Source organism: Pantoea sp. MQR6 (assembly GCF_022761075.1).
In the GTDB taxonomy this organism is placed as follows: domain Bacteria; phylum Pseudomonadota; class Gammaproteobacteria; order Enterobacterales; family Enterobacteriaceae; genus Pantoea; species Pantoea phytostimulans.
In genome coordinates this window covers 457627-515093 of record NZ_JAKYXB010000003.1, presented here as the reverse complement: position 1 = coordinate 515093, position 57467 = coordinate 457627, and the positions used below count along the sequence as shown (strand labels likewise).

Here is a 57467-nt window from a genome sequence, read left to right as displayed (position 1 = left end):
ATTGTCTTGTCCAAAGAACCAAAAGAATTCGTGGCTGATGCCACTATAAATACGCCAAACGGCACTTTGGTGGCCAGCGCCAAACACGACGATATGTATACCGCAATAAATGATTTGATTGCTAAGCTCGAACGACAGCTCAATAAAGTTCAGCATAAAGCCGAAGCTCGCCGCGCAACGACCAGCGTAAAAGATTTCACACCGGCCAGCTAATCACTTCAACGACAAGTTTAACGCGCCTACGGGCGCGTTTTTTATTGACAGCTTCAAATCAGTACGGTTACTCTCAGTTCACTATTTTTGTGGAATTAATCATGAAACAACCTCTGTTTTTCTTCGCTTTCTTTTTTACCTTCCCCTAATTGGGAGGCAATTCGTCGTGTGAAAACGAAAGCGAAGACGAACAACAAAGCCTCCCAACAGGGAGGCTTTTTTATTGGACAGCTTACAGGTGATCTCTATGAATCCCGATAATCCATTACTGGCGTTGCGCGACAGAATCAGCGCGGTCGATGAAAAACTACTGACTCTTTTAGCAGAACGCCGTTCGCTGGCCGTTGAGGTTGCACAGGCTAAACTTGAAACCCATCGCCCTATTCGTGATGTAGAACGCGAACGCGCTTTGCTGGAGCATTTGATCGTACTGGGCAAGAAACACCATTTGGATGCACACTACATCACACGGCTTTTCCAGTTAGTGATTGAGGATTCTGTATTAACTCAACAGGCGCTCCTGCAAAAGAATCTGAACCATCCTCATGCGCAGGCTGCCCGCATTGCTTTTTTAGGTCCAAAAGGTTCCTATTCTCACCTTGCTGCACGTAAATACGCAGCGCGCCATTTTGACAATATGGTTGAAAGCGGCTGTCTTAAGTTTCATGACATTATTAAACACGTTGAAAATGGCTTAGCCGATTACGCGGTATTGCCGATAGAAAATACCAGTTCGGGTTCGATCAATGATGTTTACGATTTGCTTCAGCAAACAAGTTTGTCGATTGTGGGCGAACTGACTTTGCCCATCGATCATTGCGTGTTGATCAATGGCACCACCGATCTTCAGCAGATTGAAACGGTCTATAGTCATCCCCAGCCTTTCCAGCAATGTAGCCAGTTTATTAATCGTTTTCCACATTGGAAAATTGAGTACACCGAAAGTACCGCAGCAGCGATGGAGAAAGTCGCCGCACTCAATTCACCTAAAGTTGCAGCCTTAGGCAGTGAGGCTGGCGGAGAGCTTTATCAGTTACAGGTTCTTGAACGAAATCTGGCGAATCAGCAACAAAACCAGACGCGTTTCATTGTTCTGGCTCGTAAACCGATCGACGTTTCTGATCAGGTTCCCGCGAAAACCACACTCATCATGGCAACAGGACAGCAAGCAGGTGCGCTGGTTGATGCCCTGTTAGTCTTGCGACAACACAACCTGATCATGAGTAAACTTGAGTCACGTCCTATCAATGGAAATCCGTGGGAAGAGATGTTTTACATTGATGTGCAGGCAAATTTGCAGTCGGAAAAAATGCAGCAGGCATTACAAGAATTGAAAACGATGACGCGATCGCTGAAGGTATTGGGATGTTATCCAGGCGAAAATATCGTGCCGGTTGAACCTGGCGAATAAAAGAAAGGCATCCAACGGGATGCCTTTTTATTTACTGCCGGCTGTCGTTCGCCGAACGTAATAAGCTGCGGCTTTCCACCAGGAAGCGTTTGGCATGGTCGCCAAACCAGTGCTCGACCCGATTAAAACTGTTGATGAAGGCTTGCTTATCACCCTGCTCCAGCAAGGTAATCGCTTCGCCAAAGCGTTGATAATAACGTTTTATCAGTGCCAAATTACTTTCTGAAGACATAATAATGTCAGCATACAGCTGCGGATCTTGGGCAAACAAGCGTCCAACCATCGCTAGTTCCAACCGGTAGATTGGCGACGACAGCGCCAATAACTGATCGAGATTAACGTTTTCTTCAGCTAAATGCAGACCATAAGCAAAGGTCGCGAAATGCCGAAGCGCCTGTATGAACGCCATGTTTTGATCATGCTCTACAGCGCTAATACGATGTAAGCGAGCCCCCCACACCTGCATTTGTTCCAAAAACCATTGATACGCTTCAGGTTGACGGCCATCACACCAAACCACAACCTGTTTCGCAAGGCTACCGCTGTCAGGTCCAAACATCGGATGCAACCCCAGCACCGGTCCTCCATGCGCGGCCAGCATCGCCTGAAGCGGGCGATTTTTCACTGAAGCTAAATCAACCAAAATGCAGTCATCAGGCAGCTGCGGCAGCTGCGCTATGACTTGTTCAGTTAAATGAATCGGAACACTGATAATCACCATGCCGGCATCGCTTAGCAGCGATTCAGCCTGCTCCCAATCCGCTTTATCGAGTATTTTTACGGTATAACCTGACAGGGTCAGCATCTTTTCAAATAGCCTGCCCATCTGGCCATTTCCGCCAACGATCACCACTGGACGCAATTCAGGACAAAGCGTTTTGAAACCTTTGTCATTTTCGCTGGTGTAGGATTCACGCATTACGCGGCGCAGCACATCTTCGATAAGATCAGGCGGCACACCCAACGCTTCCGCTTCCTTACGGCGCGACGCCAGCATTGAAGCTTCACGTTCTGGCACATAAATAGGCAAGCCATAACGGCTTTTGACTTCGCCTACCTCAGCGACCAGTTCAAGCCGCTTTGCCAGCAGATCGAGCAGCGCCTTGTCTACATTATCTATTTGATCGCGTAACGCGGTCAGTTCAGCAACCATTGCTCATTACACCTCGTGTGACAGACGCGCCGACAGCACTCCTTGCAGATCCTGATGCATATCACGTAGCAAAACTTCAGTGACTTCCCAATTGATGCAGGCATCAGTGACGGAAACGCCATATTTCATTTCACTGCGTGGTTGCTCAGAAGATTGGCTCCCTTCATTGATATGGCTCTCCAACATCAAACCAATAATCGAACGGTTACCATCTTTGATCTGGGCGACAGCTGACTCAGCTACCCCAGGCTGGCGACGGAAGTCTTTATTAGAATTACCATGGCTGCAATCTATCATTAAGGCTGGACGCAGTCCCGCCTTGAGCATCTCTTTTTCGCATTGTGCAACATCTTCTGGCCCGTAATTTGGCGTTTTTCCACCACGGAGAATGACGTGACCGTCTGGATTGCCTTGAGTTTGCAGCAAGCAAACTTGACCAGACTGATTGATACCGACAAAACGATGTGGCATTGCAGCTGCGCGCATTGCATTGATGGCCGTGCCAAGACTACCATCTGTTCCGTTTTTAAAACCAACCGGCATTGAAAGACCTGATGCCATTTCACGGTGAGTTTGCGATTCAGTCGTACGAGCACCAATCGCCGACCAGCTGAACAGATCGCCTAAATATTGTGGACTGTTAGGATCAAGGGCTTCAGTGGCCAATGGCAGACCCATTTCCACTAAATTCACTAACAGCTTACGTGCAATGTGTAAGCCCCCTTCCATATCAAACGAATTGTCCATATAAGGATCGTTGATCAAACCTTTCCAACCTACGGTCGTACGAGGTTTTTCAAAATAGACGCGCATAACGAGGTACAGCTGATCCTTCAACTGTTCAGAAAGGGTTTGCAGACGGCGAGCGTAATCAAGTGCAGCTTCTGTATCGTGAATTGAACATGGGCCACACACCACCAAAAGACGCGGATCGCGGCCTGCGATAATGTCAGAAATCGTCTGGCGAGATGCAGCAACCTGCTCTTGTTGCTGGGCATTCAGTGGGAATTTCGCCTTTAACTCTTCTGGCGTGATCAATATTTGTTCATCTGCGATATGCACATTATTCAGCGCGTCTTTTTGCATGATTACGATCCTTTTCTCGTTTATGCGGTCAAGGGATCCTCTAAGAGGATGTCGCACACTGTATCATAAAGAGTACGCCTTGCAATTAGTCTGTACATTTTTAATTACTATCAATAAAAATAACGCCTAATAAATAATTTAATTACTTTAAAATAAATAACTTATAGTTACGTTGCGTTTAACCCGCACTCTCAACACTGTAAAGTTATCAGTACAATGCTGAACATGGGCGCTTAAGTGACCTGTGTTAATCTGACGTCACTTTCTGCTTAATTCAGTAATTTCATATGACCGCTCATTTCGCTTCTATTACATTACGTCCATTCACCCTAGAGGATATTTCTGCCTTCACTGCCGCAGTCAATAAATCGCTCGACACTTTGCTTCCATGGATGGTCTGGGCACATGAAAATTATGAGGAAAAAGAAGCAGCCAGCTGGATCAACTTTACTCACTTGCAAAGAGCAACAGGTGAAGCGCATGAATTTGCCATTGTAGATGAGCAAGATCGGCTATTAGGTGGCGCAGGTATTCGCTTTTCACGTTTTCAAGGTGACTTTAGTGCATTGGGATATTGGGTTCGCAGCGATGTCCAAGGAAAAGGCATTGCCAGCCAGGCGGTAAACCAACTGCTTAAGTTTGGATTTGAACGTCCTGCTATTAAAACGATAGAGATCCTGGCAGCAGAGGCCAATACAGCGAGCAGGAGAGTGGCAGAAAAATGCGGAGGGCGTTTTGTTGATTACCGCTACGGGTTGATCATTTTAGACAGCGGTCCGGTTAATACCGCGATTTATCATTTTCATCGGCCACAGAAATAAGCTCACAGAGATTCTGGCGTGATGATGACATTGTGTCCGCAGGTATTTTTCCCTCATTATAATAAAAAAAGGGGCTGGCATTTCGCCAACCCCTTGTTTGCTATTAACTTTTAGATGTCGCGCTAGCGATACCTTAGTTAAGACGCTCTTTGATACGAGCAGACTTACCAGTACGCTCACGCAGGTAGTACAGTTTGGCTTTACGCACAGCGCCACGACGTTTAACAGCGATGCTGTCAATTACTGGTGAGTGAGTTTGGAAAACACGCTCAACGCCTTCGCCGTTAGAAATTTTGCGAACAGTGAATGCAGAGTGCAGACCGCGGTTACGAATAGCGATAACCACGCCCTCGAATGCCTGCAGACGTTTCTTAGAACCTTCAACGACCCATACTTTCACTTCCACGGAATCACCCGGACGGAAAGAAGGTACGTCCTGTTTCATCTGCTCTTGTTCAATTTGCTTAATAATGTTGCTCATAATTAAATCTCTTATCCTGGGTAAACTGATAGTCGGGGAAGATCACTCTTCCACATCATCGTTTTGCTGCTGCTGAAATTCACGTTTGAATTCCTTTAGCAACCTTGCTTGCTCTTCAGTCAGAGCCAGGTTTTCCAGAAGTTCAGGTCTTCTTAGCCAGGTACGGCCTAGCGACTGTTTCAGGCGCCAACGGCGAATATCGGCATGGTTGCCTGACAGTAAAACTGCCGGAACATCCTTGCCTTCTAACACTTCAGGTCGGGTGTAGTGTGGACAATCCAGCAAACCATCCGAGAACGAATCCTCATCGGCTGACGCTTGCTTACCCAGCACACCAGGAATAAACCGGGCAACTGAGTCAATCAACGTCATGGCTGGTAATTCTCCGCCACTGAGTACGTAATCGCCGATTGACCATTCTTCATCAATTTCGGTTTGGATTACGCGCTCATCAATCCCTTCATAACGACCACAGACCAGAATTAACTTGTTCTGCGTCGCTAACTCACAAACGCCCTGTTGGTCGAGTTTGCGCCCCTGAGGTGAAAGATATATCACCTTAGCCCCGTCTCCCGCCGCTGCTTTCGCTGCGGAGATGGCATCCCGTAAAGGTTGTACCATCATTAACATTCCCGGTCCGCCGCCATAAGGACGATCATCCACGGTGCGGTGCCGGTCAAGCGCGAAGTCACGCGGACTCCAGCTTTGAATACTAAGCAGGCCATTTTTTACTGCCCGGCCAGTTACCCCGTAATCGGTAATAGCGCGAAACATTTCTGGAAACAGGCTAATAACACCAATCCACATTGTATTCGCCGTTACGTTACCCTGTGATTCGGAGATCAAAAACCAGGATCCCAATCTACTTCGATGAGGCCAGTAGTGAGATCGACTTTCTTGATAACCTGTTCATCAAGAAACGGAATCAACCGCTCCTGAGCACCGAACGCATCTTTCAGGTTTGCCTTAACAACGAGTACGTCGTTCGAGCCGGTTTCCATCAAATCAATGACTTTGCCCAACTCGTAGCCTTCAAGGTTAACAACCTGGCAACCCATAAGGTCTTTCCAGTAATAGTCACCGTTATCCAGCGCTGGCAACTGCGTCGAATCAACCTTGATTTCGCAATTGGTTAATTGAGCCGCCGCATCCCGATCATCGAAGCCTTTGACTTTGATAATCAGGTCCTGATTGTGGTGCTTCCAACCCTCTAGCTCAACCTGATGCCATTTACCGGCACGCTGGATAAACCAAGGTTGGTAGTCGAAGATGCTTTCAGCGTCTTCAGTGGAGGAAAACACTTTGAGCCAACCGCGGATGCCGTATGCGGCCCCCATTTTACCCAAAACAATGGGATTAACGGGAGGCTGTGCGGCAAGTTGTTTGCTCATGCTCACCACCGTGACAGATTAAGCTGCTTTCTTTGCTTCTTTGATCAGCGCGTTAACGCGATCAGAAAGCGTAGCGCCCTGGCCAACCCAGTGCTCGATGCGATCCAGGTCCAGACGCAGACCTTCAGCCTGACCAGAAGCGATCGGGTTGAAGAAACCTACGCGCTCGATGAAGCGACCGTTGCGTGCATTACGGCTGTCAGTAACGACGACCTGATAGAACGGACGCTTTTTAGCGCCGTGACGTGCCAAACGAATTGTTACCATAACATCCTCTTCAGTTAATAAAACACCCGGCTCCATCGGGGAATGGAGTCCGGGTGCTGTATAAAAAGCCCGAAAATTTTACTCATTTTGGCGAAAAAAGCAACCTAATAGCGTTTCTTTCGGGCTTTTTTGTGGAACGATTAACGTCCCGGGAAACCTGGCGGCATCATGCCTTTCATACCGCGCATCATTTTTGCCATGCCACCTTTCTTCATTTTCTTCATCATGCGCTGCATATCATCAAACTGCTTAAGTAAGCGGTTAACGTCCTGCACCTGCATGCCTGAACCGGTCGCAATACGACGTTTACGCGACCCTTTAATGAGTTCCGGCTTTTCGCGCTCTTTGCGCGTCATTGAATTAATGATGGCTTCCATGCGCACCAGCACTTTGTCGTCCATTTGCGATTTAACGTTATCTGGCAGTTTGCCCATCAGACTAGCCATGCCGCCCATGTTGCGCATCTGCTTCAACTGCTCAAGAAAATCGTTTAAATCGAAACCGTCACCGGTTTTTAATTTTTTCGCCAGCTTTTCAGCTTGCTCGCGGTCAACTTTACTCTCGATATCTTCAATCAGCGACAGCACGTCGCCCATGCCGAGAATACGTGATGCGATACGTTCTGGATAAAAAGGCTCCAGTGCCTCGGTCTTCTCACCGACACCCATGAACTTAATCGGTTTGCCGGTAATATGACGAATTGACAACGCAGCACCGCCGCGAGCATCACCATCCACTTTGGTCAGAATAACGCCTGTCAGCGGCAATGCTTCGTTAAATGCTTTAGCCGTGTTAGCCGCATCCTGGCCGGTCATGGCATCAACCACAAACAGCGTTTCAACCGGATTAATCGCGGCATGAACCTGTTTGATTTCGTCCATCATCGCTTCATCAACGTGCAAACGACCGGCAGTATCCACCAGCAACACGTCGTAAAACTTCAGTTTGGCTTCTTTCAACGCATTGTTAACAATGTCGACGGGTTTCTGACTCACGTCGGATGGGCAGAAATCAACCCCAACCTGTTGAGCCAAAGTCTCAAGCTGTTTAATCGCTGCAGGACGATAAACGTCAGCAGAAACAACCAGGACTTTCTTTTTATGCTTTTCACGCAGGAACTTACCCAGTTTCCCGACGCTGGTCGTTTTACCCGCACCTTGTAAACCGGCCATCAGCACAACAGCAGGTGGCTGCGCAGCTAAATCAAGCGCATTATTCTCTGCCCCCATTGCTGCAACCAGTTCGTTGCGGACGATTTTGATGAACTCTTGGCCTGGCGTCAGGCTTTTATTGACGTCATGGCCTACTGCACTCTCTTTTACGCGACTGATAAAGTCGCGTACAACTGGCAGTGCAACGTCAGCTTCGAGCAACGCCATGCGAACTTCACGCAGCGTGTCTTTAATGTTGTCTTCGGTCAGCCTTCCGCGGCCACTGATATTACGCAGGCTTTGCGATAAACGATCGGTTAAATTATCAAACATTTTCTCTCACTTAAAAAATCGCGAGGCGCCTGATCGGCAGAATGCGGCGGATTATAACACGAAGCATCAGCGATCTCTGCAATTGACCCTCAGATCGTTTGGAGCATACTGCTGCTGGCGCTATACTGCTTTTTTCCTTATATCTGACTGATACCCGAAAGGATCTATGTCCGTTTTCTCGATTGTGGCGCTGTTCGCCTACTCCCTAAGCCTTGCACTGATCATTCCCAGCTTGTTAAAACGTAACGGTGGCTGGCGGCGGATGGCGGTGCTTTCTGCCTGTGTGGCGCTGATTACCCACGCGGTGGCTCTGCAGCAACGCATTTTTGCCGTCGATGGCGGACAAAACTTAAGCCTGTTGAACATTGGATCGCTAGTCAGCTTACTGATCTGCGCCATCATGACGATTGTCGCCTCACGCAATCGTGGCTGGCTGTTGTTACCGATTGTTTACAGCTTTGCGCTGATCAACCTGGCTTTTGCTACCTTCGTTCCCAACGCGTTCATTACTCATCTTGAAACCACGCCGGGCATGATGATTCACATCGGCCTGTCGCTGTTTGCCTACGCCACACTCATTATCGCGGCCCTCTACGCGCTGCAGCTGGCTTGGATTGACTATCAGTTAAAAAATAAAAAATTGGCGTTTACCCAAGATATGCCGCCGCTGCTTACCATTGAGCGCAAGATGTTTCATATTACCCAAGTGGGCGTTGTGCTGCTGACACTGGTGCTTTGTACCGGTTTGTTTTATATGCATAACCTGTTCAGTGCCGAGAATGTTGATAAAGCAGTACTTTCCATCATTGCATGGTTCGTCTATATCGTTCTGCTTTGGGGACACTATCATGAGGGTTGGCGCGGTCGTCGCGTAGTCTGGTTCAACTGCGGCGGCGCGTTGCTGTTAACCATGGCTTACTTCGGCAGCCGTGTTTTACAGCACCTACTCACTTCTGCCTCACATTAATTAAGGAAGTCCTGCGTTGGAACATGTTTCGACCACCACGCTGATCGTAACGCTAATCATTATGGTACTGGTTTCAGCTTATTTTTCAGGTTCAGAAACTGGCATGATGACGCTTAACCGCTACAAGCTGCGTCATCAAGCTAAAAGCGGGCATCGCGGAGCGCGTCGCGTTGAAAAGTTACTGCGACGCCCCGATCGCCTGATTAGCCTGGTGCTGATTGGCAATAACCTGGTTAATATCCTCGCGTCGGCCTTAGCGACCATAGTTGGAATGCGCCTGTATGGCGATGCCGGTGTCGCTATCGCTACCGGTGTGCTCACGTTTGTCGTTTTGGTATTTTCCGAAGTCCTTCCTAAAACCATCGCCGCACTTTATCCAGAAAAAGTGGCCTATCCTAGCAGCGTACTGCTTGGGCCATTGCAGTATGTCATGCTGCCCTTGGTCTGGCTGTTAAACACCATAACGCGTATTTTGATGCGTATGGTGGGGATGAAAACCGATGGTTCTATTAATTCCGCTCTAAGCAAAGAAGAGCTTCGCACTATCGTTTATGAGTCACGTAATTTGATATCACGCCGTAACCAGGACATGCTTCTTTCGGTGCTTGATCTGGAAAAAGTCAGCGTTGACGACATCATGGTGCCGCGTAATGAGATTGTTGGCATTAATATCAACGATGACTGGAAATCCGTGGCTCGCCAGCTCAGCCATTCGCCACATGGACGCATCGTATTGTTTCGTGATTCGCTCGATGATTGTGTAGGCATGCTGCGTGTACGCGAAGCCTGGCGCATGATGACAGAGAAAGAGTTCAACAAAGAGACGCTGCTACGCGCTGCTGATGAAATCTATTATGTACCGGAAGGCACACCATTGAATGTGCAGCTGGTTAAATTTCAGCGCAACAAGAAGAAAGCCGGTTTGGTGGTTGATGAATATGGTGACATCAAAGGTTTGGTGACTATCGAAGATATTCTTGAAGAGATCGTTGGCGATTTCACTACCTCTATGTCACCTTCACTTGCAGAAGAAGTGATGCCACAAAACGATGGTTCAGTCTTGATTGAAGGAAGCGCCAATGTGCGCGAAATCAACAAAGCCTTTAACTGGAACCTACCTGAAGAAGAAGCACGTACCATTAATGGGATGTTGCTTGAGGCGCTGGAAGAGATTCCACAAATGAAGACGCGCATTCAAATTGGTCATTACGACATTGATATTCTGGATGTGCAGGACAATATGGTGAAGCAGGTAAAAATCACACCAAAGACACCATTGAAATCTTCCATCGGCTCCTAAATTGCCTATAAAAAACGCCGCTAAATGCGGCGTTTTTTGGCAGGTAATCGCAAAACTAGATGTGCAGTTCCTGCAATTTCTCTTTTGGTAGTTTCAGATCTTCGTTGTGATTAACGCCGATATCATGTGCCAGAACGTTGCGGGCAATTTGCTGCGCTTCATCTAATGAATGCAGTTTGTAGCTACCACACTGATATTCGTTGAGTTCAGGGATCTGATTCTGATCTTTTACCTTCAGAACATCTTCCATCGCCTCTTTCCACGCTTTCGCTACGCGTTGCTCATCTGGCGTCCCGATCAGACTCATATAGAAACCAGTACGGCAACCCATCGGTGAGATATCAACGATTTCGACACCGTCACCATTCAGGTGATCGCGCATGAATCCTGCAAAAAGATGCTCAAGCGTATGAATACCACGCTCAGTCAGGATCTCAATGTTAGGACGGCAGAAACGCAGGTCGAAAACAGTAATTGTATCGCCGTTTGGCGTCTTCATGGTTTTCGCTACACGCACTGCAGGCGCAGCCATGATGGTGTGATCAACAGTAAAACTATCCAGTAATGGCATTACGTCGCCTCCTGTTCTGAGAATTTTTTTTAAAACAATGAAACTTTTCTGTTCGCCCAACGTCTGAATATATGAAAGACGCGCATTTGTTATCATCATCCCTGACAACAGAGATGTTAATTTGGCCACATTGATGTGGCCTTTTTCTTTTTCTACCCTTCCCGGCTCGCCAGATACGTTTCCAGATCCAACGTATCATTCGCTTCAAGCTGCTGCTGTTTAGACACAGACTCTTGCGCCTGACGCGTGAAGTCTTCTTCGCTTAACACTTCCAAAGATTCTTCACACAGCAAATGACGATATTGTTCTGCCAATGCTATACCGGTTCCGGTCAAACCATTATCCTTCATCGCGTGAAGGATGCGCGCTGAATAGGTTAGCTCAGGATCATCAAACGATGCTACCAGTTGATCGCAAACTTGTTGATATTGCGTGCTGCCCTGATTGCTGTCTAACACCTCAGCGACACGACGCAGATCTGCAAACAATGTTTTGCCCACTTCTTGCAGCGAATGCTCCGCTTCACCACATCCTACCGCAATTTTTTGGCCCGGCTTACGCCCTTCCAATACAACACGATTCCAGTTTTGACGAGTGCACTGCAGCTCTTCAGCGCTCATTTCAGGCGCATCTGCCAGCGTGCACCAAATCAGGAACAGATCAAGGAAGCGTACCTGGTTTTCATCAACGCCAATTGCAGAGAAGGGATTGATATCAAGTGAACGGACTTCAATGTATTCAATGCCGCCACGCAGCAGCGCATCAGATGGCGCTTCGCCAGAGCGCGTAACACGCTTAGGACGAATAGGTGCATAGAGCTCGTTCTCAATTTGCAGGACATTGGTATTAAGCTGAAGCCAGTTACCCTCTGCATCTTTGGTGCCCATCTCTGCAAACTCTTCTGATGGCGTTTTGATCGCCTTCTTGAGTGCCGATACATAACCGTCCAGAGAATTGAACGTGATACCCAACGAACTTTGAGATTTGTTGGTATACCCAAGGTCGCTCAGACGAAGCGACGTTGCATAGGGCAGCCACAACATACCTTCGTCATTGGTTTCGAATGGCAGCGCGCTTTCACGCCCTTGTAAAAAGCTGGAGCTGACAGCAGGTGATGCACCAAACAGATAAGGAATCACCCATCCGAAGCGATAGTAATTTCGAATCAGGCGCAGATAACCAGCAGAAATGGTTTCTTTACCGCTTTCCACATCCTTCACATCGGCCCATTCCTGCCAGAAAGACAGCGGCAGTGAAAAGTTGTAATGAATGCCGGAGATGGTTTGCATCAGCGCGCCGTAGCGATTTTTCAGCCCTTCACGGTAGAGCGTTTTCATCCGGCCAATGTTGGAATTGCCGTATTGCGCCAGCTCAATTTTATCTGCATCTTCAATCACGCAAGGCATACTGAACGGCCACATGCGCTCCTCGCCCAACTCACGCGCAACATGGCGGTGAATATCGCGTAGAAAAGCCAGCATGTGGTCGATGCTGTGATCAACCGGCGTGATAAATTCGAGCAGAGTTTCTGCGAAATCGGTGGTAATCCAGTCATGCTTAAGCGCAGACCCCAGAGATTCCGGGTGACCGCTCTCAGCAAGATGACCATTTGGCATTGATCGTAATGTTTCACGTTCGATACCACGTCCAATGCCTTTTAAAGCATTAGGGTGCGCTTCCAGCCAGGACAGCGCTTTAGATACGTCCGGGATCACATTAACCTCCCGCTGTGAGAATAATTTATTTTTGTTCAGCATAATGTTAACCGTAGCCTCGAATCTGTGCGAATCAATGCCACCATTGCATGCCCTGTAATGTGGCGGTCGCGATAACGATATAACGCAGCGTTTTACCGACGGCGAGAAACAGCATTGCCGGGAGCCAGGCGAAACGTAACCAGCCTGCGAGAACGCAGAGCAGATCACCTACCACCGGCAACCAACTGAATAGCAGTGCTGCAGGCCCTAATCGGTGTAACCACGTCATTGCTGTGTCATGCCATCGCCCCTGACGTTTTAGCGGCAGTAAGCGACCAAGAAGAATGTTGGTTAAGCCGCCCAAGGTGTTTCCCAACGATGCGGCCACAATCAACCCATAAACTGATGCTTTTTTAGCAATCAGTAAAGCAATCAGCAGTGCTTCAGAGCTTCCCGGTAAAAGCGTCGCGCTTAAAAAACTGCTGCCAAACAAAGAGGCGTAAACCAGGATTTCACTCACAGTAAGCGAACATCTACCACGTCCATACCTGCAGCTTTCGCTGCCTGTACGCCAAAATCAGCGTCTTCGAAAACAATACAACGTTCCGGCGCTACGCCCATGAGTTCTGCGCATCGTAAAAAAGTATCCGGTTCTGGTTTGTGGCGCTGCACGTCATCTGCACCAACCACTGCTGTAAACAACTCGCGTACACCCAGTTGGTTTAGCAAAGCCTCTGCCATGCTGTGCTCACTGCCCGTTCCAACTGCCATGGGACGACGGCCATAATAAGCCTTGACGACGTCCATTAAAGGAAGTGGATGCACGTTTTCCAACAGCATGGCTTTTACGGCAGCTGTTTTTTCAGCAGCGAGAAGAAGAGGATCATGAGTTGACTGATTTGTTTCAATAATAAACTGTGCCAGTTGCCAGGTCGGCGCACCATTGAAACTCACCATTCGTGCTTCATCCAACGACAATCCGTAGCGTGCCAGTACCTGATGCCACGCTTTTCGATGTGTCGGCTCGGTGTCAAGAATTGTGCCGTCCATATCGAAAATCAGGGCGTCATATTGATCGTACATTGTCACTCCGGACATTCAATAAATGAGCCATTACTTTAGCTTAATGTGTGCAGGTTGTCGCCAGGTGGGATGAACAGCAAATGCTTTGAAAGCATTAGATATTTTTCTTTTCAGAAAAAGGTGATCCGGCGGGACGGCGTATAACCGTGTGGAATCACTGTAGATTTTTTAACAATTTGAGGAGGGTATAACATCATGGGAAATATTTTGGGTGCGTTATGAAATAACTCAACGCTGTTGGTTTTACTGAATTGCAGAAGGGTTAAGGCAGAGATTTTTGCTTTAAGAAGTGTTGACGGGTGTGGCAGCGTGTTATGGAGGTAGAGATTAAGAATATGGTGCATCCGGGAGGATTCGAACCTCCGACCGCTCGGTTCGTAGCCGAGTACTCTATCCAGCTGAGCTACGGATGCATAGGTAAAAACAGGTATAACAGAAAGGAGATAATTATTGGGTATAACGAAAAAGCGAATGGTGCATCCAGGAGGATTCGAACCTCCGACCGCTCGGTTCGTAGCCGAGTACTCTATCCAGCTGAGCTATGGATGCATGGGTAATTCGTTTTTATTGGACTTTCAGAAATCAACCTGGGAATGTTACGAAGAATGGTGCATCCAGGAGGATTCGAACCTCCGACCGCTCGGTTCGTAGCCGAGTACTCTATCCAGCTGAGCTATGGATGCATTTACTAAATTCTTGTACAACGCAGGGTGCTAACTACTCACCAAGAAAGGAACTGCTAATTCACTTTTAAAATTTCCGATGGTGCATCCAGGAGGATTCGAACCTCCGACCGCTCGGTTCGTAGCCGAGTACTCTATCCAGCTGAGCTATGGATGCATCGGAAATGGCGGTGAGGGAGGGATTCGAACCCTCGATGCAGCTTTTGACCGCATACTCCCTTAGCAGGGGAGCGCCTTCAGCCTCTCGGCCACCTCACCAAACGCGTTCTTCCGAACTGTGCTTCTGAACTTTACAACTGCTCATCGGCACTGCGTGGCGCACATATTACTTTCTGGGACTTATAAGTCAAACAAATTTTTCCCACTGCTTGTTCGATTGAACAAATGACAGGCAATTGGCGCAAAATGACGGCAAAAAGAGTGAATAATCAACAAAGAAAGCATGCTGAAGTTAAAAAAGAGGGGAATATTGGGATAAAGAAAAAGGTAGGGATTGGGGTGAAATCGGTAGCGCCTCGCAAAATGCGAGACGCTGAATCCGTTAAACGCTCGTTTGCTGAGTTTTTTCGGCCTGGATACGCTGATAGATCTCTTCGCGATGCACAGACACTTCTTTCGGTGCATTAACACCGATACGAACCTGGTTACCTTTAACACCCAGCACCGTTACGGTCACCTCATCACCAATCATGAGGGTTTCACCAACTCGACGAGTTAGAATAAGCATTCTTTGCTCCTTGAAAGATTAAAAGAGTCGGGCCTGTTCGGACTCCCGGCATTATCCATCATTAAACGCTGAACATAGACTATGACAATTACACCAATGTAGATCGATGCGCCAATACATTCTGCTGATAGTTAGTTTAGCCGAAATACACTACATCAACCTGACTTTGTCATTACCTACTGTACATCGCATGAAAAAGCGCCGGAACAACCGTTCTGACGCTTGCTGCGATGCATTGTTTTATTTCATTACAAACGGCTGGAAACCCATGCTTCAACGCCTGCCAACGCACCATTCAGTGCTGCGGCATCAGTACCACCAGCTTGCGCCATATCGGGTCGACCGCCACCTTTACCACCTACCTGCTGCGCTAACTCTGCGACAAGTTCGCCAGCCTTTACACGATCGGTTAAGTCTTTGGTAACACCGGCAATAAGAGATACTTTCCCTTCGACTACTGTAGCCAACACAATCACCGCTGACCCCAGTTGATTCTTCAGGTCATCAACCATTGTGCGCAGCATTTTTGGCTCTACGTTGCTGAGTTCACTTACTAATAGCTTCGTCCCTTTAACGCTTATCGCATTGCTGCTCAGTGAAGCACTTTCCTGAGCCGCCTGCTGATCGCGTAATTGCTGCAACTCTTTTTCCAGTGCGCGGACATGATCAACCAAACCGCGGACTTTTTCATTCAGGTTGCTGCTATTCGCTTTTACCAGCTGTGCAATGTCGTGCAACTGGGTACTTTGAGCATTGACCTGAGCCAATGCGCCCTCGCCCGTTATCGCCTCAATACGACGAATACCTGCAGCTGTTCCGGATTCAGCCTGAATACGGAACAGGCCGATATCTCCGGTGCGTGCTGCGTGCGTGCCACCACAAAGCTCAACAGAGAAATCACCCATCGTCAGTACACGAACGCGCTGGTCATACTTCTCGCCAAAAAGCGCCATTGCGCCTTTAGTTTTCGCAGCATCAAGATCCATGACTTCAGTTTCGACTGGCAGGTTACGTCGAATCTGGGTGTTAACGATATCTTCTACCTGACGAATTTCATCCGGTTTCATCGCTTCAAAATGTGAAAAATCGAAACGAAGATATTTGTCATTTACCAGCGAACCTTTCTGAGCAACATGGTCGCCCAATACCTGACGTAGTGCTGCATGTAACAGGTGCGTCGCGGAGTGATTCAGACGAATTCGCGCACGGCGCGCTGCATCCACTTCGGCATGAAGACGATCACCTACGCGTAACTGACCTGAAGCCAGCTTACCGATATGACCAATAGCCTGACCATACTTTTGTGTATCGTGAACATTAAATTCAGCATTATTCCCTGTCAGCTTTCCGGTATCACCTACCTGGCCGCCAGACTCACCATAGAAAGGTGTTTCGTCCAAAACCACAACGGCATCTTGCCCAGCGCTAATTTCTTCAACCGCTTCGCCAGCGACATAAAGCGCTTTGACAGTCGCGGCTAAGTCGAGATGGTCGTAACCCTTAAAAGAGGACGCTGCGTCAATACGAATCACATTACTGTAATCTGAGCCAAACCCGCTCGCTTCACGAGCGCGTTGGCGCTGCTGTTCCATCGCCTTTTCGAAGCCGGCTTCATCAATTTTCAGATTGCGCTCACGGCAGACGTCAGCAGTAAGATCAGCCGGAAAGCCAAAGGTGTCATACAGGCGGAAAACTGTTTCACCATCAAGCGTATCACCTTGCAGTTTTGCCAACTCTTCATCCAACAGCGTTAATCCACGCTCAAGCGTCTTAGCAAACTGCTCTTCTTCGCTTTTAAGAATGTTTTCAACCTGTGTCTGCTGACGAGCCAGCTCTTCCCCCGCCGTGCCCATCACTTCAATCAATGGTGCGACAAGCTGGTAGAAGAATGCATCTTTGGCACCCAGCATGTTTCCATGACGTACGGCACGACGAATGATACGGCGCAATACATAGCCACGGTTTTCATTAGACGGGATGACGCCATCGGCGATCAGGAAAGCACAAGAACGGATATGGTCAGCAATTACACGCAAAGATTTATTATTAAGATCGGTTGCGCCGGTGACTTTTGCTACTGCTTGAATCAATTTCTGGAACAGATCGATTTCATAATTGGAATTAACATGCTGAAGAACCGCCGAGATGCGCTCCAGTCCCATACCCGTATCAACGGAGGGTTTCGGCAGCGGCAACATGGTGCCGTCAGCCTGCCGATTGAATTGCATAAAGACGATGTTCCAGATTTCAATGTAGCGATCGCCATCTTCTTCAGCACTGCCTGGCGGCCCGCCCCAAATATGATCACCGTGATCATAAAAAATCTCGCTGCATGGGCCGCAAGGACCGGTATCACCCATTTGCCAGAAGTTATCTGATGCGTAAGCGCTACCTTTATTATCGCCAATACGGATTATACGCTCATGAGGAACGCCGATATCATTGGCCCAAATACTGTAAGCCTCATCATCGGTCTCATAAATGGTTACCCATAAACGCTCTTTCGGCAGTTTGAACCACTGCTCGCTCGTTAACAGTTCCCAGGCAAACGCAATCGCTTCTTTTTTGAAATAGTCACCAAAACTAAAGTTACCCAGCATCTCAAAGAAGGTGTGATGGCGCGCAGTGTAGCCCACGTTTTCAAGGTCATTATGTTTACCACCCGCACGCACGCAGCGCTGCGACGTCGTTGCACGTGAATAATCACGTTTATCCTGACCGAGGAAAACATCTTTAAACTGGTTCATCCCAGCGTTCGTGAACAGCAACGTTGGGTCGTTATTCGGTACGAGGGAGCTGCTGTCTACAACCTGATGTCCCTTGCTATTAAAAAAGTCGAGAAACGCTTGACGGATCTCAGCAGTGCTCTTGCTCATAAATATCCTGAATCACGCTAACGAACGTTCCGCCTCTTCAGGCAAGCCGTAACCGTACGGCTTACATGTTCAGAGGAACAAAAAAGTGGGAATAAGATAAATTTTCTTCAGTGGGAAGTAAAATTACATCGGCTTTTAGCCATCAATATTTCTAAAAATGGATTGAATATCTTCTGATAAAAAGCCTTTCGACTGTAGAAAGCGCTGCACTTTCGCCTTCTCTTTCCATTCTTTCGGTAAGGGGAGTCCAAATTTACGCTCAGCCAGTTGCGCAGCACACTCAGCCCAATCGATATTTGTTTCCTCCATTGCTATATCAATGGCATCACGATCGATTCCTTTTTGCGTCAACTCCATGCGTATGCGTTGCGGGCCATAACCTTTGCGACTACGACTTTGGATAAAGCGCTCAGTAAAGCGCTCATCATTTAGCCAGCCATTCTCTTGACACCAATCCAGCACCTTCTCCATTTGCTCTTCAGTGATGGTTTCGGGCGTTTTTTGCTGCATGTAGGCTGTTCGCTGTACTGACTGCTGCAGCTTGCGTTTTAGCTCTTCACGGCTGTGATCGCGCATGCCAAGTACGCGCATCGCACGATCGAGGAGACGAGGAAAAGAGATGATTTGTGGTTGAGGTTGTTCAGACATACTGCTCACCTTATACAAACGGAGTGAAATTATGGCGGCAGAGCAAAGCAGATGGAAGATAAAGAAAAGAAAGGCAGGAAAAACAAACGGGAGTGAATTTCTTCACTCCCGTAAACGCATTAGAAATCTTCGTTAGCTTCGCTCGCAACGTTTTCAGCGTCATCAACAGACTCAGTTGCTGGCGCAGATTCACCGCTATTATTAAGCAGCATATCACGCAGTTTCTGATCGATTTCGTTTGCGATTGCTGGATTCTCTTTCAAGAAGTTACCCGCATTCGCTTTACCTTGACCAATCTTATCGCCGTTATAGCTGTACCACGCACCCGCTTTTTCAATCAGCTTATGCTTCACGCCCAAATCGACCAGTTCGCCAAAGATGTTAATGCCTTCGCCATACATGATCTGGAATTCGGCCTGTTTAAATGGCGCAGCGATTTTGTTTTTAACCACTTTAACGCGCGTCTCACTACCGACGACGTTGTCGCCATCTTTAATCGCACCAATACGGCGGATGTCCAGACGAACAGAAGCATAAAATTTCAGTGCGTTACCACCGGTAGTGGTTTCCGGGTTACCGAACATCACACCAATTTTCATACGGATCTGGTTGATGAAAATCAGCAGAGTGTTGGACTGCTTAAGGTTACCAGCAAGCTTACGCATCGCCTGGCTCATCATACGTGCTGCAAGGCCCATATGTGAGTCACCGATTTCACCTTCGATTTCCGCTTTTGGTGTCAGTGCAGCAACGGAGTCAACAATGATAACGTCAACAGCACCTGAACGTGCTAACGCATCACAGATCTCTAACGCTTGCTCACCTGTATCTGGCTGAGAACACAGCAGGTTATCAATATCGACACCAAGCTTTTTAGCGTAAACCGGATCCAGTGCATGCTCTGCATCGATAAAGGCACAGGTTTTACCTTTACGCTGTGCTGAGGCAATAACCTGCAATGTCAGCGTCGTTTTACCTGATGACTCTGGTCCGTAGATTTCCACCATACGTCCCATCGGTAAACCGCCTGCACCCAATGCGATATCCAGAGAAAGCGAACCGGTAGAGATGGTTTCCACGTCCATTGAGCGGTCTTCACCCAGGCGCATGATAGTGCCTTTACCAAATTGCTTCTCAATCTGGCCCAGCGCGGCAGCTAAAGCCTTCTGTTTGTTTTCGTCAATTGCCATTTCTACTCCTAATCATGCCGGGTAAACACGCACTCTGGGTGCCTGCTCTCTTTCTGTTGCCGATAATTATACTGTATAGTCATACAGTATCAAGTTTAATTTACCAGAAATTCGCTATACAACGTTTGCAGTGCCCAAGCCACTGATTGGCGTCTTACGGCTTCACGATCGCCAGAGAAATGCTGACAAAAAGCCTTCACTTTTCCTTGCGGCGCCGCAAAACCAAACCAGACAGTACCGACCGGTTTTTCATCACTGCCGCCGTCCGGGCCAGCAATACCGCTAACCGAAACCGCAAACTCCGCCTGTGCTTCACGTTGCGCGCCCAAAGCCATTTCAGTCACTACAGCTTCACTTACCGCCCCATGCTGCGCCAATGAATCTGCCTTAACACCAACAAGTTGCTGTTTCGCATCATTACTGTAGGTAACAAACCCACGCTCAAACCACGCTGAACTACCGCTGATGTCTGTTAATACTTTGGCAATCCACCCCCCAGTGCATGATTCCGCACAGGTTACTGTTGCTCCAATTTGCTTTAATCGCTCCCCAACTTGCGTACTCAGTATTAGCAGTTGTTGATCATTCATCGCTTATCTCCGTTTAGCTGTTAGCAAAATGGTGGAATGCACCCTTTTTTTCAAGCGCAGCGGCTCAAGGAATAATCAATTTGCGCACTGCTCCCCATAATGTTTAACGTATTTTCATCGCTACGATAAAAAGTCGTGGAAAGGCCAGCAAAACTTGACCATCAGCGCGCTTAGGATAAGCCCGGCTCAATTGCTCATGATAATCTTTAAGAAACGCGTCCCGCTGAGTCTCACTAAGCGGTTGCAGAAAGGGGCGCAATCCCGTCGCTTGTAACCATGTGATAATAGCTTGAGCATCTGACATAACGTGATAATAAGTAGTGCGCCAAATGTTGACCTCACATCCTGCCTTGGTCAGCAAATCATAATAATCATCGCTGGTAAGCAACTGCTTACGCTCTACAGCGTGCGCACTCATTAAGGAATTCCAGGGCGCTTTTTCGGCAACTTTTCGCATCAATTGATGCGAAGGTTCATTAAGATTGTCTGGCATCTGAATCGCCAAAGTACCACCAGCGGCAAGCTGTTTAACCAAATGCGGTAATAAGGTTGAGTGTTCGCTTAACCATTGCAGTGATGCATTAGCATAGATAACGTTCTGCGGCACATCAGGCTGCCAGGTCTCAATATCAGCATTGAAAAACTCACATTGCGGTAAACGTATACGCGCTTGAGCGAGCATCGCCTCAGAAGTATCGATGCCCGTAACCAAAGCCAAAGGCCAAGAATCGACAAGTAGTTCAGTGCTGTTTCCAGGGCCGCAACCTAAATCGGTAACCTGTGAAACCTCATCTGCGTTGATTTGTGCCAGTAACTCTCTGGCAGGACGGGTTCTTTCTACTTCAAACTTGCGATATAGCTCTGGGTTCCAATCGTGCACGGCTCACCTCTCTCTTATCAGCTGATGCGCGCAAAAACGAGATGCTTAAAAAATGAAAAGTGCGATACATACTCCATTTTTGCATTGAGCGCTGGCAGGAAATTTTTTACTTCATTAAATTAAAACATCGTTTCATTTATAACCCTGATTCAGGAGTAGATCGTGACTACACCTTCAGAATTTGCTGGCGTCTGGTGCCCTTCCGTAACCCCTTTTGATGAAAAAGGCGCTGTAGACATTGAGGCGTTAGGCCGCCATTTTTCACGCCTGAATGCCTCAGGAATCGATACTCTATTACTGATGGGAAGTATTGGAGAATTTGCCTCATTAACACAGCAAGAAAGGCTTTTTTTGATTCGTGAAGCTCGCCAACTTTCTCCGCTAAAAATGGTGGCTAATGTCTCCAGCACTTGCATGGCCGATATTGTTGAGTTGGCTGATGCAGCCTGGAAAAGCGGATTTGATGCGGTAATGGTCTTACCGCCCTACTATTATGGGCAGACGCAGAATCAGCTATTGCACTACTTTGAAGCGCTTGATCAGCAGTTAAAGGGAAAATGGTTTGCTTATAACTTCCCTGCCCGCACAGGCTGCGATCTTACACCAGCATTGATCAGCGAGCTGGCATCAAAGTTACCCAATTTTGTAGGTATAAAGGATACAGTGGACTGTTTGTCGCACAACCGAGCCTTGATAGAGGAAACAAAAAAGGTGCGCGGCGATTTTGCTGTGCTTTCTGGCTATGACGAATATTTGTTACCGAATCTACTGGCGGGGGGTTCCGGCGTCATTTCTGGATTAAATAACATAGTGCCAGAACTTTTTGCCAGCGCTAAACAGGCTTGGCGTAGCGGTGATCTTACCGAACTGGTACGTATCCAACAACGTATTGGCAAACTCATGGCGATTTATACGGTTGGGGATGATTTTGTGACAACCATTAAAACAGCGGTTTCACGCCGTTTCGATTCGATGACAAGTCACTCACGAAACTATGGTGGTGCGCTGAGTATTGAGCAATGCGCTGCGATTGATCGTCTGTTTGAATGACTATCTGAACGGGCGCATAACTGCGCCCACTCAATTTAGTTCTTTTTAACAAACTCTGATTTCAGTTTCATTGGTCCGAACCCGTCGATTTTACAATCGATGTTATGGTCGCCTTCAACCAACCGAATTCCTTTCACTTTGGTGCCGATTTTAAGCGGCGCAGAGCTGCCTTTTACTTTTAAATCCTTGATCACAGTAACGCTATCACCATCAGCAAGAAGATTTCCGTTGGCATCTCGCACCACTAATTCATCATTACTGCTTTGGTCTTCAGTTTGACTCCATACGTGTCCGCACGAAGGGCAGTTGAGATTATCACCGTCCTGCCAAGTGTAATCGGCGTGACAAAGGGGGCAAGCGGGTAAAGACATAACAACTCCTGAAAACATTAAGGCAATAAAGATGAAATTAATGGCGCGCCATCATATAACCTTACGGTTACTAAGGACAGCCTTTACAACATCGAACCCTGCCGTGCTTTACTTACCGCTTCACCTAATTGCCATACTGCCATTGCATAATGTGTGCTGTGGTTATAACGCGTGATGACGTAAAAATTAGGCAAACCATACCAATATTGATAGCTTGTCCCTAAGTCAAGTCGCAGCAAGCTGACTTGATTATTGCCATTCAGCGATCCTTGTGGGGAAAGGCCGGAGGCGGCAAGCATGCTCACGCTGTAACTGGTTTTGAAACCGTCCTGAAGTAGAGGTGCCTGACCACTTGCCGGAACAGCAATGTTTTCGCCACTCCGCCAGCCATGCTGCTGGAAGTAATGCGCCACGCTACCAATCGCATCAACCGGATCCCAGAGATTGGCATGCCCATCGCCATTAAAATCAACCGCATATTGCTTATAAGATGATGGCATGAACTGACCATATCCCATTGCACCGGCAAAAGATCCGCGTAAATCTAACGGATCATCTTGTTCATTACGCGCCATCAGTAAAAAGGTCTCAAGCTCGCTGCTGAAGTAAGCTGCTCGACGCGGATAATTAAATGACAGCGTTGCTAAGGCATCCAAAATGCGCGTTTTTCCCATCACCCGGCCCCAGCGTGTCTCTACGCCAATAATACCGACAATGATCTCTGGGGGCACACCATAAACCTGCTGCGCCCGCTGTAACGCATCTTGATATTGATCCCAAAACGCGACGCCATTTTGAACGTTATCCGGCGTTATGAATTTATTCCGATAACGAATCCATGCGCCGTTTGGTCCACTCGGTGGCGTATAGGAAGGGGCTTGACGATCCATAAGGCGCAAAACATAGTCCAGTCGCTTAGCCTGACCAATTACCGCATGAAGCTGTTGGCGGTCAAAACCATGTTTATCCACCATTTGGTTGATGAACTGCTCTGCTGCAGGATTGCCGGCAAAGTCACCAAACATGGGTTGAACCGCATGGGAAGGCTCAAGTAAAAATCCGCCTTTAGGCGCTTTTTCAACGGCCATTTCCTGTGGTGTTTGGGGCTTACTGCTACAGGCAGCAAGCAGAGCGATAAGCGGTAGATAAGCAACCTTAAAACGCATTCGACATCCATAAGCAGACTCAAAAGGAACCGTCATGGTAATCGTTAGAACCAGCGACATACAGGCCAAATCGCTAAAAAAAGCGGATTTTCTATCATCTTTACGTATCACATGACGCTTTTGTGAGACATCTCGGCACGTTGTATATCTATATCAAAAAAGCGTTTTCCCACGTAACGCCCTTTGTTAAGTTCTTCGCTGAAAAGGGATGTCAGATGAAGCGCTGGCGTGAATAGTGGTAACATTCACAATTTGCACTCGACCAACCGGTTGTTGCACACATCCCCATAGAAACACTTTTTTCAAGCGTGGCGGGAAAGAGGAAGAGGCAACTTTGAGTAAAAATGAGATGAAAGGAGCAGAGCAAATGGACTTCAGCACCCATACGCCAATGATGCAGCAATATCTACGCCTCAAGGCTGAGCATCCCGACATCCTGCTGTTTTATCGCATGGGCGATTTCTATGAGCTGTTTTTCGACGATGCAAAACGCGCTTCGCAACTGCTGGAAATCTCATTAACCAAACGTGGCGCTTCAGCAGGTGAACCCATTCCTATGGCTGGCGTGCCCTACCATGCCGTAGAAAACTATCTTGCAAAATTGGTGCAATTGGGTGAATCAGTCGCTATTTGTGAACAGATTGGCGATCCCGCTTTAAGTAAAGGACCCGTTGAACGCAAAGTAGTCCGTATTGTGACGCCGGGTACGATCAGTGACGAAGCGCTATTACAGGAACGTCACGATAATTTGTTGGCCGCTATTGTGCAGAGCGCGCGAGGCTATGGTTTCGCTACGCTGGACATCAGTTCAGGTCGTTTTCGCCTGAGCGAACCCGCTGACCTGGAAACGATGGCTGCGGAGTTACAACGCACAAATCCGGCTGAACTGCTCTACCCTGAAGATTTCCAGGCAATGTCTTTGATTGAGCAACGTCGTGGCTTGCGTCGTCGCCCATTATGGGAATTTGAAATTGATACCGCCCGTCAGCAGCTCAATATGCAATTCGGTACGCGCGATCTCAGCGGTTTCGGTGTTGAGCAGGCCCATTTAGGTTTACGCGCTGCCGGATGCTTGTTGCAGTATGTCAAAGATACACAACGTACCACCCTGCCCCATATTCGTTCGCTTAGCATGGAACGACAACAAGATAGCGTCATCATGGATGCTGCTACGCGTCGCAATTTAGAAATTACGCAGAATCTAGCGGGTGGCACAGAAAACACCTTGGCTGCGGTGTTAGACAAAACCGTTACGCCAATGGGTAGCCGCATGCTAAAGCGCTGGCTACATATGCCACTACGCGATGCTCGGATTATTAATCAACGTCAGGAATCTATCGCTGAATTGCAGGATCTCTGTGAATCCCTGCAGCCTGTATTACGTCAGGTTGGCGATTTGGAGCGTATTTTAGCCCGTCTGGCTTTGCGCACAGCACGCCCACGCGACTTGGCACGTATGCGCCATGCATTTCAACAACTGCCTGAACTTAACGTTCTGTTAGGTAACGTAGAAACTACGCAGTTAAACACGCTACGTGAGCAAATGGGTGAATTTACCGCGCTACGAGAATTGCTCGAGCAAGCGGTCATTGAATCACCACCGGTGTTGATTAGAGACGGTGGCGTCATAGCACCTGGTTATAACGCTGAGCTCGACGAGTGGCGAGCACTGGCTGATGGCGCTACCGACTATCTCGACAAGCTAGAGATTCGTGAGCGAGAAAAGCTTGGGCTGGACACATTGAAAGTAGGATTCAATGCCGTTCACGGTTATTACATTCAGGTCAGTCGCGGGCAAAGCCACCAAGTGCCAATGCACTACGTACGCCGCCAAACGCTCAAAAATGCTGAGCGCTACATTATTCCCGAACTGAAAGAGTACGAAGACAAAGTCCTCACGTCAAAAGGCAAAGCGCTAGCATTGGAAAAAGGGCTATATGAAGCTTTGTTTGACCAGTTACTGCCCCACCTTGAAGCGCTGCAGCTCAGTGCTTCCGCATTAGCCGAACTGGATGTGCTCAGTAATCTGGCCGAACGCGCCTGGACGCTGAATTACTGTCGCCCAACGTTACAAGATAAGCCGGGAATTAAAATTACAGGCGGACGACATCCAGTGGTTGAGCAGGTGCTGAAAGAACCTTTTATCGCTAACCCACTCTCTTTAGCACCGCAGCGCCGTATGTTGATCATTACCGGACCCAATATGGGCGGTAAAAGTACCTATATGCGCCAGGCTGCACTTATTGCGTTGATGGCCTGGATTGGTAGCTTCGTACCCGCTGAAGAGACTGTAATCGGTCCGTTAGATCGTATTTTTACGCGCGTAGGTGCAGCAGATGATCTCGCCTCGGGCCGATCAACCTTCATGGTGGAAATGACCGAAACGGCTAATATCTTGCACAATGCCACCGAACACAGTTTGGTTCTGATGGATGAAATCGGGCGAGGTACTTCAACCTATGATGGCTTATCACTTGCATGGGCTTGTGCCGAAAATCTGGCAAACAGAATCAAAGCCATGACGCTGTTTGCAACCCATTATTTCGAGCTAACAACGTTGCCAGAAAAAATGGAAGGCGTCGTCAATGTGCATCTTGATGCAGTGGAGCACGGCGATACGATTGCATTTATGCACAGTGTTCAGGAAGGCGCGGCAAGCAAGAGTTACGGCCTTGCTGTGGCTGCGCTGGCAGGCGTTCCTAAAGAAGTGATTAAACGTGCAAGAAACAAACTAAAAGAGTTAGAAACGACATCGACACTAACGGCATCATCAACAGTTGATGGCTCTCAGCTCCCATTATTAGTTGAGGAAACCTCCCCAGCGGTAGAAGCACTTGAAGCACTTGATCCTGATACGCTGACACCGCGTCAGGCACTTGATTGGATTTATCGTCTGAAATCGTTGGTTTAATTTTTCCCGCACACGAGCATTATCGTGTGCGGGTACTTGTTATTCCGGGTTCTTTCTCTGGTGGATTTACTGCTTTTCTCAAATTCTGTCGTGACACTATTAACACGCATTAAACGACGCTTTATCCACCATCAACGACTAAATTTTGCCCAATGATGTGTCTGCTTCCGAACTGCGGGGATATAAAACCGCGCTGACTATTTATTCAGGTAAAGCAAAACGATTTGCGGGATTTTTAACTTCATTTGCTCGGCACGCCAGTAACGCTGACTACGTTCCGTTTCAATGTTTTTTGGCGAAATCGCATGGGCGGTAATACCGAACGGCCCAAGTTCAGTAGCCATTTCACGTATGAAAAAATCATCCCCGCCTTATTGGTGTAATAAGCCGTATGTTCGCTCAAAGCAATCATGCTCGCCTGAGGGACAATGTAACGATTCTACCGAAACCGCATGCTTTCAGCTTACTGACGCGACGCTGTACAAGGAAAAAACAGGAAGGTTTTATGCTGCCATGTGAAATATGAGCATAAAAAAAGCGGTGATTAACATCACCGCTTTTCGCATTAAAACAGTACTAATTATTCATGAAACCGTTATTCACGAAAAAGTGCTTCAATGTTGAGGCCCTGCGCCTGCAGGATTTCACGCAGACGGCGTAAACCTTCAACCTGAATCTGACGTACACGCTCACGGGTTAAGCCGATCTCACGGCCTACATCCTCAAGCGTTGCCGCTTCATAGCCCAACAGGCCGAAACGACGCGCCAACACTTCACGCTGCTTGGCGTTCAGTTCGAACAACCATTTGACGATGCTTTGCTTCATATCGTCATCTTGCGTGGTATCTTCTGGACCGTTGTCTTTTTCATCGGCCAGAATGTCCAGCAGCGCTTTTTCAGAATCTCCGCCCAGTGGCGTATCAACTGATGTAATGCGTTCATTGAGACGCAACATACGGCTTACGTCATCAACAGGTTTATCCAGTTGCTCCGCAATTTCTTCCGCACTTGGCTCATGATCAAGCTTGTGGGAAAGTTCACGCGCGGTGCGCAGGTAAACATTCAGTTCTTTAACAATGTGAATCGGCAGACGAATCGTACGGGTTTGGTTCATGATTGCCCGTTCAATGGTCTGACGAATCCACCAAGTGGCGTATGTTGAGAAACGGAACCCACGTTCTGGGTCAAACTTCTCTACGGCACGAATCAGGCCAAGATTACCCTCTTCAATCAGGTCCAGCAAAGCCAATCCACGATTGCTATAACGGCGGGCAATCTTTACCACCAGGCGCAAGTTACTTTCGATCATGCGGCGACGAGAAGCAATGTCACCTCGTAATGCACGGCGGGCGAAGAAAACTTCCTCCTCAGCCGTTAACAAAGGAGAATAGCCAATCTCCCCGAGATAGAGCTGCGTCGCATCTAAAACGCGCTGCGTCGCACCTTGTGACAATAACTCTTCTTCCGCTACGTCATTATCACTAGGTTCGTTTTCAACGAGAGCTTTCTCATCAAAAACCTCAGCTCCGTTCTCCTCGAATTCCGCATTCTCATGTAACTCGTTTACTTTCAGCGTATTCTGGCTCATAAGCGGCTCCTACCCGTGATTCCAAGGCAGAACACCATAGGTTCTGCCGGATTATCGCTGCGGTAAATAACGCAACGGGTTTACGGATTTCCCCTTGTAACGAATTTCAAAATGTAATCTTACTGAACTGGTACCGGTGCTACCCATGGTAGCGATCTTTTGCCCCGCCTTAACTTCCTGTTGTTCCCGGACCAGCATTGTATCGTTGTGGGCGTAGGCACTCAGGTAATCATCATTGTGTTTGATGATGATTAAATTACCGTAACCCCGGAGAGCGTTACCTGCGTAAACCACCCTTCCCGATGCGGTGGCGACAACAGATTGTCCGCGCGATCCAGCGATATCGATACCTTTATTGCCACCTTCCGCAGCAGAGAAGTTATCGATAATCTTCCCATCAGTCGGCCAACGCCAGCTTCCCACCGGCGTTGAACTGTTGGTCGTACTACTGACCGTGGGTGGTGCGGTAACGGCAGGAGCTGTTGTCGTTGCAACATTTGCTCCTTTCGATGGCAGAAGTTTACTGCCGCTCGAATTACCCGAATCATCAGAATACGTAATAACAGGTTGCTGTGCAACAGCGGCAGATTTAATTTGTGGCGATGTTGGGACGCCCCCCTGCGTTGCATCGGCGACGGTAATGGCATTGCCGCCCGTGATCGGCTGACCAGAGGCATCACCGATCTGCAAAGTCTGCCCTACATTCAGGCCATACGGGGCTGAAACGTTGTTACGTTGGGCTAAATCGCGGAAATCGTTACCGGTAATCCAGGCAATGTAAAACAGTGTATCACCGCGTTTAACGGTGTAAGTTTCACCTGAATAGCTACCTTTCGGAATGTTCTGATAACTGCGATTGTAAACAATTCGCCCATTTTGCGTCTGTACAGCGTTATCTGCGCTAATCATTCCACTATTGCTTTGTTGGGAAGCTGTATTATTGCTTAACATTCCTCCCTGACTTGGCATTGCGGGTACACCGCCAGAAGGGGTGTTTGGCTGATCAGAAGCCGTGTTCATACCGCCGCCATCACCAATTTGGCTAATGGGTGCTTGTGAGTTATCGCCTGAGCTACAGCCCGCCAGCCAAAAACCTACCAGTGAAAGCGCCGCCAAACGGCGTAATTGAAAAATAGTGCTTCCCGTGCTCATTGATCCCCCGTGATGGCAACCCTGCTGTACCTGTCCTACTCTACTCGCCAGCACAATACTCTGTGCGGCGCGTTAAAATCTGATTTTTCATTGATGAAAAGGGATAGTAACAAGATCAAGTACGTGGTGCTATGAAACAGTTGTGAAGAAATACGTAGCAGAGGCCTTAAGCTAAATCGCCCTGAACTAAAGGAACAAACCGGACCGGTTCAATTATCTCTTCAACAAATTCCTCTCCCTTACGACGCAGGCGTTTCAGCACTTGCTGATCCTCGCCGACCGGGAGCACCATAATGCCGCCATCTGCTAATTGCGCCATCAGCGCAATCGGAATTTCGGGTGGGGCAGCCGTCACTATGATGGCGTCATAGGGGCCACGTGATGGCCAGCCTTGCCAACCATCGCCGTGACGTGTGGAGACGTTGTGCAGATCAAGTTGCTTTAAGCGGCGTTTGGCCTGCCATTGCAGACCTTTAATGCGCTCGACCGAATAAACATGATCGACGAGATGAGCGAGAATTGCAGTTTGATAGCCAGAGCCAGTGCCAATTTCCAGCACGCGAGAGTGCGGCTGTAGCTCAAGCAGCGCAGTCATGCGTGCTACCATGTAAGGCTGAGAAATGGTTTGTCCTGAGCCAATCGGCAGTGCCACGTTATCCCAGGCTTTGTGTTCAAACGCTTCGTCGATGAATCGCTCACGCGGCACATCAGCAATGGCTTTGAGTAGGCATTCATCGTCAATGCCCTGCTGACGAAGTTGTGTCAACAACGTTTCGATGCGCCGGTTCACCATGCCAGATTTACCTCAGCGTTAACCAGCCAGTCAGAAAGAATATCCTGAGCCGCGTGTGCGGTAAGATCAACATGTAATGCAGTGACAGAGACGTAACCTTGATCCACCGCCGCGAAATCTGTATCAGGGCCTGCATCTAATTTTTTCCCCGGCGGTCCAATCCAGTAGAGCGTATTACCCCGCGGATCTTGCTGAGGAATAACCTGATCGGCCGGATGACGACTGCCACAACGCGTCACACGAATACCTTTGATCTGATCAAGCGGTAAATCGGGTACGTTGATATTGAGGATGCGGCCGGTCCGCAGCGGCTCACGCGTTAATGCTTTGAGCAGCGAGCAGGTTACCGCAGCGGCAGTGTCATAATGCTGATGACCATCCAGTGAAACCGCCAATGCTGGCAGTCCCAAATGTCGCCCTTCCATTGCCGCCGCGACAGTGCCGGAATAAATCACATCATCACCGAGATTAGGACCCGCATTAATACCCGAAACTACAATCTCAGGACGCGGTTGCATTAATGCGTTTACGCCAAGAAATACGCAATCCGTTGGCGTTCCCATTTGCACCGCAATATCCCCATTTTCATGGGTAAAGGTGCGCAGCGGCGTTTCCAGCGTCAGGGAGTTTGATGCACCACTGCGATTACGATCGGGTGCGACGACCTGAACGTCGGCAAATTCCCGTAATGCCCTGGCAAGCGTTTGAATGCCCGGCGCATGAATTCCGTCATCGTTGCTGAGGAGTATCCGCATTTCACCCTGACCTTTTTTGATTCAATCCAACCTCGCGGGCAGACAAGCAGAGATGCCTGTCAGCGAAAAAAGCCCATGTGGGGGTCTTTGCATTCTAGCGGCGGGAGAGGGGAAGTGGTAGACGTAAATAGTCCCATAACAGCGCTTTGCCGCAACATTACCCGATGAACGAACAATGTTACGGCAATCACCAAAGACGTTTAGCAGGACTTATGCGGCAAGCTGGCAACATAAAAACACCCAACACAATGCGGTAGGTCGCTCTTACGTTCAGCAATCGGCTAACTTTATTCGTCCAGGTTGGTGTTGTCAGCCGTATTGTTCAACAGCTCGCGTACCACGCTGGTGGCAAAGCTTCCGGCAGGAAGCCAGAACTGCATTTCCAGCGTTACGTCATCCCACCACGCCCAGCGCAGGTCGCGTGGCACCACTAACATTGCGCGACGGCCCGCATCAACGCGTTCACGATCGAGCAGAGAAATCAGCATCGATGAGTCCGCCAACGCTTGCTGCTCAAAGGCTAACGCTTCTGCTTGCGGACCCGGTTCACCGCGTCCTGGCATTGGCGCGGTAACGCGCAATTCATGCTGATCAACGCGCGCCTGCAATGCTTCAAGTTCGTCTGCCTGGGCGACAAACCAACTGCCGCGCCCGGCTAGCTGCAGTGCGTCGCCAGTCAATACATGGCTCAATCCGCCCTGCTGTTGCATGCGGGCGCTAGTGACCTGATTGAACAGCGCACTGCGAGCAGCAGAAAGAATCAGGCTGCGCTTATTACGATCGCGTAAGCGGATTTCATCGCGCGCCCATTGCTGCGCTATCGTCAGGTTATTACCGTTGTGACCAAAGCGCTGTTCGCCAAAATAGTTAGGCACGCCGGCATCGCGGATTAAAGCCAGCCGATGTTCAACCGCTTCGCGCTGGCTGACCTGACGGATCACAAGACGAAATGCATTACCCGCCAGCGCACCAATACGCAGTTTGCGCTTATGGCGCACAACCTGAAGAATTTCAACGCCTTCAAGCTCAAAGCCACGCAAGTCGGGCATGGCATTACCTGGCAGGCGGAAACAGAGCGTTTGTTCGGTAACAGCATGGCGATCTTTCATGCCCGCATAGCTCAGATCGCGCAGATGAATACCAAGATATTTCGCCAGAGCCTCGGCAACAAAGCGGGTATTCGCGCCTGTTTTACGAATACGCACCAGCAGATGCTCACCTTCACCGTCTGGGCTATAACCGAGATCTTCCACCACCACAAAATCTTCTGGGTTGGCTTTAATCACACCGGTTGCGGTTGGCGTGCCGTGTAAATAGTGCATCGTCATGCGGGCTCCGCTTTCAGCAGCAGCGCCACCGCTTCACACGCGATGCCTTCACCGCGTCCAGTAAAACCCAGTTTTTCAGTGGTGGTAGCTTTTACGTTAACCTGATCCATATGACACCCCAGATCTTCGGCAATATTTACCCGCATCTGCGGCACGTGCGGCAGCATTTTCGGCGCTTGGGCGATGAGAGTGACGTCAACATTGCCTATCTGATAACCCTTGGCCGCAATGCGACGCCAGGCCTCACGTAGCAAACCACGACTGTCAGCGCCTTTGAATGCTGGATCGGTGTCAGGGAATAGCTTACCAATATCACCCATTGCTACCGCGCCTAACAGCGCGTCGGTTAACGCATGCAGCGCCACGTCGCCATCGGAATGGGCAATAAAACCGTGCTCAAACGGAATTCGCACGCCGCCAATCACCAGCGGACCTTCTCCACCAAAAGCGTGAACGTCAAAACCGTGACCGATACGCATCATGCGCTCTCCTTTAATTGAATCTGACTGAGATAAAAAGCTGCCAGCGCCAGATCTTCTGGCCGGGTAACTTTGATGTTATCACTGCGTCCACTGACCAATACCGGATGATAGCCGCAATATTCCAGCGCCGAGGCTTCATCAGTAATGTTGGCATTTTCATTCAAAGCCCGCGTCAGGCAAGCGGTCAGCAGCGCGTGAGGAAAGTATTGTGGGGTTAATGCATGCCAGAGGTCTTCGCGTTCCACGGTATGAGCAATGGCTACTTTACCGGGTTCGCCACGCTTCATGGTGTCGCGCACCGGTGCGGCCAGAATGCCGCCAACACGGCTTTGCTCACGAATTTGCAACAGACGCGAAAGGTCATCCAGGTGCAAACATGGACGCGCCGCATCGTGCACCAGCACCCAACTCGCGCCCTGCGCAGCCTCTAATCCTGCCAGCACCGACTCAGCACGCGTCTCTCCGCCCACCACGCGAATAACGCGTGGATCACTTGCCAGCGGCAGCGAAGCAAAGTGTTGGTCATCCGGGCTTACTGCAATGATGACCTGCTTGATAGCAGGATGCGAAAACAGGCGTGCAATGCTGTGTTCCAGAAGGGTGTGCTGACCAATCGTCAGATACTGCTTAGGACAAGTCGCCTGCATGCGGCTGCCGATACCGGCCGCCGGCACCACGGCAATCACATCCGCAAAAGAGGACACAGTGTTCATGTTTTATCGTTGTTGGTTTTGCGCAGCTTGCGCGTTACGTTTGTTCTGATCAGGAACCAGACGAAAGAAGGTTTCACCGGGTTTAATCATGCCCAACTCATTACGTGCGCGTTCTTCGATCGCTTCGGAGCCACCATTGAGATCGTCAATTTCGGCGAACAGCTGATCGTTACGCGACTTAAGTTTGGCGTTATTCGCCTGTTGAACCGCGACGTCATCATCAACGCGCGTATAATCATGGACACCGTTTTTCCCCAGCCACAATGAGTATTGCAGCCAGCCTAACAGCACCAATAGCAGTAACGTCAGTTTTCCCATCCCGCCCCCTAAAAACGGCCCAATCATCCCATAACTTTGCGCAGGACTCCACAACAGCAACGAAAATGGTCCGCTTTGCTGCATGTGTGTACAAAAGTGACGTCAAAGAAGTGAAATTAGCGGGTAAAGTTTTGTAACCAGCCGATGCGTTTGCACATCAACGTAATCACCAGCCGGAGAGGAAAGTGAACAATAGCCAGAACAGGCAGATAACAGAAATGACGGTAGCAAGTAAGGTCCACAGCAATTGACCCCGTAGCAACATGCTATACACGATCCCCATAATCACCGATACCGGCAGCAGCGCGAGAAAGAATGGCCAAGTATAGAGAAAGAAGAATAGCGTGTTGGAACCGTAGAGCAGGAAAGGGATTGCCAGCGCGCACCAGTAAGAAAGGAAGCCGATAATACCGCCTGGCAGTGACGAGCGAGGCTCATCATCAGGGCGTTCATCTTTGCGAGCCAACATAGGGGTAATATTCTGCATAAAAATCCTGGTGACCGAATGCGGCAAATCACAGGCGATTTGCCGCTCTCTTTTCAGGATCTGATGATATCGCGGTCACGCAGCAGGTCTAACAATTGGGCGGCGAGTTTTGTAACCAATTGTTCGCCATCAAGCTGAATTTCTGGCTGTTCTGGCGCTTCATATACGCTATCAATGCCAGTGAAGTTACGTAACTCACCGGCACGCGCTTTTTTGTACAATCCTTTCGGATCGCGCGATTCGCATACTGACAAAGGCGTATCAACAAACACTTCAACAAACTGACCTTTATCTAACAGATCGCGCACCATTTGCCGCTCGGCACGGTGGGGTGAAATAAAGGCAGTTAACACCACTAAACCCGCATCGACCATCAGCTTCGCCACTTCGCCAACCCGACGAATATTCTCTTTGCGGTCGTCATCACTAAAACCGAGATCGCGACACAAGCCGTGACGCACATTATCGCCATCGAGCAGATAAGTGCTGACACCAATACGATGCAGCGCCTGCTCAAGTGCCCCTGCCACGGTGGATTTTCCCGAGCCCGAAAGCCCGGTAAACCACAGCACCACGCCTTGATGGCCGTGCTGCTGTTCTCGCGATTCACGCGTTACCGGATGATCGTGCCACACCACGTTATCATCGTGTTGCGCCATTATTGACCACCCAACAGATCGCGGGCGTTCCAGTGTGGGAAATGACGGCGCACCAGCGCATTCAGTTCCAGCTCAAACGCACTGAACTCGCCAGTCGCGCGTGGCGCATCGACTTGCGGTTCATGGATCATGCCTGCGCCCACAGTGACGTTGCTGAGGCGATCGATAAAGATCATCCCGCCTGTCACCGGATTCTGCTGATACTTATCCAGTACCATCGGCTCATCAAACGTCATCTCAACTAAACCAATACCGTTCAGCGGCAGGCGGTCGACATCGCGTTTTTCCAACGAGTTGATCTCAACCTGATGAATCACTTTTTCTACGCGACCGCGCGCTTTCTTACCGGCGATTTTAATGTCGTAACTTTGGCCAGCCTGCAGCGGCTGTTCAGCCATCCACACCACGTCAATAGTGGCGGCTTGCACTACATTTAGTTCAGCGCTGGCATCCACCAGCAGATCGCCACGGCTGATATCAATTTCATTTTCCAACACCAACGTGATCGCTTCACCCGCGCCCGCTTCTTGCAGATCGCCATCAAAAGTCACAATGCGCGAGATGTTCGACTCAACGCCAGACGGCAGCACTTTTACACGCTGGCCCACTTTCACCACGCCAGACGCCAGCGTACCGGCGTAGCCGCGGAAATCCAGGTTGGGGCGATTAACATACTGCACCGGGAAACGCATCGGTTGATGATCGACCACGCGATTTAGCTCAACCGTTTCCAGCACGTCCAGCAGCGTGGGCCCGCTGTACCACGGCATGGTTTGGCTCGGTGACGCAACGTTATCCCCTTCCAGCGCCGACATCGGTACAAAACGGATATCCAAATCTTCCGGCAGCTGCGCGGCAAAATCGAGGTAATCCTGTTTGATCTGCTCGAATACCTCTTGCTTGTATTCCACCAAATCCATTTTATTGATCGCCACTACCAGATGTTTAATCCCCAGCAGCGTAGAAATAAAGCTGTGACGGCGGGTTTGATCCAGCACGCCTTTACGCGCATCGATCAACAAAATTGCCAAATCACAGGTTGAGGCGCCGGTTGCCATATTACGCGTGTACTGTTCGTGTCCAGGCGTGTCGGCAATGATGAACTTGCGCTTTTCCGTAGAGAAATAGCGATAGGCTACGTCAATGGTGATGCCTTGCTCACGCTCAGCTTGCAGGCCATCCACTAGCAGCGCAAGGTCGAGTTTTTCGCCTTGGGTGCCGTGACGTTTGCTGTCATTGTGCAGCGATGAAAGCTGATCTTCGTAAATCTGTCGCGTGTCATGCAGCAGGCGGCCAATCAGCGTACTTTTACCGTCATCAACGCTGCCGCAGGTCAGAAAACGCAGCAGGCTTTTATGTTGTTGTGTGGTCAGCCAGGCTTCAACGCCGCCCTGGTCGGCAATTTGTTGTGCAATTACAGTATTCATCTGGCGTCTCCTTAGAAATAACCCTGACGTTTTTTCAGTTCCATCGAACCGGATTGATCGCGGTCAATCATGCGGCCCTGACGCTCGCTGGTAGTAGAAACCAACATCTCTTCGATGATCTCCGGCAGCGTTTGCGCTTGCGATTCAACAGCACCGGTCAGCGGCCAGCAACCAAGAGTACGGAAACGCACCATGCGCTGCTTGATCACTTCGCCAGGTTGCAGGTCAATACGATCGTCATCCACCATCATCAACATACCGTCGCGTTCCAACACCGGACGCGGCGCGGCCAAATACAACGGAACAATGTCGATGTTTTCCAGAAAGATGTACTGCCAGATATCCAGCTCGGTCCAGTTCGACAGGGGGAAGACTCGAATGCTTTCGCCTTTGTTGATCTGGCCGTTGTAGTTGTGCCACAGCTCAGGACGCTGATTTTTCGGGTCCCAGCGATGGAAGCGGTCGCGGAAGGAGTAGATACGCTCTTTAGCACGCGACTTCTCTTCGTCACGACGAGCGCCACCGAAGGCCGCATCAAAGCCGTACTTATTCAGCGCCTGCTTTAAGCCTTCGGTTTTCATGATATCGGTATGCTTTGCGCTGCCGTGAACAAAGGGGTTGATGCCCATTGCCACGCCTTCCGGGTTACGGTGAACCAGTAATTCAGCACCCATCGCTTTCACGGTACGATCGCGGAACGCGTACATTTCCTGAAATTTCCAGCCGGTATCCACGTGCAACAGCGGGAACGGCAGCGTGCCCGGAAAGAACGCTTTGCGTGCCAGATGCAGCATCACTGAAGAGTCTTTACCGATGGAATACATCATCACCGGATTGCCGAACTCCGCCGCAACTTCGCGAATGATATGGATACTCTCTGCCTCTAACTGACGCAGATGAGTGAGTCGTTTTTGGTCCATCGTTTTTCCTCTCAAGCCAGATTGACAACGGCGGACTCGCGAGTCCCCTGCTGTGCTGAATGTTGAAACCAGGCGAGCTGCCCGTGCAAATTGACCACTTCTCCAATCACTAACAGTGCCGGAGTGGGCGCAGATGCAGCCAGCGCCTCAAGCTGTTCTAAGGTACCGGTCAGCACCTGTTGATCTTGTCGCGTGCCGCGGCTGATGACCGCGACCGGCGTAGACGCGGCGCGCCCATGCTGAATCAACCCTTCGCTGATTTCAGCAGCCTTCACCGTGCCCATATAAATTGCCAATGTCTGACGCGCACGCGCCAAAGATGGCCAGTCGATGCCATCACCATCGGGACGGCAATGCCCGGTGATAAACAGCACGCTCTGCGCATAATCGCGGTGCGTTAACGGAATGCCTGCATAGGCTGTCGCGCCTGCCGCCGCAGTAATGCCAGGCACCACCTGAAACGGAATGCCTGCCTGCTGCGCCGCCTGTAACTCTTCGCCGCCCCGACCAAAAATAAACGGGTCGCCGCCTTTCAGGCGCACCACGCGCTTGCCTTGCAGCGCCAGTTTGACCAGCATCTGATTGGTCTCTTCCTGCGGCACCGAATGCGCACCCGCGCGCTTGCCAACACAGATACGATCGGCATCACGGCGAACCAGTTCCAGCACTTCATCGCTGACCAGATGGTCATAAAGCACGACATCTGCCAACTGCATCACCTGCAAGCCGCGTAAGGTCAACAGACCGCTGTCGCCAGGCCCCGCGCCGACCAGAATAATTTCGCCCTGCTGATTCGGCTCGTCGTTGAGTTCACGATCAAGCGTCAGCTTCGCTTCATTCACATTACCTGCTGCCATTTGGCTGGCGAACAAACCGTTAAAAGCGCGCTCCCAGAAACGACGGCGATCGGACATCCGCGTAAAGCGCTGTTTCACTTTATCCCGCCACTGTCCCGCAACCTCTGCCATTTGGCCTAAGTTAGCGGGCAATAATGCTTCGAGTTTTTCACGGAGCATACGCGCCAGCACTGGCGCGGTGCCGCTGGACGAGATCGCTACCACCAGCGGTGAGCGATCAACGATAGAAGGAAAAATAAAGCTGCACTTCGGTTGGTCATCGACCACATTGACCAGTTTTTGCCGTGCATTAGCCGTTTCGAATACCTGTGCATTTAGCGTATTGTCGTCAGTTGCCGCGATCACCAGAAACACGCCATCGAGCTGGGCGGGATCAAAATGCGTCGCCAGCCATTCCAGCTCTTGCATTTCCAACAGTTCATGAAGCTCGGGGCAAAGTTCGCGAGCAGCAATCTGCACGCGCGCACCCGCGCGACGAAGCAGTTCAATTTTCCGCGCCGCGATATCTCCACCGCCGACAACCAAAACCGGGCGGCCTTTGAGATCGGCAAAAAGAGGCAAATAATCCACGTTAACCTTAGTGTTGTAACTTTGCGTTAACGCGACTATACGTCCCGGTGTTAATCCAGATGAAATTACGAATTGGAATGAGTAGTTACTGAATGGAATAACGAATGCGAAAAGCTCAGAACAAAATGTGCTTAGCAAATGATCTTACTGGGCTTTCAGAGCGATTGAAATTGTGTAATCGGGGTCACAGTTTCATACTAAGCACAGAAAATTTTCGCTAATTTCTGTCATGAGATGAATTACAAGGAACGCCGTATGTTTGCCTCTTTCCGCCTGACCGCGCTCACTGCGCTGCTCTGTTGCGGTTTTATTTTTTCTGCCCAGGCTGCGACTGACGCGCCGGGTCAGTTTGCTGAACAGCAAGTCCGTCATATTGCCACCTATTTCCCCGGTCGCATGAGCGGCAGTCCGGCCGAATTAATGGCCGCCGATTATTTAAAACAGCAGTTCACCTCGCTGGGTTTTCAGACTAATACTCGTCAGTTCAATACGGGTTACGACTGGCACGACGCTGACGGGAAAGCGCGTTGGCATAAACTCACCGCAACCTCGGTGATTGCGGCCCGTACAGGCAGCGAGCCGCAGGAAATTTTAATCGTCGCCCACCTTGATACATGGACACCACAAAACAGCAGCCAGGCGAATCAAAATATGGGCGGCCTGCGCCTGCAAGGTGTAGACGACAACGCTTCAGGTTTAGGCGTCATGCTGGAACTGGCGGAAAAGCTAAGCAAAAAACCCCTGCATTATGGTGTGCGTTTTGTGGCGCTTAGCGCTGGTGAAGTTGGTCTGCACGGCATGGATGATTACGTTGCGCGCATGAGCAATAAAGAGAAGAAAAATACGCTGCTGGTTATCGACCTTAATAGCCTGATAACCGGTGATCACCTTTATTTCAACAGCGGCCTGAATACACCACGCGCGGTGCGCAAGCAAACCAGCGAGCGAGCACTTTATCTGGCGCGTGAATTTGGTATTTCGGCAGCGAGTCATCAGTTAAACCGTAAAGATTACCCCGGCATCAATGCATTCGATAAAGCGGGCTTTCCGCTAATGGATGTTACCGCCAGCAACTGGGCATTAGGGGCTAAAGATGGTACTCAGCAGCGCAGCCGCACACACCACTTCCCAGACGGCACCACACGCCATCAGACCGAGCGTGATAATCTGGCTTATCTGGACCGCTGGTTACCGGGCCGCATTACTCTGCGCACCCGAGACAGCGTAAAAGTACTGCTGCCGCTGCTCAGCGAACTCACCAATCCCAAAGTATGAGGATCTGATATGTACGTGGTTTATCTGACCTATTTTCGCCCGGTAGAAGAAGTAGAAGCGTTGCTTGAGCCGCATATTCAGTGGCTGGATCGCTATTTTGATGCTGACGTCTTTATTGCAGCCGGAAGAAAAGATCCGCGTACCGGTGGCATGGTACTCGTTAAGGATATCGATCGTGCCCGACTGGATACTATCCTGGCGGAGGATCCGTTTGTCGCGGTGGCGAATTATGACGTCACAAAGATCAATGTAACGCGCGCAGCAGAGGCATTTGCTGCGTTAAAAGGGATTTAAGTTAAGGCGCTGGCTGTGGATTTTTGGATCTGTGCTGGCTTTCCCCCATCCCTGCCTTCCGCTGCTTGCGGGGGAAGGAGACGCTGCCACATGCCGCTTCATCACTAACATATGGCAGCATCGTCCTCCGCCATTTATGGGGAGGAGCGAGGAGGGAAGCAAATGACTATTAGCCTTCGTGCAATCCGCACTCACGCTTTAAACCAAAGAAACGCGTCTCTTCCTCAGCCATGCCGGGTTCCCACTTGCGCGTGGTATGCGTATCGCCAATCGAAAGATAACCCTGATCCCACAGCGGATGATATTTAAGATTATTATCCTGCAAATATTGATGAATCTGTCGGTTATCCCAGTCGATGATCGGCAGCACTTTGAACACGCCGCGCTGCACGCCCAGCACGGGAAGATTCGCTCGGCTGCCTGACTGATCGCGACGCAGACCTGCAAACCAGGTTTGCGCGCCCAGCGTATCCAGACCGCGATTCATCGGCTCAACTTTGTTGATCTCGTTGTACTTCTCAATTCCTTCAACACCCTGCTCCCACAGCTTGCCGTAACGCGCTTCCTGCCAGGCAGGCGAAGTCTCTGCGCGAAACACTTTCAGGTTCAGGTTGAGCTGGTCAGCCAGCTCATCAATAAAACGATACGTTTCCGGGAACAGATAACCGGTGTCGGTCAGGATAACCGGTATATCCGGCTGTTGACGCGTAACTAAGTGCAGCGACACCGCCGCCTGAATACCGAAGCTGGATGAGAGCACGTAAGCGCCCGGTAAATTCTCCAGCGCCCAACTCACGCGCTCTTCAGCAGAAGATTTTTCCAGCTGAGCGTTGGTTGCGGCCAGCGCCATTGAGCGCTGTACCTTGGACATCTCATTCAGTGCTGCGAGGTCTAACTGACTCATTTTGCCTCCTGATCCCAAAAATCACGTGCTGGGTCCACTACCGGCGTCACAATCCCGGCGCGGATAACGAAGTCGCCAAAACCTTCTTCGCCCTGACGCTCTTTCGCCCAGCGTCCAACCAGCTCATCGATACTGCCAAGGATTTCGCCCTCAGTAATATTTTCGCGATACATACGCGGGATGCGCGTACCTATGCGATTACCGCCGATGTGCAGGTTATAACGGCCTGGCGCTTTGCCCACTAAGCCGATTTCAGCCAGCATGGCACGGCCACAACCGTTGGGACAACCGGTAACGCGTAACACTATGTGCTCTTGGCCAACACCGTGTCCGTGCATGATCTCTTCGACTTTAGTGACGAAAGAAGGCAGGAAACGTTCAGCCTCAGCCATCGCCAGCGGACAGGTCGGGAAAGCCACGCAGGCCATGGAGTTTTCACGCTGTGGCGTGACGTTTTCCATTAAGCCATGTGCACGGGCAATCGCTTCGATCGCTGCTTTTTCGCTTTCCGGCACACCTGCCACAATCAGGTTTTGGTTCGCGGTCAAACGGAAATCGCCCACGTGTACTTTGGCAATTTCGGCGATGCCACTTTTCAGCGGACGGCCTGGATAATCGAGCAGACGGCCGTTTTCAATAAACAGCGTTAGATGCCATTTGTTGTCGATGCCTTTGATCCAGCCAATACGATCGCCGCGTGTAGTGAATTCGTAAGGACGAATCGGTTCGAAAGTTAAACCGGCACGCTTTTCCACTTCCGCTTTAAAAGTCTCAACACCAACGCGTTCCAGGGTGTATTTGGTTTTCGCATTTTTGCGATCGGTACGATTACCCCAGTCACGCTGGGTCGTTACCACCGCTTCCGCCACGTCGAGAATCTTCTCAACCGGCAGATAACCAAACTCACTGGCGGTGCGCGCGTAAGTGGCTTTGTTACCGTGCTCAATCGACAAACCGCCGCCGACCAGCAGGTTGAAACCAATCAGTTTGCCTTTCTCTGCCACAGCAACAAAGTTCAGATCGTTGGCATGCAGATCCACATCGTTATTCGGCGGGATCACCACAGTGGTTTTGAATTTACGCGGCAAGTAAGTTTCACCGAGGATCGGCTCTTCGTCGGTGGTCGCCACTTTTTCCTGATCCCACCAGATCTCCGCATAAGCGCGGGTACGTGGCAGCAAATGCTCAGAAAGTTTCTTCGCCCATTCGTACGCTTCCTGATGCAGCTCCGATTCAACCGGGTTTGAAGTGCAAAGCACGTTACGGTTCACATCGTTAGCGGTTGCCAGCGCATCAAGACCCACTTCATGCAGCATCTGATGCGTCGGCTTAACATTTTTCTTCAGGATGCCGTGAAACTGAAAAGTCTGACGGTTGGTTAAACGGATGCTGCCGTAAAGGGTTTTATCGGTGGCAAACTTATCGATAGCCAGCCACTGCGACGGCGTAATGATGCCGCCAGGCAAACGGCAGCGCAGCATCATAGCGTGACGCGCTTCCAGCTTTTGCTCAGCACGTTCGGCACGAATATCGCGGTCATCCTGCTGGTACATGCCGTGAAAACGGATCAGCAGAAAGTTGTCGCCAGTAAAACCGCCGGTCAGGCCATTGTCGAGATCGTCGAGGATGGTGCCACGCAGATAATTACTCTGCTTTTTCAGACGCTCGGCGTCCGCTAATTTGCCTTCGACAACCAGCGGTCCAGGGTGTTTTTCGCTCATTAGTAAACGTCTCGCTGATAACGGCGCTCAATGCGCAGCTCACTTAAAAATTCGTCGGCCGTTTCACGATCCATTCCACCGTGTTCGACCACCACATCCAGCAATGCCTGCTCGACGTCTTTTGCCATTCGGTTAGCGTCGCCGCAGACATAAAGGTGCGCGCCCTCTTCAATCCAGCGCCACACTTCCGCCCCTTTGGCGCGGATTTTATCTTGTACGTAAATCTTTTCCGCCTGATCGCGTGACCATGCCAGATCGATATTGGTCAACAGGCCATCTTTCACATATTTCTGCCATTCAACCTGATACAGGAAGTCTTCGGTAAAATGGGGATTACCAAAGAACAGCCAGTTCTTACCCGAAGCATCTTCATTCTCACGCTGCTGCATAAAGGCGCGGAACGGTGCAATACCGGTACCTGGCCCAATCATGATCACCGGCGCATCCGGGTTGGCTGGCAGACGGAAGTTATCGTTGTGTTCGATAAAGACGCGAATCTCGCCATCTTCTTCAATGCGATCAGCAAGCCAGGTTGAAGCTCCGCCGCCACGCTGGCGCTCTTCGATATCGAAGCGCACTGCACTGACGGTGATATGCACTTCCGTCTCTGTTTCGGCCTGTGAAGAGGCAATTGAGTAAAGGCGCGGCGTCAGCGGACGCAGCAGCGTAGTTAGCTGCTCGGCACTCAGCTCAGCCGGTGCCAAACGAATCATGTCGACAATTGGATAACACTGCGCGTATTTCTGCAGTTTAGCTTTGTCATCCACCAGCGACAGCAGCTCTTCGTTGCGCGACAGCGCCGCGTACTGCGCCACAATCTGCGCGGTGTTCACTGTCAGTTCGAAATGTTTTTGTAATGCTTCTGCCAGTGGCAAAGATTTCCCGTTAACGTCAACCGGTTCATCGCCTTTCAGCCACACCAGCTCAAGCAGTTCCTTAACCAATTCCGCATCGTTTTCAAACCATACGCCAAGCGCATCGCCCGGCTGATAGCGCAAGCCAGAATCACCCAGATCAATTTCAATGTGGCGAACGTCTTTGTCAGAATCACGGCCCGTGATTTTCTGGTTTACCGCAAAGCTGGCGGTAAGCGGCGCTTCTTTAGTATAGGGACTGCTGGAAACTTCATTTACGCTGCCTGCGGCTGTGGCAGCAGCTTGCGCTGGCGACTCAGTAGGGACACGTTTTTTCAGAATTTCTGTCAACGCGCTGCGCCAGGCCGTGGCCTGATCTGCGTATTCAACATCAGCATCTACGCGATCCAGCAGCCGCTCCGCACCCAGCTCCGCCAGGCGGCTATCAAAATCTTTACCGGCCTGGCTAAAGAATTCGTAAGAGGTATCACCCAGACCAAACACCGCAAATACGGTACCGTCCATTTTCGGGGCTTTTTTCGACATCAGGAATTTATGCAACGCCACCGCTTCTTCTGGCGGCTCGCCTTCACCTTGAGTCGACGTCACGACCACCAACAGTTTTTCCTGACCGATCTGCTTGAATTTATAATCGCCCGCGTTCACAAGGTTGACGTTCAGTTTGGCAGCCAGCAAGTCGTCACGCAGTTGCTCCGCCAGTCGGCGTGCATTACCGGTTTGCGAGGCTGAAAGCAGTGTAATAGCTGGAATTTCAGCCTGCACAGGCGCCGCGCTGACGGCTACGCTGCCAGGCGTTTGATTGACCATTCCCCAGAAATAACCTGAGAGCCATGCCATTTGGGTAGTGGAAAAATCCGTCGTCGCCGCTTGTAAGCGAGCGAGTTGCTCCGGCGAAAGTGGGAGCATTGAACCTGGTGCCTGAGTCGTCATCGCGTTAAAAATTCCAGTATCAGAAGTCCGAACCGTAAAATGGCGGAAGAGTGGGTAGGTTACCGGGCCGTATATTAACGATTAAATACGCCTTCGACATAATAAATAACCAAAATGACTAAGTGGTTTTTCAGGTAAAGATAATCGGCAAAAGTGGTAAAAAAAGCGCTTATTTATCAGGCTATTAAACAAGCAGATGCAGAGAGAATTGAGCGAAAAAAGCGGCTTTGCGCTTTGCGGGTGCGAAAAATCTGCCTTTCAGGTAGAATTCAGCGGTTTTTAAAGTCTGAGAACCCTTATGTCTACCACGCTATTTAAAGAATTCCAGTTCGAAGCTGCACATCACTTACCGAATGTGCCTGAAGGACACAAATGCGGCCGTTTACATGGTCATTCCTTCCTGGTTCGTCTGGAAATTACCGGTGAAGTGGATGCGCATACCGGCTGGGTAATGGATTTTGCCGAACTTAAAGCGGCGTTTAAGCCGATCTACGATCGCCTTGATCACTACAATCTCAATGATATTCCCGGTCTGGAAAATCCTACCAGTGAAGTGCTGGCAAAATGGATTTGGGATCAAATGAAGCCGCGCTTGCCGCTGCTGAGTGCGGTGATGATCAAAGAGACCTGTACCGCAGGCTGCGTCTACCGCGGCTGATAAACGCTTTGCCTTTCACACTGCAGGTGCGCTAACCGCATTAATCGCGAGTTCGATAGGTTCTACTCGATTTACCGCCCGGTTGCCGCTTTCCTGCAGTTTGAAACGTCTGATCTCTGATTAAATGACTGCCTTCATCTTACTGTCATCTTTGCCCTCTACGTTGTGGTCTCTTTCATTAAAGATCAAGAGAATCAACGATGAATCTGGTAAAACGCCTTTCAATTATTGCTCTGCTTGTTTCAACCTCTGCCGCCGTCCAGGCGGAAAACGTGCTTCATTTCCCGCAGCCTGACAATGTACCGGAAGAGTTTTTCGCGGTAACCGAAATCCCGGCGGGTGGAATAATCAAATATGAAACCGATGCGAAAACCGGTTTTATTGTTGCCGATCGTTTTCAGTCGATGCCTGTTGCCTATCCCGCCAATTACGGTTCGCTGACGCAATCATTGGGCGGCGATAACGATCCACTGGATGTAATCTTTTACACTCGCGCGCCCTTGCAGCCAGGCACGTTGATCAAACTGCGTCCGATTGGTGTGTTGAAGATGATCGACGGTGGCGAAGAAGACGATAAAATCGTTGCGGTACCTGCCAGCAAAATCGATCCCACTTATGATGAGATCCAATCGCTAAGCGATCTGCCGAAGGTTGAAGTGCAGCGTTTAGAAGCGTTTTTCCGCGTCTATAAGCAGTTGCCGGATGGCCGCAAGAAAGTGGAGTTAAATGGTTTTCAAGATGCCGCAGCGGCGAAAACCGAGATTAAGAAAGCGTATGACGCCTGGAAGGCAAAACAGTAACGGTCAGGGCGGCGCATTGCCGCCCTATCCACATCAGGCAATATTCAGATATTTGTGCGTTTGCATCGACAAGCGCCAGTTGCGCGCTATGCACGTTTCGATACAGAGCTTGGTCGCTTCGTCTTTGCGGCTAATAGGCTGCAACGCAATGATGCGCGCCTTGCTGTCTTGCAGACCCGCCAGCAATTCATCTAATGCTTCCACATCGCGCTCACGTGCCACAGGATGTTTGATCTCATCGGCTCGGCTCAGCGCCTGCGCCAATACATCATAACCCCCCCGCATGTTCACCTTCGGTGAAACGGTCACCCAGGTTTTTTCAGAGCACTGAATCTCATGCGTGCCGCTGGTTTCAATCTGACAATTAAAACCGGCTGATTCCAGCGCTTCAGTTAAGGGTCGCAGATCGAAAATTGCCGGTTCGCCGCCGGTAATCACCACGTGGCGGGCCGTCCAACCTTGCTGCTCAATGGCATTTAACAAAGTAGCCGCGTCAGCGTCGCCCCAGGCATCGCTTTCCACGGTTTTCACTAAAATATCGCCCAGCGACGTTTCCCGATCTGCCCGCTTTTCCCAGGTATGCTTGGTATCACACCAACTGCAGCCCACTGGACATCCTTGTAAACGGATGAAGATGGCTGGCACACCGGTGTAATAGCCTTCGCCCTGCAGCGTCTGGAACATTTCGTTAATCGGGTAGAACATTTTTTACTCGCTCGGAAAAATCAGGGCGCTGATTATGGCAGATTTGCGCCTCACAACAACAGCTGCTGATGCTAAAAAAACAAAAGCCCCGCTCGCTGGCGGGGCTTTATCATCAGGCGTTGCCGCTTTTATGCGGCATCAGCAGCCGATTACTGACCTTTAACTTCTTTCAGGCCATTGAACGGTGCTTTTGAACCCAGCGCTTCTTCGATACGAATCAGCTGGTTGTACTTAGCAACGCGGTCAGAACGGCTCATTGAACCGGTTTTGATCTGGCCCGCTGCAGTACCTACCGCCAGGTCAGCGATGGTTGCATCTTCGGTTTCACCTGAACGGTGTGAAATCACCGCGGTGTAGCCTGCGTCTTTTGCCATTTTGATTGCAGCCAGGGTTTCGGTCAAAGAACCGATCTGGTTGAATTTGATCAGAATGGAGTTCGCGATGCCTTTATCGATACCTTCTTTCAGGATTTTGGTATTAGTAACGAACAAGTCGTCGCCCACCAACTGAATTTTGTCGCCCAGCACTTTGGTCTGGTAAGCGAAGCCAGTCCAGTCAGATTCGTCCAGGCCATCTTCGATTGAAACAATCGGATATTGCTTGGTCAGATCTTCCAGGAAGTGGGTGAACTCTTCAGAGGTGTAAGCTTTGCCGCCTTCACCTTCCAGCACATATTTGCCGTCTTTGTAGAATTCTGATGCTGCGCAGTCCATCGCCAGAGTGATATCTTCACCCAGTTTGTAACCTGCTGCTGCTACCGCTTCAGCGATAACTGCCAGCGCTTCGGCGTTAGAACCCAGGTTTGGCGCGTAGCCACCTTCGTCACCTACCGCAGTGCTCATGCCTTTGCTTTTCAGCACTTTTGCCAGATGATGGAAAACTTCAGAACCCATACGGATGGCTTCTTTCAGCGTTTTCGCGCCAACCGGCTGGATCATGAACTCTTGAATATCAACGTTGTTATCTGCGTGCTCACCACCGTTGATGATGTTCATCATTGGCAGCGGCATAGAGAATTTGCCTGGCGTGCCGTTCAGTTCAGCGATGTGCTCATACAGCGGCTGACCTTTAGAGGCAGCAGCAGCTTTAGCAGCAGCCAGTGAAACAGCCAGAATGGCGTTTGCACCGAAGTTGGATTTGTTCTCAGTACCGTCCAGGTCGATCATGATTTTATCGATGTTCGCCTGATCTTTCGCGTCTTTGCCTTTTACCGCTTCAGCAATCGGACCGTTTACCGCAGCAACAGCTTTGGTTACGCCTTTGCCCAGGAAACGAGATTTGTCACCGTCACGCAGTTCCAGCGCTTCGCGTGAACCGGTAGAAGCCCCTGATGGCGCTGCTGCCAGACCTACGAAACCGCCTTCCAGATGCACTTCTGCTTCAACAGTCGGGTTACCACGTGAGTCGATAATTTCGCGACCGATGACTTTTACGATTTTGGACATTACGATTTTCCTCAGTACAAGTTAGTCAATCCTAAGACAAGCAACGCGCGAAAAGTTCGCGCGTTGCTCGTGAAACTTACTTCGCTAAACGCTTCTGGTACTCATGCGCGGCTTTTACAAAGCCAGCAAACAGCGGGTGACCATCACGTGGGGTCGACGTGAATTCCGGGTGGAACTGACAAGCTACAAACCATGGGTGATTCGGGATCTCAATGATCTCCACCAGCTGGTCGTCGCCAGAACGTCCCGCAATACGCAGACCTGCAGCCTCAATCGGCTTCAACAACATATTGTTGACTTCATAGCGATGGCGATGGCGCTCAACAATGGTGTCAGTACCGTACAGCTGACGCACTTTGCTGTCTGGCGTTAACTGACAAGGCTGGCTGCCAAGGCGCATGGTGCCGCCGAGATCGCTCTGCTCAGTACGGACTTCAACGTTGCCGTTTTCATCACGCCATTCGGTAATTAACGCAACCACCGGATATTTACAGTCTGGCACAAATTCCGTGGAGTTGGCGCCTTCGAGGCCAGCAACGTTACGGGCAAACTCCATCAGCGCAACCTGCATGCCAAGACAAATACCTAAATACGGTACGTTGTTTTCGCGCGCATATTGCGCGGTCATCAGCTTGCCTTCAACACCACGGTAACCAAAGCCACCCGGGATCAGAATCGCATCTAAATCTTTCAGAATTTCGACACCGCGTGATTCAACATCCTGCGAGTCGATCAATTTGATATTTACAGTGACGCGATTTTTCAGACCACCGTGTTTCAACGCTTCAATAACAGATTTATACGCATCCGGCAGTTCAACGTACTTGCCAACCATACCAATGTTGACTTCGCCGCCTGGATTCGCTTCTTCATAAATTACCTGCTCCCACTCAGCCAGATTGGCTTCCGGTGCGTTCAGGTTGAAGCGCTTACAGATGTAATCATCCAGGCCCTGCGATTTCAGCATGCCCGGAATCTTGTAAATGGAGTCAACATCTTTCAGCGAGATAACGGCTTTTTCCGGCACGTTACAGAACAGCGCAATTTTAGCGCGTTCGTTGGCAGGCACAGCGCGGTCGGAACGACAGATCAACACGTCCGGCTGGATACCAATGGAAAGCAATTCTTTCACTGAGTGCTGCGTCGGTTTGGTTTTCACTTCACCGGCTGCTGCCATGTAAGGTACCAGCGTCAGGTGCATATACATGGTGTGTTCACGGCCCACATCAACTGCCATCTGACGAATGGCTTCAAGGAATGGCAATGATTCGATGTCACCGACGGTACCGCCGATTTCAACCAGAACCACGTCATGGCCTTCGCCGCCTTCAATAATGCGTTCTTTGATGGCGTTAGTGATGTGCGGAATGACCTGAATCGTCGCACCCAGATAGTCGCCACGGCGCTCTTTGCGCAAGACTTCTGAGTAGATTCGGCCTGTAGTGAAGTTGTTGCGACGCGACATGTGCGTGCGAATAAAACGCTCGTAGTGACCCAAATCCAGATCGGTTTCGGCCCCATCGTCGGTAACGAAGACTTCACCGTGCTGCGTTGGGCTCATGGTACCCGGATCCACGTTGATGTACGGGTCCAGTTTCATGATGGTCACGTTCAGACCACGTGCTTCGAGAATGGCTGCGAGGGAGGCTGCGGCAATGCCTTTACCCAGAGAGGATACAACCCCGCCGGTCACAAAAATATAATTCGTTGTCATGCTGAACCTGAGAGTTTAGGTTTAAAGACGGTGGAATAACCAGGACGGGAAAACAGTATACTGGAAACCGCTATCAGCCACAATTGATGAATCACTGCCATCCTCCAACGCAATGCTGCGGCTAACATAACGGATAGCAGTAAATGAAAGTTTGATGTATGTCACAAAGTTACTGTGACGCTGAATCGTGTAAGCTTAATTGGCTATTTTATGCGCAGAGGTGGAATAATCAGCTTTTCTCTCGCGTTTTAACCTGTTGCCAGGCTTCTTCCATTTGTTCCAGCGTTGCACCCGGCATGCTCAGACCTTGCTCAGCAATGATTGATTCAACCTGACGAAAACGACGTTCGAATTTATCATTGGCTTTTTGCAGGGCGGTTTCTGCTTTACTGCCCAAATGCCGTGAAAGATTCACCGTAGCAAACAGCAGGTCACCAATCTCCTCTTCCAGCTTTTGCTCATCAATCACCGATTGCTGCGCTTCATGCATCACTTCGTCGATCTCTTCATGCACTTTATCGACGACCGGGCCTAATGTCGTCCAGTCGAACCCAACGTTGTGACAACGCTTCTGAATTTTGTGCGCGCGCATTAACGCCGGCAGCGCTTTGGGAATGTCGTCGAGCGCGGAATGCTGCGCTTTTTCTGCACGCTCGGCGGTTTTGATGGCTTCCCAGTTTTTCAAAACTTCAGCGCTATTATCCGCTTTGACATCAGCAAAAATATGCGGGTGGCGACGCTCCAGTTTATCGCTGATGGCGTGGCAAATATCGTCAAAGTTAAAGCGATGTTGCTCGTTGGCCATTTGCGCATAGAACACAACCTGAAACAGCAGATCGCCCAACTCGCCACGCAGATCATCAAAATCTTCACGCTGGATGGCATCGACGACTTCGTACGTCTCTTCTAATGTGTAAGGCGCAATGCTGGCAAAGGTCTGTTCGCGATCCCACGGACAGCCGTGTTGCGGATCGCGCAGGGTTTTCATAATGCCCAGCAGGCGATCAATTGAATTCATGGGGAAGATCCTTTGGGGAATGATTTTGAGTTGGATTCTATGCGTTTTATTACGCTGTCTGTCTTCTGAAGTGCGAGGTTGTTTGTCCCCCACCTCGGTCCTCTGAAGTGCGAGGTTGTTTGTCCCCCACCTCGGTCCTCCCCCATAAATGGGGGAGGAAGATGCTGCAATATGTCTGCTCTATACCTGCATGTGGCAGCGTCTCCTTCCCCCGCTGCGCGGGGGAAGGCCGGGATGGGGGACAGCCAGCACGCTCTTTCCTGACAGCACACTCTTTCTGACAGCAAACTAAACGCGCATCATCAATGCAAACGGCGGGCATCAATGATATCGGAGACCTGATTCAGGCGCGCCAACACGCGGCCCAGCACCTGCTGGTTATAAATCTCAATATCCATATCAATCGTTGCCAGCTGCTTTTTAGTATCGCTGCGGCTGGAGACGCCCAACACATTCACTTTTTCATTGGCGAGAATGGTGGTGATGTCACGCAGCAACCCGCTGCGATCGTTGGCCGTCACGCGCACCACCAGCGAGTAGCCGCTGGAATAGCTTTCTCCCCACACAGCATCAACGATGCGCTCTGGTGCATGGGAAATCAGCTCAGCAAGCTGATCGCAGTCGGCGCGATGAATCGAAATACCGCGTCCGTGAGTAATAAAGCCCACAATATCATCGCCAGGAATCGGCTGGCAGCAGCGTGCAATGTGATGCATTAAATTGCCAACGCCTTCCACCACCACGCGTCCGCTCTCTTTACGCGACGGCGCCGAGTAGGATTTTTGCGTCAGCTGGCGCAGCGCTTCACGATCCTGCTCTTCAGCACTCGGCTTATTGAGCTTGGCCTGCAGGAAGTTTGCCATCTGATTAAGACGAATATCGCCCCCGCCAATCGCGGCGAGCAGCTCTTCTAGCGAGGTGACGTTATAGCGCGGCAGCAGCAGTTTTTCAGCTTCTTTCAGGCTGATATCCATCTGGCTCAGTTCGTTGTCCAGAATCTGCCGTCCGGCGAGAATATTCTTGTCGCGATCCTGCTTGCGGAACCAGTTATGAATCTTAGAGCGACCGCGGCTGGTGGTGATAAAACCCAGATTAGGGTTGAGCCAGTCGCGGCTTGGATTCGGCTGTTTCTGGGTGATTACTTCAACCTGATCACCCATCTGCAATTGATACGTAAATGGCACAATACGACCGCCAATCTTCGCGCCAATGCAGCGATGACCGATATCACTGTGTATGTGATAAGCGAAGTCCAGCGGCGTTGAACCCGCTGGCAGATCAACCACGTCGCCTTTGGGTGTAAAGACATAAACGCGATCGTCAAAGACCTGGCTGCGCACCTCTTCCAACAGCTCGCCAGAGTCAGCCATCTCTTCCTGCCAGCCGATCAGTTTACGCAGCCATGCAATGCGCTCTTCGTGGCCCGCTGAGCCGCGCGCATTGCTGGAAGAAGGCCCTTCTTTATATTTCCAGTGCGCCGCAACGCCCAGTTCGGCATCTTCATGCATCTGGCGGGTACGTATCTGAATTTCAACCGTTTTGCCTTTCGGGCCCAGCACTACGGTGTGAATGGATTGATAGCCGTTGGGCTTTGGATTGGCGACGTAATCATCGAACTCGCTGGGCAGATGGCGATAAAGCGTATGCACCGTGCCTAATGCGCCATAACAGTCTTGCAGACGCTCAGCCACAATACGCACTGCACGCACATCAAACAGTTCATCAAACGCCAGCGACTTTTTCTGCATCTTACGCCAGATACTGTAGATATGTTTTGGGCGCCCGTACACTTCAGCGCGTACGCCCTCTTTTGCCATCTCTTTACGCAGATTATCGACGAAATTTTCGATGTACTGTTCGCGGTCAATGCGGCGTTCATGCAACAGTTTGGCGATGCGCTTGTATTCATCAGGATGCAGATAGCGGAAGCAATAATCCTCCAGCTCCCACTTCAGTTGACCAATGCCGAGTCGGTTGGCCAACGGCGCATAAATATTGGTGCTCTCTTTTGCTGCCAGCACGCGCTCATCTTCCGGCGCGTCTTTCATTTCGCGCAGGTTCATGATGCGTTCGGCTAATTTCAACACCACGCAGCGGAAATCTTCTACCATCGCCAGCAACATGCGGCGAACATTATCCACCTGCTCGGAGGCCATTGAGTCATTATGAATGGCTTTGAGCTGGCGTATCGCATCCATGTCGCGTACGCCGTGTACCAGCGAGACAATGCCTTTGCCGACCGCTTGCTCAAGTTCCTCTTCACTCACCACTTCATCATTTGCGAGTGGGAAAATGAGCGCGGCGCACAGACTGTCGATATCCATACTGAGCATCGAGAGGATTTCGACCATCTCAATACCACGCCACAGCAGCAGAGATTGATCCGGATGGTTGTGCGTTTGGGCTTCACAATAGCGCCAGGTTTCGGCAAGTCGTTGACATGATTGCGGGTTGATCATGCCAAGACTGGCGATCCACTGGTCGAGGGCAAACTCCCCCGCCGTATTTAAATGCGCACTTCTAACCGCAACCATATCCTCTCCTGCACACCGATCTTAATGATCGCTTATGTTTTTTTGAACAGCACCATGGATTCGAGATGACGGGTATGTGGGAACATATCCAGCATCGCGACCCTTTCCAATTGGTAGCCCGCCAACAGCAATGTCTGGCTGTCGCGAGCGAGTGTCGTGGGATTACACGAAACATAGACCACACGTTGTGGTGCAAGTTTAACCACATGCGTCATCACGCCTGCGGCACCGGCACGCGCCGGATCGAGTAATACCTTGTTAAATCCTTGCGCCGCCCACGGCTGGCGCGAAACATCTTCCTCCAGGTTATGCTGGAAAAAGCTGACATTTTTAAGACTATTCAGGTCCGCATTATACGCTGCCTGCCGTACTAATGCTGCAACGCCCTCCACACCAACCGCATTTTGTACGACTTTTCCTATCGGAAGTGTGAAGTTTCCCATGCCGCAAAACAGATCTAATACGCGATCGTCTGGTTGCAGATCCAGCCAGTCAATTGCCCGGGCTACCATCTGTTGATTGACCGCATCGTTTACCTGAATAAAATCTTGCGGACTGAAGGTTAACTTAAGTTTGTGTGATTGATAGAACGGTTGGTTATTACTTAGAGCCGTTAAGTTTTCGCTGCCGTCATCCAAAAACATCATCAACTGATGCTTATGCGAAAAGCGTTCCAGTTTTTCTCTGTCGTCGACATGCAGCGCATCAAGATGACGTAAAACCATCAGCGGGCCATTATCTGCCTGTACCAGCTCAATATGTCCCAGCCTTTTAACCGCTTTTAACTCACGCAGACACTGGCGTAACGGCGTGATCAACGCCTCAAGTTCGGGCGTCAAAATGGGGCATTGCTGAATATCGACCAGATCGTTACTGGCTTCCTGACGAAACCCCATTCGCAGCTGTTGGCTTTTGTTTTGCCATTGCAATCCCAGCCGTGCTCGGCGGCGATAGCCCCAAGGTTCTCCGGCAATAACTTCATCCACGGCCACTACGCGTTGCGCTTCTTTACTTAACATCCGGCTTAGCGCTTGCGCTTTACTCTGCTGCTGTAAAACAACATCAACATGCTGCTGTTGGCAGCCACCACAGGTATTAAAATGTGGGCAGCGCGGTGTAACGCGTGCCGGGCTGCTGCTTAACAAGCGCGTGACTTTCGCTCGGGCAAATTGGCGCTTATCCTCAGTTAAGGTAATTTCTGCCTGTTCGCCTGGCAACGCACCGCTGACAAATATCGTTTTGCCTTGGTGCCGTGCGACACCTTGTCCAAATGGATCAAGGTCTTCGATGGTGACGGTAATCCGTTGTTTGGTCGTCACGCGCTGTTTTGCGGTGTAAAATTGCGCCATAGTGTTGTTAATTCTCTTTCTCAAAAATCGGCGTGCATGGGTTTACCGACGGGATGCACAAGGATGTAAATGCCGGAGTCAGCCGTATTATGACGAAATACAGCCTGCGGGCGCGAATGATGATTTTAATATTGGCCCCAACCTTAATGGTGGGCCTGTTGCTCAGCTCTTTCTTTGTCGTGCACCGCTATAACGAACTGCAGCGACAAGTCATGGATGCTGGCGCGAATATCATTGAACCCCTGGCAATTTCCAGCGAATACAGCATGACGTGGCATAACCGCGACACGATGCGCGAGCTGGTTAGCCTGCTGCATCGGCGTCATTCCAATATTGTCCGTGCGATTTCGGTTTTCGACAATAATAACCAACTCTATGTCAGCTCAAATAACAAACAAAACCTCAGCCTGTTGCAGAAAGAAGATATCAACGCCCTGCCAGATGATGTCTCAATGGAACGGCACGGCAACGTCTTAATTTTACGCACACCCATAACGTCTGAACGTTATGCGGTAGATGAAATCCCCAGCGAAGATGCAAAACCTTCTGGCAATCCACTGGGATATGTCGCGATAGCGCTCGATCTGCAATCAGTGCGCTTGCAGCAATACAAAGAAGTCTTTGTTGCCACGCTGATGTTGCTGTTCTGTTTATGCATCGCCATGCTGTTTGCTTATCGTCTAATGCGTGACGTAACCGGCCCGATTCGCAATATGGTCAGCACCGTTGACCGCATTCGCCGCGGCCAACTCGACAGCCGCGTTGAAGGTTACATGCTGGGTGAGTTAAGCATTCTCAAAAATGGCATCAACGCGATGGCGATGTCGCTGACTGCTTACCACGAAGAGATGCAGCACAATATCGATCAGGCAACCTACGATCTGCGTGAAACGCTGGAACAATTAGAGATTCAGAACGTTGAGCTGGATCTTGCGAAGAAGCGTGCGCAGGAAGCGGCACGCATCAAATCTGAATTCCTTGCCAATATGTCGCACGAGCTACGAACGCCGTTAAATGGCGTGCTCGGTTTTACCCGCCAGATGCTGAAAACCCCGCTGCGCACTACGCAACGCGACTACATGCAAACCATTGAGCGCTCTGCCAACAATTTGCTAAGCATCATCAACGACGTGCTCGATTTTTCAAAACTGGAAGCGGGCAAACTGGTACTGGAGTCTATTCCGTTCCCCCTTCGCGCCACGCTGGATGAAACGCTGGTGTTACTGGCGCCTTCTGCGCATGACAAAGGGCTGGAATTAACGGTGGTGTGCGACAGCAGTGTGCCAGACAACGTGATTGGTGATGCGCTGCGCCTGCAGCAGATCCTGATTAACCTGATTGGCAATGCGATCAAATTCACCGAAAAAGGCACCATCGATCTCAAAGTAGCGCAACGCGCTATTACCCCTTCGCGTATCGAACTGGAAATTCAGGTACAGGATACGGGCATTGGTATTTCTGAGCAGCAGCAAATGCAGCTATTTCAGGCGTTTCGTCAGGCTGACGCCAGCATTTCACGTCGTCATGGCGGCACTGGCTTGGGTTTGGTCATTACGCAAAAGTTGGTGAATGAGATGGGTGGTGAAATCACCTTCCACAGCCAACCGGATCAAGGTTCCACCTTCCGAGTGAGAGTGCAGCTTGATCTCAATCCCAATGCCCCGAGCATGCCTCGCGTGTTAGACGCCTTGTCTCATTCGCGCATTGCTTATGTAGAAGCCAATACCCGTGTGGCGAAAACCGTGTTGAAGATGCTGAGTATGACGCCGTTGCAAATCGATTACAGCGAAACACTGGAAGGGCTGAGTGAAGATCACTACCCGCTGCTATTAATGGCGATGCCAGTGAATGTTACTCAACATCAGTTGCTGGCCGATGAGCTGATTAATGCGCTGCTGGATCGCGCTGACAACGTACTGCTGGCGCTGCCAAGCCCAATGATGCTGCTGGCCGACGAGCTAAAAGTACGCGGTATTGATGGCTGTATAGCCAAACCGATCTCGCAGACGCGCCTGCTGCCAATGCTACTGGATTTGCATACCCGCCAGTTAAACGAACTGCCCGCCTCACCGCGTTTGCCGCTGGCAGTAATGGCCGTGGATGATAATCCTGCCAACCTCAAATTGATCGGTGCACTGCTGGAAGAGCAGGTGCAAAAGATCGTGTTGTGTAACAGCGC

56 protein-coding genes, 5 tRNA genes and 1 other annotated feature (2 of these 62 only partly in view) are annotated in these 57467 nt (G+C 50.1%); of the genes, 14 read left to right on the top strand and 47 right to left on the bottom strand.

Annotated elements, in window-relative coordinates; genetic code table 11:
- The 3 genes from raiA to pheA form a co-directional block, all read left to right on the top strand.
- A protein-coding gene (gene raiA, locus MUG06_RS15240; RefSeq protein ID WP_215845790.1) for a ribosome-associated translation inhibitor RaiA crosses the window boundary here: on the top strand, positions 1-213 show its 3' portion. The gene continues 114 nt to the left of window position 1, outside the view; the window shows 213 of its 327 coding nt (coding positions 115-327); the start codon falls outside the window, past its left edge; the stop codon is at positions 211-213.
- Positions 214-313: 100 nt separating this feature from the next.
- Positions 314-438 (top strand) — a sequence feature (Phe leader region).
- Entirely contained in the window at positions 315-362 is a 48-nt protein-coding gene (locus MUG06_RS15235; RefSeq protein ID WP_193323348.1) for a hypothetical protein, read from the top strand. (Overlaps the previous feature by 48 nt.)
- Positions 439-460: 22 nt before the next feature.
- Positions 461-1624, top strand: a complete 1164-nt coding sequence (gene pheA, locus MUG06_RS15230) for a bifunctional chorismate mutase/prephenate dehydratase (RefSeq protein ID WP_215845789.1) — start codon at positions 461-463, stop codon at positions 1622-1624.
- A 31-nt stretch (positions 1625-1655) separates the two neighbouring features.
- Here pheA and tyrA read toward each other — a convergent pair whose 3' ends face one another.
- Positions 1656-2777: a bifunctional chorismate mutase/prephenate dehydrogenase gene (gene tyrA / locus MUG06_RS15225; protein ID WP_243079090.1), complete on the bottom strand. Its 1122-nt coding sequence runs from the start codon at positions 2775-2777 to the stop codon at positions 1656-1658.
- Positions 2778-2783: 6 nt separating this feature from the next.
- Positions 2784-3863, bottom strand: a complete 1080-nt coding sequence (locus tag MUG06_RS15220; RefSeq protein WP_243079089.1) for a 3-deoxy-7-phosphoheptulonate synthase — start codon at positions 3861-3863, stop codon at positions 2784-2786.
- A 287-nt stretch (positions 3864-4150) separates the two neighbouring features.
- On the opposite strand from MUG06_RS15220, the gene MUG06_RS15215 reads away from it, so the two are divergent.
- Positions 4151-4684 (top strand): GNAT family N-acetyltransferase, encoded by a 534-nt coding sequence (locus tag MUG06_RS15215; RefSeq protein WP_243079088.1) that lies wholly within the window; start codon positions 4151-4153, stop codon positions 4682-4684.
- A 133-nt stretch (positions 4685-4817) separates the two neighbouring features.
- Here the strand turns inward: MUG06_RS15215 and rplS are convergent, their stop codons facing one another.
- The 5 genes from rplS to ffh all read right to left on the bottom strand — a co-directional run bounded on the left by rplS (position 4818) and on the right by ffh (position 8307).
- Positions 4818-5165, bottom strand: a complete 348-nt coding sequence (rplS, locus tag MUG06_RS15210) for a 50S ribosomal protein L19 (RefSeq protein WP_003849035.1) — start codon at positions 5163-5165, stop codon at positions 4818-4820.
- 42 nt (positions 5166-5207) lie between these two features.
- On the bottom strand, positions 5208-5972 hold the full coding sequence (gene trmD / locus MUG06_RS15205; RefSeq protein ID WP_215845786.1) for a tRNA (guanosine(37)-N1)-methyltransferase TrmD: 765 nt from the start codon (positions 5970-5972) through the stop codon (positions 5208-5210).
- 35 nt (positions 5973-6007) lie between these two features.
- Complete coding sequence (gene rimM / locus MUG06_RS15200) at positions 6008-6556, bottom strand: ribosome maturation factor RimM (protein ID WP_215845785.1); 549 nt, start codon at positions 6554-6556, stop codon at positions 6008-6010.
- A gap of 18 nt (positions 6557-6574) precedes the next feature.
- Entirely contained in the window at positions 6575-6823 is a 249-nt protein-coding gene (gene rpsP, locus MUG06_RS15195) for a 30S ribosomal protein S16 (protein WP_007893313.1), read from the bottom strand.
- 140 nt (positions 6824-6963) lie between these two features.
- Positions 6964-8307, bottom strand: a complete 1344-nt coding sequence (ffh, locus tag MUG06_RS15190) for a signal recognition particle protein (RefSeq protein ID WP_243079087.1) — start codon at positions 8305-8307, stop codon at positions 6964-6966.
- Between the two features lie 166 nt (positions 8308-8473).
- On the opposite strand from ffh, the gene MUG06_RS15185 reads away from it, so the two are divergent.
- Both MUG06_RS15185 and MUG06_RS15180 read left to right on the top strand, forming a co-directional pair.
- Positions 8474-9274, top strand: a complete 801-nt coding sequence (locus MUG06_RS15185; RefSeq protein ID WP_215845783.1) for an inner membrane protein YpjD — start codon at positions 8474-8476, stop codon at positions 9272-9274.
- Positions 9275-9290: 16 nt separating this feature from the next.
- Positions 9291-10574: an HlyC/CorC family transporter gene (locus MUG06_RS15180; RefSeq protein ID WP_243079086.1), complete on the top strand. Its 1284-nt coding sequence runs from the start codon at positions 9291-9293 to the stop codon at positions 10572-10574.
- A gap of 55 nt (positions 10575-10629) precedes the next feature.
- Here the strand turns inward: MUG06_RS15180 and luxS are convergent, their stop codons facing one another.
- The 15 genes from luxS to tam form a co-directional block, all read right to left on the bottom strand.
- Entirely contained in the window at positions 10630-11145 is a 516-nt protein-coding gene (gene luxS / locus MUG06_RS15175; RefSeq protein WP_215845781.1) for an S-ribosylhomocysteine lyase, read from the bottom strand.
- Positions 11146-11297: 152 nt separating this feature from the next.
- The gene (gene gshA, locus MUG06_RS15170; protein ID WP_215845780.1) at positions 11298-12902 is read right to left on the bottom strand and encodes a glutamate--cysteine ligase; all 1605 of its coding nucleotides are present in this window, start codon (positions 12900-12902) and stop codon (positions 11298-11300) included.
- A 31-nt stretch (positions 12903-12933) separates the two neighbouring features.
- Positions 12934-13362, bottom strand: coding sequence for a YqaA family protein (locus MUG06_RS15165; RefSeq protein ID WP_215845779.1), 429 nt, complete (start codon positions 13360-13362; stop codon positions 12934-12936).
- Positions 13359-13925 carry a fructose-1-phosphate/6-phosphogluconate phosphatase gene (yqaB, locus tag MUG06_RS15160; protein WP_243079085.1) on the bottom strand — a complete coding sequence of 189 codons (567 nt, stop codon included), beginning with the start codon at positions 13923-13925 and terminating at the stop codon, positions 13359-13361. The genes MUG06_RS15165 and yqaB overlap by 4 nt, the downstream gene beginning before the upstream one ends.
- 336 nt (positions 13926-14261) lie before the next feature.
- Positions 14262-14338: transfer RNA gene (locus MUG06_RS15155), tRNA-Arg, on the bottom strand.
- Positions 14339-14397: 59 nt separating this feature from the next.
- Positions 14398-14474: transfer RNA gene (locus tag MUG06_RS15150), tRNA-Arg, on the bottom strand.
- 57 nt (positions 14475-14531) lie between these two features.
- Positions 14532-14608 (bottom strand) — tRNA-Arg (locus MUG06_RS15145).
- 80 nt (positions 14609-14688) lie between these two features.
- Positions 14689-14765: transfer RNA gene (locus tag MUG06_RS15140), tRNA-Arg, on the bottom strand.
- Between the two features lie 8 nt (positions 14766-14773).
- Positions 14774-14866, bottom strand: a tRNA-Ser gene (locus tag MUG06_RS15135).
- A 283-nt stretch (positions 14867-15149) separates the two neighbouring features.
- On the bottom strand, positions 15150-15335 hold the full coding sequence (csrA, locus tag MUG06_RS15130; protein WP_008927091.1) for a carbon storage regulator CsrA: 186 nt from the start codon (positions 15333-15335) through the stop codon (positions 15150-15152).
- A gap of 248 nt (positions 15336-15583) precedes the next feature.
- Positions 15584-18211, bottom strand: coding sequence for an alanine--tRNA ligase (gene alaS, locus MUG06_RS15125; protein ID WP_243079084.1), 2628 nt, complete (start codon positions 18209-18211; stop codon positions 15584-15586).
- Between the two features lie 135 nt (positions 18212-18346).
- Positions 18347-18859, bottom strand: a complete 513-nt coding sequence (locus MUG06_RS15120) for a regulatory protein RecX (RefSeq protein ID WP_243079083.1) — start codon at positions 18857-18859, stop codon at positions 18347-18349.
- A 119-nt stretch (positions 18860-18978) separates the two neighbouring features.
- Positions 18979-20049, bottom strand: a complete 1071-nt coding sequence (recA, locus tag MUG06_RS15115) for a recombinase RecA (RefSeq protein WP_215845776.1) — start codon at positions 20047-20049, stop codon at positions 18979-18981.
- Positions 20050-20144: 95 nt separating this feature from the next.
- Positions 20145-20639, bottom strand: coding sequence for a nicotinamide-nucleotide amidase (gene pncC / locus MUG06_RS15110; protein WP_243079082.1), 495 nt, complete (start codon positions 20637-20639; stop codon positions 20145-20147).
- 103 nt (positions 20640-20742) lie between these two features.
- Positions 20743-21519 carry a trans-aconitate 2-methyltransferase gene (gene tam, locus MUG06_RS15105; RefSeq protein ID WP_243079081.1) on the bottom strand — a complete coding sequence of 259 codons (777 nt, stop codon included), beginning with the start codon at positions 21517-21519 and terminating at the stop codon, positions 20743-20745.
- Positions 21520-21681: 162 nt separating this feature from the next.
- On the opposite strand from tam, the gene MUG06_RS15100 reads away from it, so the two are divergent.
- Positions 21682-22569 carry a dihydrodipicolinate synthase family protein gene (locus MUG06_RS15100; protein WP_243079080.1) on the top strand — a complete coding sequence of 296 codons (888 nt, stop codon included), beginning with the start codon at positions 21682-21684 and terminating at the stop codon, positions 22567-22569.
- Positions 22570-22604: 35 nt separating this feature from the next.
- Here MUG06_RS15100 and MUG06_RS15095 read toward each other — a convergent pair whose 3' ends face one another.
- Positions 22605-22940 (bottom strand): zinc ribbon domain-containing protein YjdM, encoded by a 336-nt coding sequence (locus MUG06_RS15095; RefSeq protein ID WP_215845773.1) that lies wholly within the window; start codon positions 22938-22940, stop codon positions 22605-22607.
- Between the two features lie 83 nt (positions 22941-23023).
- Complete coding sequence (mltB, locus tag MUG06_RS15090) at positions 23024-24106, bottom strand: lytic murein transglycosylase B (protein WP_215845772.1); 1083 nt, start codon at positions 24104-24106, stop codon at positions 23024-23026.
- 367 nt (positions 24107-24473) lie between these two features.
- Between mltB and mutS the strand changes: the two genes are divergently transcribed.
- Entirely contained in the window at positions 24474-27017 is a 2544-nt protein-coding gene (gene mutS / locus MUG06_RS15085; RefSeq protein ID WP_243079079.1) for a DNA mismatch repair protein MutS, read from the top strand.
- Positions 27018-27214: 197 nt separating this feature from the next.
- On the opposite strand, the gene MUG06_RS15080 is transcribed toward mutS, so the two are convergent.
- The 14 genes from MUG06_RS15080 to cysG form a co-directional block, all read right to left on the bottom strand.
- On the bottom strand, positions 27215-27361 hold the full coding sequence (locus MUG06_RS15080) for a hypothetical protein (RefSeq protein ID WP_243079078.1): 147 nt from the start codon (positions 27359-27361) through the stop codon (positions 27215-27217).
- Between the two features lie 251 nt (positions 27362-27612).
- On the bottom strand, positions 27613-28605 hold the full coding sequence (gene rpoS, locus MUG06_RS15075; protein ID WP_215845769.1) for an RNA polymerase sigma factor RpoS: 993 nt from the start codon (positions 28603-28605) through the stop codon (positions 27613-27615).
- A 51-nt stretch (positions 28606-28656) separates the two neighbouring features.
- Positions 28657-29757: a murein hydrolase activator NlpD gene (gene nlpD, locus MUG06_RS15070; RefSeq protein WP_243079077.1), complete on the bottom strand. Its 1101-nt coding sequence runs from the start codon at positions 29755-29757 to the stop codon at positions 28657-28659.
- Positions 29758-29923: 166 nt separating this feature from the next.
- Positions 29924-30550: a protein-L-isoaspartate(D-aspartate) O-methyltransferase gene (locus tag MUG06_RS15065; protein WP_215845768.1), complete on the bottom strand. Its 627-nt coding sequence runs from the start codon at positions 30548-30550 to the stop codon at positions 29924-29926.
- Positions 30544-31305, bottom strand: coding sequence for a 5'/3'-nucleotidase SurE (gene surE / locus MUG06_RS15060; protein ID WP_243079076.1), 762 nt, complete (start codon positions 31303-31305; stop codon positions 30544-30546). Before surE ends, MUG06_RS15065 begins: the two co-directional genes overlap by 7 nt.
- 287 nt (positions 31306-31592) lie before the next feature.
- Positions 31593-32633 (bottom strand): tRNA pseudouridine(13) synthase TruD, encoded by a 1041-nt coding sequence (gene truD / locus MUG06_RS15055; protein ID WP_243079075.1) that lies wholly within the window; start codon positions 32631-32633, stop codon positions 31593-31595.
- Complete coding sequence (gene ispF / locus MUG06_RS15050) at positions 32630-33112, bottom strand: 2-C-methyl-D-erythritol 2,4-cyclodiphosphate synthase (protein ID WP_279234025.1); 483 nt, start codon at positions 33110-33112, stop codon at positions 32630-32632. The genes truD and ispF overlap by 4 nt, the downstream gene beginning before the upstream one ends.
- Positions 33112-33828, bottom strand: a complete 717-nt coding sequence (gene ispD, locus MUG06_RS15045) for a 2-C-methyl-D-erythritol 4-phosphate cytidylyltransferase (RefSeq protein WP_215845765.1) — start codon at positions 33826-33828, stop codon at positions 33112-33114. The genes ispF and ispD overlap by 1 nt, the downstream gene beginning before the upstream one ends.
- A gap of 3 nt (positions 33829-33831) precedes the next feature.
- Positions 33832-34146, bottom strand: a complete 315-nt coding sequence (ftsB, locus tag MUG06_RS15040) for a cell division protein FtsB (RefSeq protein ID WP_215845764.1) — start codon at positions 34144-34146, stop codon at positions 33832-33834.
- A 166-nt stretch (positions 34147-34312) separates the two neighbouring features.
- Positions 34313-34633 carry a DUF3561 family protein gene (locus MUG06_RS15035; RefSeq protein ID WP_215845763.1) on the bottom strand — a complete coding sequence of 107 codons (321 nt, stop codon included), beginning with the start codon at positions 34631-34633 and terminating at the stop codon, positions 34313-34315.
- A gap of 53 nt (positions 34634-34686) precedes the next feature.
- Positions 34687-35292, bottom strand: coding sequence for an adenylyl-sulfate kinase (cysC, locus tag MUG06_RS15030; protein ID WP_243079073.1), 606 nt, complete (start codon positions 35290-35292; stop codon positions 34687-34689).
- On the bottom strand, positions 35292-36719 hold the full coding sequence (gene cysN, locus MUG06_RS15025) for a sulfate adenylyltransferase subunit CysN (protein ID WP_243079072.1): 1428 nt from the start codon (positions 36717-36719) through the stop codon (positions 35292-35294). The genes cysC and cysN overlap by 1 nt, the downstream gene beginning before the upstream one ends.
- 11 nt (positions 36720-36730) lie before the next feature.
- Positions 36731-37639 (bottom strand): sulfate adenylyltransferase subunit CysD, encoded by a 909-nt coding sequence (gene cysD, locus MUG06_RS15020; protein WP_243079071.1) that lies wholly within the window; start codon positions 37637-37639, stop codon positions 36731-36733.
- An 11-nt stretch (positions 37640-37650) separates the two neighbouring features.
- The gene (gene cysG / locus MUG06_RS15015) at positions 37651-39066 is read right to left on the bottom strand and encodes a siroheme synthase CysG (protein ID WP_243079070.1); all 1416 of its coding nucleotides are present in this window, start codon (positions 39064-39066) and stop codon (positions 37651-37653) included.
- 255 nt (positions 39067-39321) lie between these two features.
- Between cysG and MUG06_RS15010 the strand changes: the two genes are divergently transcribed.
- Positions 39322-40341 (top strand): aminopeptidase, encoded by a 1020-nt coding sequence (locus MUG06_RS15010; RefSeq protein WP_215845759.1) that lies wholly within the window; start codon positions 39322-39324, stop codon positions 40339-40341.
- Positions 40342-40350: 9 nt separating this feature from the next.
- Complete coding sequence (locus MUG06_RS15005; RefSeq protein WP_243079069.1) at positions 40351-40635, top strand: YciI family protein; 285 nt, start codon at positions 40351-40353, stop codon at positions 40633-40635.
- Positions 40636-40804: 169 nt separating this feature from the next.
- On the opposite strand, the gene cysH is transcribed toward MUG06_RS15005, so the two are convergent.
- From cysH to cysJ, 3 genes are read right to left on the bottom strand one after another with little or no spacing between them, the layout of a single operon-like run.
- Positions 40805-41539: a phosphoadenosine phosphosulfate reductase gene (cysH, locus tag MUG06_RS15000; RefSeq protein WP_243079068.1), complete on the bottom strand. Its 735-nt coding sequence runs from the start codon at positions 41537-41539 to the stop codon at positions 40805-40807.
- Complete coding sequence (cysI, locus tag MUG06_RS14995; protein WP_215845756.1) at positions 41536-43260, bottom strand: assimilatory sulfite reductase (NADPH) hemoprotein subunit; 1725 nt, start codon at positions 43258-43260, stop codon at positions 41536-41538. Before cysI ends, cysH begins: the two co-directional genes overlap by 4 nt.
- A complete protein-coding gene (cysJ, locus tag MUG06_RS14990; RefSeq protein WP_215845755.1) occupies positions 43260-45065 on the bottom strand; it encodes an NADPH-dependent assimilatory sulfite reductase flavoprotein subunit in 1806 nt (601 codons plus the stop codon). The genes cysI and cysJ overlap by 1 nt, the downstream gene beginning before the upstream one ends.
- A gap of 298 nt (positions 45066-45363) precedes the next feature.
- On the opposite strand from cysJ, the gene queD reads away from it, so the two are divergent.
- Both queD and MUG06_RS14980 read left to right on the top strand, forming a co-directional pair.
- On the top strand, positions 45364-45723 hold the full coding sequence (gene queD / locus MUG06_RS14985; RefSeq protein WP_215845754.1) for a 6-carboxytetrahydropterin synthase QueD: 360 nt from the start codon (positions 45364-45366) through the stop codon (positions 45721-45723).
- 200 nt (positions 45724-45923) lie between these two features.
- The gene (locus tag MUG06_RS14980; RefSeq protein ID WP_243079067.1) at positions 45924-46523 is read left to right on the top strand and encodes an inorganic diphosphatase; all 600 of its coding nucleotides are present in this window, start codon (positions 45924-45926) and stop codon (positions 46521-46523) included.
- Positions 46524-46556: 33 nt separating this feature from the next.
- Here MUG06_RS14980 and queE read toward each other — a convergent pair whose 3' ends face one another.
- A complete protein-coding gene (gene queE / locus MUG06_RS14975; protein ID WP_243079066.1) occupies positions 46557-47228 on the bottom strand; it encodes a 7-carboxy-7-deazaguanine synthase QueE in 672 nt (223 codons plus the stop codon).
- 34 nt (positions 47229-47262) lie between these two features.
- Between queE and MUG06_RS22815 the strand changes: the two genes are divergently transcribed.
- Entirely contained in the window at positions 47263-47391 is a 129-nt protein-coding gene (locus tag MUG06_RS22815; RefSeq protein ID WP_279234007.1) for a hypothetical protein, read from the top strand.
- Here the strand turns inward: MUG06_RS22815 and eno are convergent.
- From eno to rlmD, 5 genes are all read right to left on the bottom strand, one after another.
- Positions 47378-48673: a phosphopyruvate hydratase gene (eno, locus tag MUG06_RS14970; RefSeq protein WP_243079065.1), complete on the bottom strand. Its 1296-nt coding sequence runs from the start codon at positions 48671-48673 to the stop codon at positions 47378-47380. The genes MUG06_RS22815 and eno overlap by 14 nt on opposite strands.
- 76 nt (positions 48674-48749) lie before the next feature.
- On the bottom strand, positions 48750-50387 hold the full coding sequence (gene pyrG, locus MUG06_RS14965; protein WP_215845749.1) for a CTP synthase (glutamine hydrolyzing): 1638 nt from the start codon (positions 50385-50387) through the stop codon (positions 48750-48752).
- Positions 50388-50616: 229 nt separating this feature from the next.
- Positions 50617-51405 (bottom strand): nucleoside triphosphate pyrophosphohydrolase, encoded by a 789-nt coding sequence (mazG, locus tag MUG06_RS14960; RefSeq protein WP_243079064.1) that lies wholly within the window; start codon positions 51403-51405, stop codon positions 50617-50619.
- Positions 51406-51707: 302 nt separating this feature from the next.
- The gene (relA, locus tag MUG06_RS14955) at positions 51708-53939 is read right to left on the bottom strand and encodes a GTP diphosphokinase (RefSeq protein WP_215845747.1); all 2232 of its coding nucleotides are present in this window, start codon (positions 53937-53939) and stop codon (positions 51708-51710) included.
- A 32-nt stretch (positions 53940-53971) separates the two neighbouring features.
- Positions 53972-55288: a 23S rRNA (uracil(1939)-C(5))-methyltransferase RlmD gene (rlmD, locus tag MUG06_RS14950; RefSeq protein ID WP_243079063.1), complete on the bottom strand. Its 1317-nt coding sequence runs from the start codon at positions 55286-55288 to the stop codon at positions 53972-53974.
- Positions 55289-55377: 89 nt separating this feature from the next.
- On the opposite strand from rlmD, the gene barA reads away from it, so the two are divergent.
- A protein-coding gene (gene barA, locus MUG06_RS14945; RefSeq protein WP_243079062.1) for a two-component sensor histidine kinase BarA crosses the window boundary here: on the top strand, positions 55378-57467 show its 5' portion. 640 nt of this gene lie beyond the right edge of the window; 2090 of the gene's 2730 nt are visible here — the first part of the coding sequence; its start codon is at positions 55378-55380; its stop codon lies beyond the right edge, outside the window.

Excerpts from the sequence above, each read along its gene's own strand:
- trmD (WP_215845786.1), bottom strand. The coding sequence starts at position 5,972 with ATGTGGATTGGTGTTATTAGCCTGTTTCCAGAAATGTTTCGCGCTATT.
- cysD (WP_243079071.1), bottom strand. The coding sequence starts at position 37,639 with ATGGACCAAAAACGACTCACTCATCTGCGTCAGTTAGAGGCAGAGAGT.
- MUG06_RS15220 (WP_243079089.1), bottom strand. The coding sequence starts at position 3,863 with ATGCAAAAAGACGCGCTGAATAATGTGCATATCGCAGATGAACAAATA.
- MUG06_RS15120 (WP_243079083.1), bottom strand. The coding sequence starts at position 18,859 with ATGTCTGAACAACCTCAACCACAAATCATCTCTTTTCCTCGTCTCCTC.
- ispD (WP_215845765.1), bottom strand. The coding sequence starts at position 33,828 with ATGAACACTGTGTCCTCTTTTGCGGATGTGATTGCCGTGGTGCCGGCG.
- luxS (WP_215845781.1), bottom strand. The coding sequence starts at position 11,145 with ATGCCATTACTGGATAGTTTTACTGTTGATCACACCATCATGGCTGCG.
- mutS (WP_243079079.1), top strand. The coding sequence starts at position 24,474 with ATGGACTTCAGCACCCATACGCCAATGATGCAGCAATATCTACGCCTC.
- rplS (WP_003849035.1), bottom strand. The coding sequence starts at position 5,165 with ATGAGCAACATTATTAAGCAAATTGAACAAGAGCAGATGAAACAGGAC.
- nlpD (WP_243079077.1), bottom strand. The coding sequence starts at position 29,757 with ATGAGCACGGGAAGCACTATTTTTCAATTACGCCGTTTGGCGGCGCTT.
- rpoS (WP_215845769.1), bottom strand. The coding sequence starts at position 28,605 with ATGAGCCAGAATACGCTGAAAGTAAACGAGTTACATGAGAATGCGGAA.
- queD (WP_215845754.1), top strand. The coding sequence starts at position 45,364 with ATGTCTACCACGCTATTTAAAGAATTCCAGTTCGAAGCTGCACATCAC.
- MUG06_RS14980 (WP_243079067.1), top strand. The coding sequence starts at position 45,924 with ATGAATCTGGTAAAACGCCTTTCAATTATTGCTCTGCTTGTTTCAACC.
- MUG06_RS15095 (WP_215845773.1), bottom strand. The coding sequence starts at position 22,940 with ATGTCTTTACCCGCTTGCCCCCTTTGTCACGCCGATTACACTTGGCAG.
- surE (WP_243079076.1), bottom strand. The coding sequence starts at position 31,305 with ATGCGGATACTCCTCAGCAACGATGACGGAATTCATGCGCCGGGCATT.
- cysH (WP_243079068.1), bottom strand. The coding sequence starts at position 41,539 with ATGAGTCAGTTAGACCTCGCAGCACTGAATGAGATGTCCAAGGTACAG.
- rlmD (WP_243079063.1), bottom strand. The coding sequence starts at position 55,288 with ATGGCGCAATTTTACACCGCAAAACAGCGCGTGACGACCAAACAACGG.
- rpsP (WP_007893313.1), bottom strand. The coding sequence starts at position 6,823 with ATGGTAACAATTCGTTTGGCACGTCACGGCGCTAAAAAGCGTCCGTTC.
- ftsB (WP_215845764.1), bottom strand. The coding sequence starts at position 34,146 with ATGGGAAAACTGACGTTACTGCTATTGGTGCTGTTAGGCTGGCTGCAA.
- cysC (WP_243079073.1), bottom strand. The coding sequence starts at position 35,292 with ATGGCGCAACACGATGATAACGTGGTGTGGCACGATCATCCGGTAACG.
- MUG06_RS15035 (WP_215845763.1), bottom strand. The coding sequence starts at position 34,633 with ATGCAGAATATTACCCCTATGTTGGCTCGCAAAGATGAACGCCCTGAT.
- queE (WP_243079066.1), bottom strand. The coding sequence starts at position 47,228 with ATGTTCTACCCGATTAACGAAATGTTCCAGACGCTGCAGGGCGAAGGC.
- ffh (WP_243079087.1), bottom strand. The coding sequence starts at position 8,307 with ATGTTTGATAATTTAACCGATCGTTTATCGCAAAGCCTGCGTAATATC.
- MUG06_RS15185 (WP_215845783.1), top strand. The coding sequence starts at position 8,474 with ATGTCCGTTTTCTCGATTGTGGCGCTGTTCGCCTACTCCCTAAGCCTT.
- yqaB (WP_243079085.1), bottom strand. The coding sequence starts at position 13,925 with ATGTACGATCAATATGACGCCCTGATTTTCGATATGGACGGCACAATT.
- gshA (WP_215845780.1), bottom strand. The coding sequence starts at position 12,902 with ATGCTGAACAAAAATAAATTATTCTCACAGCGGGAGGTTAATGTGATC.
- relA (WP_215845747.1), bottom strand. The coding sequence starts at position 53,939 with ATGGTTGCGGTTAGAAGTGCGCATTTAAATACGGCGGGGGAGTTTGCC.
- truD (WP_243079075.1), bottom strand. The coding sequence starts at position 32,633 with ATGACGATGCACTATTTACACGGCACGCCAACCGCAACCGGTGTGATT.
- cysI (WP_215845756.1), bottom strand. The coding sequence starts at position 43,260 with ATGAGCGAAAAACACCCTGGACCGCTGGTTGTCGAAGGCAAATTAGCG.
- pncC (WP_243079082.1), bottom strand. The coding sequence starts at position 20,639 with ATGAATGATCAACAACTGCTAATACTGAGTACGCAAGTTGGGGAGCGA.
- MUG06_RS15010 (WP_215845759.1), top strand. The coding sequence starts at position 39,322 with ATGTTTGCCTCTTTCCGCCTGACCGCGCTCACTGCGCTGCTCTGTTGC.
- MUG06_RS15215 (WP_243079088.1), top strand. The coding sequence starts at position 4,151 with ATGACCGCTCATTTCGCTTCTATTACATTACGTCCATTCACCCTAGAG.
- MUG06_RS15005 (WP_243079069.1), top strand. The coding sequence starts at position 40,351 with ATGTACGTGGTTTATCTGACCTATTTTCGCCCGGTAGAAGAAGTAGAA.
- alaS (WP_243079084.1), bottom strand. The coding sequence starts at position 18,211 with ATGAGCAAGAGCACTGCTGAGATCCGTCAAGCGTTTCTCGACTTTTTT.
- tyrA (WP_243079090.1), bottom strand. The coding sequence starts at position 2,777 with ATGGTTGCTGAACTGACCGCGTTACGCGATCAAATAGATAATGTAGAC.
- MUG06_RS15065 (WP_215845768.1), bottom strand. The coding sequence starts at position 30,550 with ATGGTGAACCGGCGCATCGAAACGTTGTTGACACAACTTCGTCAGCAG.
- recA (WP_215845776.1), bottom strand. The coding sequence starts at position 20,049 with ATGGCAATTGACGAAAACAAACAGAAGGCTTTAGCTGCCGCGCTGGGC.
- MUG06_RS22815 (WP_279234007.1), top strand. The coding sequence starts at position 47,263 with ATGGCAGATTTGCGCCTCACAACAACAGCTGCTGATGCTAAAAAAACA.
- rimM (WP_215845785.1), bottom strand. The coding sequence starts at position 6,556 with ATGAGCAAACAACTTGCCGCACAGCCTCCCGTTAATCCCATTGTTTTG.
- pheA (WP_215845789.1), top strand. The coding sequence starts at position 461 with ATGAATCCCGATAATCCATTACTGGCGTTGCGCGACAGAATCAGCGCG.
- csrA (WP_008927091.1), bottom strand. The coding sequence starts at position 15,335 with ATGCTTATTCTAACTCGTCGAGTTGGTGAAACCCTCATGATTGGTGAT.
- eno (WP_243079065.1), bottom strand. The coding sequence starts at position 48,673 with ATGTCCAAAATCGTAAAAGTCATCGGTCGCGAAATTATCGACTCACGT.
- cysJ (WP_215845755.1), bottom strand. The coding sequence starts at position 45,065 with ATGACGACTCAGGCACCAGGTTCAATGCTCCCACTTTCGCCGGAGCAA.
- MUG06_RS15080 (WP_243079078.1), bottom strand. The coding sequence starts at position 27,361 with ATGGCTACTGAACTTGGGCCGTTCGGTATTACCGCCCATGCGATTTCG.
- ispF (WP_279234025.1), bottom strand. The coding sequence starts at position 33,112 with ATGCGTATCGGTCACGGTTTTGACGTTCACGCTTTTGGTGGAGAAGGT.
- pyrG (WP_215845749.1), bottom strand. The coding sequence starts at position 50,387 with ATGACAACGAATTATATTTTTGTGACCGGCGGGGTTGTATCCTCTCTG.
- mazG (WP_243079064.1), bottom strand. The coding sequence starts at position 51,405 with ATGAATTCAATTGATCGCCTGCTGGGCATTATGAAAACCCTGCGCGAT.
- mltB (WP_215845772.1), bottom strand. The coding sequence starts at position 24,106 with ATGCGTTTTAAGGTTGCTTATCTACCGCTTATCGCTCTGCTTGCTGCC.
- cysN (WP_243079072.1), bottom strand. The coding sequence starts at position 36,719 with ATGAATACTGTAATTGCACAACAAATTGCCGACCAGGGCGGCGTTGAA.